Origin of the sequence: Gilliamella sp. CG25 (genome assembly GCF_046635705.1) — a bacterium.
Taxonomy (GTDB): domain Bacteria; phylum Pseudomonadota; class Gammaproteobacteria; order Enterobacterales; family Orbaceae; genus Gilliamella; species Gilliamella apicola_I.
The window spans coordinates 115,343-159,777 of sequence record NZ_JBIDFJ010000006.1; the positions used below are offsets into that span (position 1 = coordinate 115,343).

Sequence of the window (44,435 nt, forward strand, 5' to 3'; positions counted from 1 at the left end):
TAATTCATCTAATACCGTATCAAGTTGATTGCCCAATATTTTATCAAGCTGCTTAGCGCCACCACTATCAGTAAAGCGATGATTAATAAATTCTTTATCAATAACAACCTCAAAAATAATTTGTTTGGCTAAACGATCTAACCAATTGCGTTGAGCCGGTGTCCAATTATGATTTTGGTAGATTCGTTGCATGGCTTGATTAACGCGTTGTTCAAAAGGAATTAATGGTTCGCCCAAAGTAGCACGTCGGATATAACCAATAATACTCGCTGCAATATCTTGATTAGTTTGATTGCGTACGGCAGTGCGTAAATTAGCTTCCGAATAACCTGCACCATCCAATAACAGTTTAACTTCTTTCAATTGCGCACGGGTTAAATCACGTGGGCGGTTAACAACCACAGACAACGCAACACTTTCATTTAATTGATTATGAATGAAATGATTAAAACTATATAAATAATCCTCGGGTTGTTGATGTGAGCCATAACTTTGCGAGCGTTCTAGAATATGATCATCATGTTGAGAAATGAGTGGTAAACGTTCGCTACCTAGCAATCTATTGACTTCAATTAATTGATTAATTAACCCATGATGTTGTTTGATAAAATTCGAAGCAGATTCAGGACCAATTTCATGTAAATAGTTATGTAATTTTTGGGGCTCAACATTCCATAAAGTTTGTAATTCATCTAACTTTTGTCTTAATTCAGGCTTATTTTCCGCTTTTTGCTCAGCCTTACGCAAGATTCGCATTAATTTTTGATTTAATTGATTTAAAATTACATCAGCATAAGTTTCACCCGCCATATCACCTGATGTTTGTAATGCTTTAGTTAATAATTTATGATCACTTAGTTCATCAATTAATTGCTCAAGGGTGATATTAGGATCTTTAACTAACGGTTGCATAGTGTTGACGTCTTTTAATGCGACATAAATATCAACCGGATCATATATCCTAAATACCGTTTTACCTATGCTATCACATCGTCTTGTTGCGCGACCAATCATTTGCTCATATAAAATACGGGATTTGACTCGGCGCATGAAGACTAAATTACAAATTTTAGGCACATCAATACCGGTTGTTAATAAATCAACAGTGATAGCTATATTTGGATAGCGTTCATTTTTATATTGTTTGATTAATTGATCAACTTTATCACTTTGCCCGGTAATTTTTGCGACAGTAGCCTGATTATATTCGCTATTATAGAGATTCTTAAATGCTTCATCTAATAAGCGTTTAATCATATCTGCATGCAGATCGGTAGCACAGAAGATTAATGTTTTTTCTTCACCAAACGGATCGAGTTCATTCACCAGTTGTTCGCAAATTACTCGGTTAAAGTTTTCATTTATAACCCGACGATTAAACGCGTCGACTTCAAAATTAAGCTCATCTTCTAATTCAGTAGTTTCAACTTCACCGGTTTGCGTATTGATGGCACTGACTTTTTCACCTTTGGTAAACGTAATACCATTTTGTGTTAATAAAGTTTGGTAACGTATTGGTGGTTCATGATCAATTAACCAGTCATCGGCAACAGCTTCTCGATATGAATAAATATAAACAGGCTTACCAAAAATATCGCTAGTATGTTTTGCGGGTGTTGCCGTTAGCGCAATTTTTACCGCATCAAAATAATCTAATACTCGACGATAACTTGATAAATATTGCGTGGCGTCACGTATTGCCATCTCACCTTCTGTCATTTCTTGATCTAATGTATAACCACGATGCGCCTCGTCAATTATAATACAATCAAACTGATCGATTAAAGGTGGATTATCGCTCGTAAAAATGCGTTTGACCATTGCTTGCACGGTTGCCACTTGTATTCGTGTTTCAGCTTCAGTCACCATAGAACCAAGCTCGGCTAAGTTATAGATTTTAGATAAAGTGAGATTTTGTTCTAACGTGGCTTCATTAAAAGAATCTATTGCCTGTTTTCCTAAAGCGGTACGATCAACTAAAAATAGAATTCGTTTAAATCGTTCAGTTTTTAAAAAGCGGTACATCAAACCTATAATTGTTCGAGTTTTACCTGTTCCTGTTGCCATCGCAATTAAAGCTGTTCGTATCCCTTTGGAAAGGGTATTTTCTGTCGCAACAATTGCTTTCTCTTGATAATCCCTTAATTGCAAATAGGCAAATGGTTCTTGTTTTAGTTGTTGTTCAGCGTTTTCTCGACTACGATTAAGTAGATCTAAGAGTCCTTGTGGTGAATGAAAGGAGAATAAAGGACGCTTTAAATTGGCGCCATCACGAACATCACGAAACCATGTTCCTGACTGTTCAGCTAATTGCTTAATGTATGGACGACCATTACAAGAATAAACAAAAGGAATTTTGTAGTGGCAATCTGATTCATCAGGCCAAGCAATCGTTCTTTTTTCAAGTTCCCATGCACCAATCAAAGGTGGTAATACTTGGAAGCCTTTACTATAACGTTCAGCTTGACCGATTTTTCCGGAAACATTTTTATTCTTTTTCTTAGCTTCAACAACTGCAATTGGTGTTAATCCCGCAAATAAAACATAATCAGCCCATCCTTTTTCGCCTTTATGTTCTGTCGGCCATTCGGCAATGGCTAAATATTTATTTTTTTCTGGGCGAGTACCCTTTTTATAATTTAACTGTTCGGTGTCAGCTTGCCAACCCGCTTCAATAAGCTGCATATCAATTAAAATTCGTGTGAGTTCTTCGCTTAATTCTATTTGTTGACTTGCTTTCTTAGCTTTATTACTTATTGTATTACGAGATACTTTTTGAGCTTTTAAATCTTGTAGAGCAAGTGCTTGTTGTAAATCCTTAATCTTTATTTCATATTCTTTCTGTTGTTTGAGTAACATTGCCTCATTTTCTTGGGCCTGTTGAGATAGGGATCGCGCCTCTTCATCCATTTTTAAAGCTAAGGTTTCAAATTCAGTCTTTTCTTTAGCGAGTAATTCATTAAATTGTTGACTTGAATTGAGTTCAATATTGGCTTGTTCTAGTTCTATTTTAAGTTTACTGATTTCTGACTGTAAACTGCGCAAATGCTCGCTGGGGTCAACAAGTGGTTTAAAAGGTTCTGGTTTAAATTGCACACCAGCTTGACTAAAAGATTGGTGAAACCATATCGCTAATTTGTAAGCAACTAAAAGTCCATCTTTTGCTTCTTTGTGCTTGGTTTTAAATTGATGAGTAGCTTTATTCCCTTCAATACGTAATGTATGAAAAAGATTTCGGATAATGGGTTCTAATTTGAGTTCATTACTAATCTTATACAACAAATCAGACTGCGAAGTGCGTTCATTAAATTCAATACCAGCCTTGGCAGCAATATGTTGTGCCATTGCTTCAGCTAATTGCCGTAATTTTATTAATGTGGTATTAGGATCACTGCTAAATGCTCGCTCAGCTGTACACGCTAATTCGACAAACAGTGGATCGTGTTCAACTAGAAAACCAAAATTTGATTGCTCTTTAATTATTATCATTAAGCACTATCTCCATTGAAGTTATATCCTTTATCCTTTTTTATTATCTCAAATTTTGTATAATTTTATAGCTATTTTTTTATTTTCTAAGCATTTCTTCGGTAGACTATTTAAGATGGTGATTCGTTAATTAATTTTTTTTTGTTGATAAATTTATTTTTATCATTCGACACTCAGCATTTAACCTAGCACCTAAAAACTTATTTTTTATATAAAAAAACATAATATTAGTAAATAGCAGTTAAATTTATCACATGCGAAATATTAACGACTAAGTTTTAGTTATCGCATCGTTCGTTAAGTTCAACATCAATATTCAGTTATTTATTACGAACGTTGTTTTGCTAGTGATAGTCAATTTTATCTTTTTAAAAGGCTAATAATTTTAAAACATCTGCATGTAAATCTTCACCAATTGGTTATAATAAAATTATAAAAATAAAAAGTGCCATTTTGTTGGTGAAAAATATTACAGGTATAAGAATTTAAGCAATAAAGTGAAAAAAATAGTCAGCAAAATGTAGAAGCTAATTTACTGTAAGAAATGACATTTTAGGATATGGAACTCATCTTGCACTATACATACTTATTAAAGGCAAAATACCTAACTTTTTGATCCCAATGGCGATTACATGCGACAATATCGAGGACAAGCAGAAGCTTTTTATGATGATGGAGACATCCCTTTTTCAATAGAACAATTTATCAAATACCATGCGGAAGATGGTGATTATGTTTCTCAACGTGAAATCACTTTAACACGAGAGGAAGCGCTGAATATTGAAAAAAAAATTATTAATGGTAATTATGCAATTGCCCCTTTTTATTTACCGTATTGTGCATATGCCATTTCATCTGTTTTAGATGAATATGGTCTACAAGAACTTTATTTGTTACCTGGTTCTTTGGAAGAAGCGGTAAAAGAGATTGAAGATAAAAAAGGACTATCTAATGAAAATAATTAATTCAGTCATTATCGTTTTATTTAATTTTATCGGTGCCTATCTAAGTTACCGATGGTGTTATCGAATGATTATCGCAAAACATCGTACGCCAGAATTATATTATTTGATATGTTATGGTTTGTGTCATTTCTGTTTTATTCTGATTTCAATCTTTCTTTTAAATAAAATAAAACGACCGATGACTTTAGTGATTTTCGGCGTGCCAATTGGTATTATAATTCCCGCAATGCCGCCTATTGTCCCAATGTTAGTAATGGAAGATACTAATAAATTTGCTTTTAATCTAGATTTTATTATGGGGATGTTAGGTATCACATCAATGATAACCCTTAATTTTATAATCTATCCGGCAATATTATTATGCTGTCATTATTCTATTGATGGGATACAAAAAATATCAAGTAAGCTTGCTTTGAAGCAATAATCATTTGTCCGAACTAGTCAAAAAATCGCCCAACTATTTTAAACTGTTGAACTTATTAGATTGGATTGTTGATATTGAATTATCTGCTGTTATTTTAGGTGTTTCCTAATAAAAATTAGAATCCAAACTAAAATGCTAAATGATTTTTTTGTAGTTTACGATGAACCTATCAGGCAAACATAAAATAATCAACACAGGTATGACCAAGATTAATTAACTACTGCTAAGTCTAAGAAAAATATGCTATATTATTTCTTAAGTGATTTTACAAGGTGATAAAATGGATATTAAATTAACCAAGCATGACAAACGCTATATTGAAGGCACAGACGATGTCTACAGCATTATGCAACGTGTGTTATTGCGTGATAACCAAATCGACCAAGAGAAAGAACATCTTTGGATGATTGGCATGAATCAAGCTGGTTATATCCTGTATATCGAACTGATTGCGCTTGGCAGTTATAAATCGGTCGATGTTGAACCGATGAATGTATTTCGTGTTGCGGTAATGAAAAACGCCTCACGCGTGATATTAGTTCACAATCATCCGTCAGGATCGCTGACACCTTCCGAAGCGGATAAAGATATCACCGATCGCCTAATCCAAGTCGGACGAATTTTAAATATCGACCTAATCGACCACCTAATCATCACCCCTAAATCCTATATCAGCTTCCGCAGTACTAAACTTATGGACGAGTTAGAACAAAGCCTAAAATACGTCCCAACTTATCAAGTGGTTGAACGCATCCGTAAGGAAGAAAAGTTGATTGCTAAAGAGAAGTTGGCGGTTGAAAAGGATAAGACGAAAACAGCTCAACAAAAAGCAAAAGCGGAAAAGGAACAAAAAGAAGCAGCGCTTGCACAAGCCAAGGCATTAGCAAATGCGTTATTTAATAAAGGTGTTGATATTGAAACTATTGCAAAATTAATGGAAGTTACTCCGAAAAAAGTTAAGAGGATTTTGGGAAAACCAAAATAACTTTTTATTCTCTATCCCATTTATCTTTTTTATATGAACAATAACTGCATAATCCGTCCAGTTCTTGTTCATCTAAGGATAATTCTTCCTCACAATATATACATGTTATATATTCCAATTCATAATGACAGGCCAAGCATAATCCCTCATCAAAAGAAAATGAACCATTACCACACTCAGGACAAATGCCTGTTTCTGGTTCTCCACCTTGAGCAATATTATAATGGCTGTTACCATATAAAGCATCAGTAATTGATGAACCTATAACCTCCAGATATGAAGATTCTTCACCGCAACCCCTACATAAAAAATCAGGATCTTCTACTGTGTTATCATCAACAACTTTAATTAATTCTGAATCACATTTTGGACATCTCAACTTATCAATAGCACTTTTTACTTGGCTATATCGCCAAAAAGCAGCTTTTAGATTATCTAAACATTCCTTTCTTTCTTGAGCATAAATATTTGAAATATTTAGCATAACTTTCCAGCATTCTTGACCTAATAACTCAACCGGTTCTGTTTCAATATAAGGGCAAAATTTAATGATCAGATGAAAGGCCTTAGTAATCGCTTCTTTTATTTGAGATTCACTTTTTTGTATATAATAATGCTCAATATCATTGCGAATTTTCTGCAATGAATTTAAATAATCTTGATTAATTGAAATATTTAGTGCTTTAAATCGATCTTTTATTTCTTGCACATCAACCGTTTTTTTACCTACACCTTTCCATGAAACAACATCTGTTTCAATATTTATCTGAGGGATAATTTTTGTTTTAATAAGTATTTCATCTGAACCATCAGGGCTCATTTGCTGTAATTTATATTTAAATAAAAGAAGAACTCCTGCATAAATATTTCTAATTGATGATTGAATCCTGCGGGAATCATCTACAATACACTCATAATCTTCAATTCCAATTTGAATAGATGCTACAGCATTATCTAAAATAGACATATTGTATTCCTTTTTATAAGAAATTAGATCTAATAAATTGATTTAATTAATAGAATTATTTATTAAAATATTTAAAAAAGTTTTATTCCTTGCAACAGCATCAGCAAAAATGCTATTTGATGAGACAAAGGTCACATGAGTCATTGAACCTGGTAAATAACCATAATACATACATCCGTTATTACTAAAAACTTTAGTAAATGCTCTATTTTTCATAACTCTTTCAATATCTACATCATCAGCTTTAAAATCACAGATAATATAACAATAAAAGTTATTTATATTACTAACAATTTTTTTGAGTGTTTCTTTATATTCATCAATCTGATCGATTGCAGAGGTTTTTTCTTTATAATCAATATTACCTTTCTTAAATTCAATCAACACAACATCTTTAAGCAACTCACTATCTTCAGGGCTATTGTACAAAATAAATAGGTCAGGCCTTTTTTCTGATGTACAATTAGAATCATTACCTATTTCTGCATTGATTTTTTTGATTGTGATATCGGATGCTGTGTATGCATAAGACATAAATTTATCATCCAAAAGCCATACGCAATTTTGATACAAGTGATCTTTATTATTTTCAGTTTTATCATCAACTACAACGCTAGTTTTCTGTGGGAAAAATAAGTTATGCAAAACATCCTCATTTTCTTGTGAATTAGTCAAAGACAGCCCTTTTTTAGCAACTAAATCCCTATGAAAGATATATTTTGCAAGCTCATGTTTATTTTGCTCAGCCACTTCAATCACTAATTCATCAGCCGAAATATTAGGCTGATCAAGTAACATTGCTAATCTATCTTCTTTTTGATTTATTTTATTTCTATATGCATCAATTATGTCTTTTTCATTAAAACTTAGATTATTAACATCAATACCATCCAAATTAATATAGCCATATCTTTCTTTTAATTTTTTTAGTCTAGCTTTATTCTCCTCCTCCAGATTAGGCTCATTTTCATGAACGATATTTAAGCATGTTTGCTTTAATTCTTGTTCAAAATTATTATTCGGGATATTAGATAACATATCTGCTTGAGTAAAATAATCATTAGATTGAAAGTTAAACTGTGTTCTCTCTGGGTTGGCATGTTCATCAAAGAAATCTGATGTAATCGCAAAGATATATTGAGTACGAAAATTATCAGATATTACTATTGGTTTAACTTGAATATTATTAGCACAATAATATATTCTAATCCCCTGTTTCTCTTTATTTTGAAATGCATATACAGTAAATTTGCAACCATTATTTACATGGTCTGTTTCCTTTAAACAATGAATATCATTGCTTTTTATTTCATCATATAACTTATTATTGACCATGAAATTAATAGAAATATGTTTTTTGGTTTCTTGCTGTTTTAAAAATAACATTAAATTAAATTTTTCTTTCACAAAATTAACACAAGAAGCAACTTGTGTTTTACGATGTTTCAAATTTAAGTTATTTAAATATATTTTTGTGTATGCATTTTGAGCATCACAATCACTTATTTTAATATTCTTCTCATCAAACTTATCTGTAAAATCAAATTCAACATATTTTTTTTCATTTGAGATGCTTTCAACGTTAATAGTTGAAGCTATTTTTAAAAATGAAATTCTCCCAATTCCTTTTCCTCCAATATTTTTTTTATGATCTGTTGCTATCTCAAGAAAGGCATCAATATTTTTCTGGGTTAAACCTTCACCATTATCTTCTATAATTATTTCACGCAAATTACCACGACTTGATGTATCACCATCTAACGCTTTTTCATACTCAAATTGGAGATTAATATTGATATTAGTTGCATTTGCCTGTATGGAATTCATTATGGCTTCTTTTAAAACATCATTAACTGTAACATTTTTATAAAAATGAGATGCAAACCCTGTGACGTTTATTTTCATTAGAATTATCTTCATTACTTAAATTTGCGTTCATAATAACCTTAATGTAATTAAACAACAATTAACAACCGTTCAAAATATAATCATAAAAATTTTCATGCGGTCATCACTGCATCAATATCTTTGTATGCCATTGTGATTTCATCAATCACGTTGGCAATCTTTTTGGCACCCAACATGGGTAGTTTGATTTGGGAAGAATAAATCAATCTTAATAAAAATAACTTATCTTTTTAAATTTCCGAAAATGCCCTTTTGGGCTTTAAAAATTATACTGAGTCACTTTACAACCCCATAAACTTGGTATAGAATTCGCCCGCTTTCCTGAATAGTGCTGCTGCAGGAAAACAGTAATTATCTTCTCAATTTGAGGAGACGCTTTTTTATTGTTTTCTAGGTGGCTATTATGTCTACATTTTCTCGTTTACAAAAACGTTTGTCCCGTCTTGGGATTGAAAGTCATTTTAATAATGATATTTATACTTTAAATAAAGAAAATACATCTGCTCAGATTTTGTTACCAAGTCCATTGCCATTAGAGCAAAAAGCGGTAGAACAGCTTCTGAACTTTGCATCAGTGAACGTCCCTAATAGTGTAGGGAAAGTTTGCATGGCTCGTGCTACACCCGATTTTCATCCAGGTGCGGTTGCGCCTGTTGGTAGTATTGTTGCAACTACGCAGGATTTAATTATTCCTGCAGCAATTGGTACTGATATTAATTGCGGTATGCGGCTTTTTACCACCGGTTTAAGCTTTGATCAGGTGTGTGAACAAAAATCGACAATTATTGCACAATTAAAACGTGTGTTATTGCAAGATGAACGCGATGTACCTGTTACACCGCAATCTTTTCAAGCATTATTTGATCAAGGTCTTGCAGCATGGTTATCGGAGTTACCACAGCAAGGTTTGTGGAATTCAGTTAATTATGAACGGTTACAAGCAGAGCTTGATAAAATATCGGGTAATCATTTAATTAAGGCAGATAGTCAGTATGCACCTGAAGCCTTTTTTGAAAAGCGCGATATTATCCGCCCAGCGAGTTTAGGTACTGTCGGATCTGGTAATCATTTTGTCGAGTTACAAATTGTTGATGATATTATCGATCGACATTTAGCTTATCAATTAGGTCTTGAAAAAAATAGTGTCGTCGTCATGATTCATACCGGATCGCGTGATGTTGGTTTTTACATTGGTCAGCGTTGGCAAGATAAAGCAAAAGCTTTATGGCCGACTAATGAAAAGCAACCAAAATCAGGATTGTTTGGTTTAACAGATAGTCACGCACAGGCCTATTTACAAGCTATGGGCGTTGCTGCCCGTTATGCTTGGATTAATCGAATTGTGATTACCGAATTGATACGTAAATCGCTTTCAACTATTTTTCATCAAGATGATAGTCAACTCGTGGTCGACATTTCGCACAATATCATTTTGCCTGAACAAAAGATGAATATTCATCGTAAAGGGGCAACGCCGGCTTATGCTGGTCAGATAGCTTTAATCCCTGGCTCAATGGGTGATCACTCTTATGTGGCCGTGGGTAAAGGTCATGCTGATTGGTTATGGTCTTGTTCACACGGTGCTGGTCGAGCAGAAAGACGACAGGCTATGCGTAGCAAAAAAGTTGAATATGATAAGGTTAATTTGCCATGGCAATGTATTACCTTAAAAGAAGAGCGGCTACGTGAAGAGGCTCCTACAGCCTATAAACCTATCACACCAGTGATAGAAGCACAACAAAACGCTGGTTTGATTCAAACAGTGGTTAAACTTAAACCGTGGGTTACGTTTAAAGTATAATTTTGATAAAACCATGCTAGTTTTGGCTAGTGTGGTTTAGCATTGTGGTATTAATATTTTAAATAAAAAAGGCGCACAATGTACGCCTTTCTTACTTGTTTGCATCGGTGATGCGATAAAGGTTTTAAATTATTTAATAACCTTAGCAACAACACCTGCACCAACTGTACGACCACCTTCACGAATCGCAAAACGTAAACCTTCTGCCATCGCGATTGGGTGAATTAATGATACTGACATTTTGATGTTATCGCCTGGCATTACCATTTCTACGCCTTCCGGTAATTCGATTGTACCAGTCACGTCAGTTGTACGGAAGTAGAACTGTGGACGGTAACCTTTGAAGAATGGAGTGTGACGACCACCTTCATCTTTACTTAAGATATACACTTCTGATTCGAAATCAGTATGTGGTGTAATTGAACCTGGTTTTGCTAATACTTGACCGCGTTCGATTTCTTCACGCTTAGTACCACGAAGTAATACACCTACGTTTTCACCAGCACGACCTTCGTCTAGTAATTTACGGAACATTTCAACACCAGTACAAGTTGTTTTTGCTGTTGGTTTGATACCAACGATTTCAACATCTTCACCAACTTTGATAATACCGCTTTCTACACGACCTGTTACCACTGTACCACGACCTGAAATTGAGAACACGTCTTCAATTGGTAATAGGAATGGTTTGTCGATGTCACGTTGTGGCTCTGGAATATAAGTGTCTAACGCTTCCGCTAATTCAACAATTTTGTCTTCCCATGCTGCATCGCCTTCTAACGCTTTTAACGCTGAACCACGAATAACTGGTGTATCATCACCCGGGAAGTCGTATTGAGATAGAAGTTCACGTACTTCCATTTCAACTAATTCTAATAACTCTTCATCATCAACCATATCACATTTGTTTAAGAATACGATGATGTAAGGAACACCTACTTGACGACCTAAAAGGATGTGCTCACGAGTTTGTGGCATAGGACCATCAGTTGCTGCTACTACTAAGATAGCACCGTCCATTTGCGCTGCACCAGTGATCATGTTTTTAACATAGTCAGCATGGCCTGGGCAGTCTACGTGTGCGTAGTGACGAGTTGGTGTATCGTATTCAACGTGTGAAGTATTGATGGTAATACCACGTGCTTTTTCTTCTGGTGCGTTATCGATTTGATCGAATGCACGAGCTTGTCCGCCGTATTTTTTAGCAAGAACAGACGTAATTGCAGCAGTTAAAGTTGTTTTACCATGGTCAACGTGGCCGATTGTACCAACGTTAACGTGGGGTTTTGTACGTTCAAATTTTTCTTTAGACATCTTAATGTTCCTTTATTAAATCACTTCCCTCATTTTGTAGGGAAGTGTTACTTTATTTATATAAATAATTATTTCGCTTTACGAGCTTCAATAATTGCTGTTACGATGTTTGAAGGTGCTTCGTTATACTTCAAGAACTCCATAGAGTAAGAAGCACGACCTTGTGTTTGTGAACGAAGGTCTGTCGCATAGCCAAACATTTCTGAAAGAGGTACTTGCGCACGAACAGTTTTACCTGTTGCAGTATCATCCATGCCTTCGATCATACCACGACGACGGTTTAAGTCACCGATAACGTCACCCATATAATCTTCAGGGGTTTCAACTTCTACTTTCATAATTGGTTCTAAAAGCACAGGTTTAGCTTTCATGAAGCCTTCTTTAAATGCCATTGATGCGGCAAGTTTAAAGGCAATTTCAGATGAGTCGACATCATGGTAAGAACCAAAATGTAAACGCACACCGAGATCCACAACTGGATAGCCAGCTAAAGGCCCTGATTTTAATTGCTCTTGGATACCTTTATCTACTGCAGGAATAAATTCACCCGGAATTACCCCACCTTTGATTTCGTTAACAAATTCGTAACCAGCACCACCCGCTTCTAATGGATACATGTCGATAACAACATGACCGTATTGACCACGACCACCAGATTGTTTTGCATGTTTTCCTTCGATGTCTTTAACTGTTGTACGAATTGTTTCACGGTAAGCAACTTGAGGTTTACCGACATTCGCTTCAACGTTAAATTCACGTTTCATACGGTCTACGATGATTTCAAGATGTAATTCACCCATACCAGCAATGATAGTTTGGTTTGATTCTTCATCAGTCCAGACACGGAATGATGGATCTTCTTTTGCCAAACGACCTAAAGCAATACCCATTTTTTCTTGGTCAGCTTTAGTTTTTGGTTCAACTGCAACCGAGATAACCGGCTCAGGGAATTCCATTCTTTCAAGAATAATTGGTGAATTTTCAGCACAAAGCGTATCACCAGTTGTGACATCTTTAAGACCGATTGCTGCTGCAATGTCACCCGCACGAACTTCTTTGATTTCTTCACGTTTGTTCGCATGCATCTGTACGATACGACCAAAGCGTTCTTTACGATCTTTAACTGAGTTAAGTACTGAGTCACCAGAGTTAACTACACCAGAGTAAACGCGGAAGAAGGTTAAGTTACCAACAAATGGGTCAGTTGCAATTTTAAATGCAAGTGCAGCAAATGGTTCATCATCACTTGAATGACGTTCTGCTGGTTCACCATTTTGTAATTCACCTTTAATCGCAGGAACATCGGTTGGTGCAGGTAAATACTCAATAACTGCGTCAAGCATGAACTGAACGCCTTTATTTTTAAATGCACTACCACATGTTACCAAGATGATTTCATTAGCAAGTACGCGTTCACGTAGTGCTTTTTTAACTTCTTCTTCAGTTAACTCATCACCACCTAGGTATTTTTCCATTAACTCTTCGTTAGCTTCTGCTGCAGCTTCGATTAAGTTTGCACGCCATTCTTCAACTTGCTCAACCATGTCAGCTGGTACATCTTCATAAGTAAAGGTTGTACCTTGGTCTGCATCATTCCAGTTAATTGCTTTACGTTTAAGTAAATCAACAACACCAGTAAAGCCTTCTTCAGCACCGATTGGTAATACTAATGGAACAGGCACTGCCGCTAAACGTGTTTTGATTTGCTCAACCACACGTAAGAAGTTAGCACCCATACGGTCCATTTTGTTTACAAATGCGATACGCGGAACTTTATATTTGTTTGCTTGGCGCCATACTGTTTCTGATTGAGGTTGAACACCACCAACCGCACAGTAAACCATTACTGCACCATCAAGAACACGCATAGAACGTTCTACTTCGATAGTGAAGTCAACGTGTCCCGGGGTGTCGATGATATTGATACGGTGTGGTTCAAATTGTTGTCCCATACCAGACCAGAATGCAGTTGTAGCCGCAGACGTGATAGTAATACCACGTTCTTGTTCTTGTTCCATCCAGTCCATGGTAGCTGCGCCATCATGAACCTCACCAATTTTGTGACTTACGCCAGTGTAAAACAAAATACGTTCAGTAGTTGTCGTTTTACCTGCGTCAATATGTGCACTGATACCGATATTACGGTAGCGTGCTATAGGGGTTGTACGAGCCATATTAATCCTCTATTTAGAATCGTTTGCTTAATAAAATATCATTTAGGTTGACTGACAGTAGATATGTGCTGTCAGTCTAATTTCAAGCCACTTAATACGAGTGGAAAGATTACCAACGATAGTGTGCAAACGCTCTATTAGCCTCAGCCATACGATGAACATCTTCGCGTTTTTTCACAGCAGTGCCTTTGTTTTCAAAAGCATCCATAAGTTCATTCGCAAGGCGTAGAGCCATTGATTTATCGCCACGTTTACGTGCAGCTTCTACAATCCAACGCATTGCAAGTGCATTACGACGAACAGGGCGCACTTCAACAGGAACTTGGTATGTAGAACCACCAACGCGACGAGACTTAACTTCTACAGTTGGTCTTACGTTATCTAGTGCAACTTCGAAAGCTGCTAAGTGGTCTTTTCCACTACGCTCAGCTAATTTATCAAGAGCTGAATATACGATTGATTCTGCGATAGATTTTTTACCATCTATCATTAAAATATTTACAAATTTCGCCAGCAAATCTGAACCGAATTTCGGATCAGGTAGAATTTTTCTTTGACCGACAACATGACGACGTGGCATTGGAATACTCCGTTTATATGTTATAAATTTTCAGGTTTACCCAAAACTCAAATGAGTTAAATGGAATTATATAGTTTGGCCTTACTTAACGGAGTTCCATTAAGCTTTAGGTCGTTTTACACCGTATTTAGAACGGCTTTGTTTGCGATCTTTAACACCTGCGCAGTCTAATGCACCACGAACAGTGTGATAACGAACACCAGGTAAATCTTTAACACGACCACCGCGGATTAAAATCACGCTATGTTCTTGCAAGTTATGACCTTCACCACCGATATAAGAAGTAACTTCAAAACCGTTGGTTAAACGTACACGGCATACTTTACGTAATGCTGAGTTAGGTTTTTTCGGTGTAGTCGTGTAAACACGAGTACAAACACCGCGTTTTTGCGGGCATGCTTCAAGTGCAGGAACGTTACTTTTAACTTCCTTAAGTGCTCTTGGTTTGCGTACCAGCTGATTAATTGTTGCCATTAATAAGCTCCTGATTAATTAAAATAAATTTAAAATTGCATTTTAGATACGTAATTAATAACTGTAGACCAAAACCTAAATATATAAGTTTTGGGTCGCAAGATTCTAGACCTCAACAAGGATAATGTCAAGTTTTTGCTCGCATTTAACTATCGAACATAGACTTTATTCATTGGTAAGAAAATGCCCAATAAATGAGTAATAAAAAGTTTCACTTTTTCAAGTTTACGCCAACTGAAAGGGGATATATTAGTTAAAGATTGAGGGGTTCCTCATCAATAGCATTGATGAGGAATGACGATTAATGATGATCGATAAAGATAAATTTAAGTGCAAATAGTACAGCAAAAATGATGACACAAAGATTGAGTTCTTTATATTTACCGGTAAAAGTTTTTAATACCACATAAGAGATAAAACCAAGTGCAACCCCTTCAGTAATGGCGAAAGCAAAAGGCATCATTAAGGCAGTAATAAAGGCAGGTGTTGCGTCAGTTAAATCAGACCAGTTAACTTTCACTAAACTTGATACCATTAATATTCCCACAAATATTAGTGCGCCAGATGTTGCATAAGTCGGAACTAAATGCGCTAAAGGTGATAAGAATGTCATCATTAAAAATAAAATCCCAACGACAACAGCAGTTAAACCGGTGCGACCACCTACGGAAATACCCGCTGAACTTTCGATGTAAGTGAGAACTGATGAAGTCCCAAAAAGCCCACCAAGTGAAGAGCTGAAACTATCAATTAATAATGCTTGACGCATTTTAGGAAAGCGTCCTTTTTCGTCTGAAATGCCAGCTTTGTCGGTCAAGGCTAAAATCGTACCTGATGAATCAAATAAGCTGACGATCATGACGGAAAATATCACGCCCATTATACCGATATTAAGCGAACCGGCTAAATCAACATGACCGACTACGCTTGAAACACTTGGTGGAATAGAGGCGACGCCTTCATAATGAATATTAGGATCCAGCCACAGAGCAAGCAATGTGACCACGAGAATAGAGATTAGAACCGCAGCATGGAAGTTGCGCGCAGCTAAAATAATAATAATGAAAAAACCCAGAGAACCTAATAAGACTTTAAGAGATAGAATATTGCCTAAGGTTAATAATGTTGATGGAGAACTAACCACAATCCCCATATTTTGAAAGCCCATAAATGCAATAAACAGTCCAATACCCGCACTGATACCAACACGTAAACATTGTGGAATATGTTCTATTAGCCAATGGCGAACTTTAAAAAGGGATAGTGCAAAAAAGATTAACGATCCCCAAAATATTGCGCCCATTCCCACTTGCCAAGAATAGCCCATTGCGCCACACATGCCATAGGCAAAAAATACATTGAGTCCCATAGCAGGCGCCAACGCTATCGGTAAATTAGCAAACATGCCCATTAAAATCGATGCAAAGGCTGTTACTAAACAGGTTAATACAAATACTGCTGAGGTGTCCATGCCTGTTGCCGACAAAATGGAAGGATTAACAAAGATGATATAGACCATAGTAAGAAATGTCGTACATCCTGCAATCACTTCAGTACCAATGGTGGTTTTTTTTGCTTTCAATTGAAATATTTTTTCGAATATTGAATTCATAAGTTAAGGCCTAGTTTAGGTTAATAATAATGAATATTTGTATAATGCCATGACCACATTTTTGCTTATCATTAGTCAAGCGTGATAATTGTGGTGATTTGCTTGCTTATACAGTACAAAATTCACTGCATTATTATTACTGGTTCTTTTAACAGGTCAAGCATTATTCTGCTCAGTCTTTATTAATAAATACCTGTATTAAAAACTGACTTTAATAGTAATTTTCATATAGTCATTAAGTTGCGATGATGAAATAATAAATCCTGATTAAATTAATCATAATTTATCTGCGTATTTTATAGCATCTTTAAATAGATAGTAGGATAGGTATTTCCCTGTTTTTGGTTAACTCATCTGTTTATAGCGTAATGGAGACAAATCTAATCACTTGTTATTGTTTTGTTTGAAGACGAAAATAATCCTTAAAACCAATTGTTCAACATCTAATGTTGGATTTTTAATGAGGATAAAGAATATTGAATGGTTTTTTAAGATATCGTAACTCATTAATAATGAGTTACGATTGAGTATGCCCTTGGTTCATTAAATTGAATCAAGTTTGTTCAAAGTAATTTTAACTTTTAAAATACGATGGCTTTCAATTTCAGCTATTTCAAATAGGTAATCACCAATTTGCATGGTCTCACCGACTTCAAGTAAATGCTGTGCCTTTTCCATCAATAATCCTGCAAGAGTATGGTATTCACGTTTATCATCAATTGGGATTGGGACAAATCGAACCAACTCTTCAACCGGAATATAGCCATTGGCAATCCACGTATTATCATCCAGACATTGAATATCATGTTTGGCATCAATTTCTTCCTCTTCGGTTGGAAAATCGCCAGCGATAGTTTCGATGATGTCGGTAACGGAAACCACGCCCTGCATGGAACCAAATTCATCAACCACAAAAGCAAAATGGGTTTTGGCTTTTTTAAATTGTTCTAACGCAACAAGTAACGATACCGTTTCGGGAAAGATTAGCGGTTGCTTAATTAAAGAATTAATATCGATTGGTTCTTTATTTTGCAAAACATCTTTTAACAGGTCGTTAACTTGAATAATACCTAAAGGTTCGTCAATCGACGCATTATCAGTTACGACTAATCGTGAATGAGGATTTTCAAAAATCTCTTTCAAAATTGTTTCACGGTCGTCATTGATATTAACCATATCAACATCTAACCTTGCTGTCATAATACTGCTGACCGATCGCTGTGCCAGTCCAAGGACGCGTTCAACCATGTTGAGTTCTTGATGGTTAAAGACAGATTCTTTTTTATTGTTATCTGACACGGTATCAATTGTGTGAGTATCCGGATCTTCTTCAACATCGCCTTTCAGTAGATGTAAGATCGCTTCAGCAGTCCGTTCTCGCAATGGTTTTTTATTCAATGCTTTGCGACGATTGAATATGGCCAACTGATTAAAAAACTCAATCATGATTGAAAAACCAATAGCGGCATATAAGTAGCCTTTTGGAATGGCAAAACCAAATCCTTCCGCAACTAAACTAAACCCAATCATTAATAAAAAGCTCAAGCAAAGAATAACAATGGTGGGATGCGAATTGACAAAATAGGCTAACGGTTTACTTGCGACCATCATAATGCAAATTGCCACACAAACGGCAATAATCATGACTGGAATATTTTCAACCATACCGACTGCCGTAATCACAGAATCGAGAGAAAACACGGCATCTAAAATAACGATTTGAACAACGACAGTCCAAAAGTGTGAGGTTTTTTTCGATTTTCCTTCTTCGTGAGCTGCACCTTCAAGACGTTCATTGAGCTCCATGGTGGCTTTAAACAGTAAAAATATGCCTCCCACTAACATAATGAGTTGGCGAGCATTGAAACTAATCCCAAACGCTGTGAATAGTGGTGTCGTGAGTGTAACTAGCCAGCCGGTGAACATTAATAAAATAATGCGAGTAATTAATGCAAAAGCAAGACCAGTGATGCGTGCTTTATCGCGTTGGTGTGGTGGAAGCTTCTCGGCAAGAATGGCAATAAAAACAATGTTATCAATACCAAGGACGATTTCAAGTACAATCAGGGTGGATAAACCAATCCAGATTGTAGGATCCATGATCCATTCCATATGTCAGGTGATTACCTCTAATAAACACAGCACATGCTGCGTTCTAATTTTCTATGTAATTGACTAAATAATCAATAAAATATTTATGAATTTTGCATAATTTGGCAAAAAGTTTTATTTTTATGGGTGTTTGAGTTTAAGGTTAACTTCGCCAAAATGTTGGTGTAAAAAGGACTAATAATGTAAATATCTCTAGTCGTCCAAATAGCATATCGACAACCATCACCCATCTTACCACATCACTGACATGCGCAAAATTATCACTGACACTACCAAGCCCCACACCTAAATTATTCAGTGAAGAGGCAACAATATAAAAAGAGTCGGTTGCATCAACGCCTGTTGCCATGATGATAAATAAACTAATTAGAAAAACTAAAGCATAAGCAGAAAAGAATCCCCAAACTGATTCGATAATTCGTTCAGGTACAACTCGATGATTTAATTTTAAGGTATAGATAGCGTTTGGATGAATTAATCGTTTGAGCTCACGCGAACCTTGCATAAATAAAAGTAGTACTCTGACCACTTTTAAGCCACCTCCTGTCGAACCGGCACAACCACCAATGAACGAGGCACAAAGTAGAAAAATAGGTAATGATGAAGGCCATGTATTAATATCATCTACAGAAAATCCTGCTGTCGATGATATGGACACGACTTGTAATATGATTTTATCAATACTAAGGCGATGAGGTTTATAGAAAAAGATAACCACTGCGCATATGGCGATCAGTATTAATAGAATGAAAATAAATGTTCTAAACTCTTGGTCTCGCCAGTAAACTTTTATTGAAAAACCGCTTAATGCGGCAAAATGGAGCGCAAAGTTACAGCCAGATAAGATTAAAAATAGGGTAACAATATAGTTGATTGCCGGGCTATTAAAGTAAGCCAAATTATCATCATGGGTGGAAAATCCCCCCATTGAAATCGTTGAAAAGCTGTGGGAGATAGCATCAAATACATTCATGCCTGCAAACCACAAGCAGATTGCGCATAGTGTGGTAAGTAGAATATAGATTGACCAAAGGGTTTTTGCTGTTTCGGCAATACGTGGGCGCATTTTACTGTCTTTTTGTGGGCCGGGAATTTCAGCACGATAAAGTTGCATCCCCCCAACACCCAATAACGGTAGGATAGCAACCGCTAACACGATTATCCCCATTCCGCCAAGCCACTGCAGTAATTGTCGATAAAACAGTAACGCTTTAGGTAAATGGTCTAACTTCACAATGGTGGTTGCCCCCGTTGTTGTTAAACCAGAAAATGATTCGAAAAATGCTGTCGTTAAGTTTAAATTAATGTGATTATCAAAAATGAATGGAAAAGCGCCAATAGTACCTAATACGACCCAAAAAAGTACCACAATAAAAAAGCCTTCACGGGTGTTAAGTTCGTGACGTTGGTGTCGATTTGGTAACCACAACAAGCCGCCTAAAATCAAGGCAGCAAAAAAAGAACGAAGAAATATCGCACCAGCGCCATCACGATAAATTAATGCGACTAAAGCAGGTAATAACATGAAAACAGATAATAATGTTATCAATAATCCTACAATTCGAATAATTGAACGCCAATGCATCATCGTTGTTGTCTCTATTTAAATCCGCGCGATACTTTTATGAGATCATAAGCAGCTTGAATCTCTTGAGCGCGTTTTTTGGCAGCTTCAAGCATCTCTTTAGGTAAGCCTTTTGACACTAACTTATCGGGATGATGCTCATTCATTAGTTTTCGATATGCTTTTTTTATTTCTGCAATTTCGGCTGATGATTCGATACCTAAAATTTTATATGCATTTTGCAGATCTGATTGTGCTGAACGACCTTGATAACCCTGATATTGTTGATATTGGTAATGCTGATCTTGGTATTGATTTTGGTGATGACCATTTTGACGAAAATGGTAGCTTCCCATCATCATTTTAATATACATGGTCATTTGTTGACGAGGAATATTAAATTCTTCTGCCACAATATACAATATTTGTGACTCTTTTTCATCTAAATGACCATCAACCAGTGCCGCTTGAATGAGTTGTTCACAAAAAATATTTAACACATTACGTCGAAAGCGGTATTGAATATATATCTCTTTTAAACGAGCTCGAAGAGGATAATCCGCAGCTTTACCTCGATTAAATGAGTCTTGCGCAAGTCGTCGACTGTTGCTATCAAGTTGTAGTCTATCCATAAAATGGCGTGCAAGATTGATGTCATCTTGTGTGACCACACCTTTTGCTTTACTGAGATGACCAAGTACTTCAAAAACAATGGTTAAATATAATGTTGGATTGGTTTGACTTCTTTGTTGGTTTAGCTTGTTACAAAAGGTTTGATAGAGCATTGGACCAACAAAAAATCCAAGTACATAACCCCATCCCGATTTTAATACAATGCTTAATACAAAGCCTGTAATAATCGCCCAAATAAAAGACATACTATTTGTTTACCTCAATTCGATCTATTTTTTGTAGCCCACGTGGTAAAGCGCTACCTTTACGAGCACGTTCTGCCCTAAATTTTTGTAAATCAACAGGATTTAGGGTAAGTTTGCGTTTGCCAACATATAAGGTGATGGATGTTTCCGGTGTAATTAAAATCATATAAGCAAGGCTGTCATCTGCATTGGATAATGAGATTATTTTGTTTCCTTTGCCTTTTGCCAATTCGGGTAGATCTTTTACAGGGAAAATAAGCATCCGTCCTGCTTGGGTAATGGATAAAAGTAAGCTTTCATCATTTGAAATTTCAATAGGCGTGAGTACTTTCGCATTATTCGGTAGATTAATTATGGCTTTACCGTTTCGGTTACGTGCGACTAAATCGCTAAATTGACATATAAATCCATACCCCGCACTTGAGGCAAGTAAAAATTTTTGATTGTCATTCGCTGACATCAAAACATGCTCAACACTTGCACCAGCAGGTAATGCTAATTTACCCGTAAGTGGTTCGCCTTGTCCTCGCGCTGAAGGTAATGTATTGGGTTCAATAGCATAGCTACGGCCTGTTGAGTCAATAAATACCACAGGTTGATTACTTTTTCCTTTTGCGGCCGCTTTAAAACTATCGCCAGCTTTGTAACTCAATCCCGTTGGATCAATATCATGACCTTTAGCCGCTCTTACCCAACCCATTTCAGATAAGACAATGGTCACCGGTTCTGACGGTATTAGTTCTTGTTCGGTAATGGCTTTTGCTTCACTGCGTTCAACAATTGGAGAACGGCGTTCATCCCCGTATTTATCAGCGTCTTGTTGAAGCTCTTTTTTAATTAAACTATTCAATTTTCTAGGCGAACCGAGTAATGCTTGCAGCTGATCACGCTCTTTAGCGAGATCACTTTGCTCACCTTTGATACGCATCTCTTCAAGTTTAGCTAAATGGCGAAGTTTTAACTCTAAAATCGCTTCAGATTGGATTTCAGTTAAATTAAACCGTTGCATTAACTCTGTTTTAGGATCGTCTTCATAGCGAATAATATTAATGACTTCATCGATATTTAAAAAGGCGATAAGTAAACCATCTAAAATATGAAGGCGTTTTAATACTTTGTCTAAACGATAGTTTAAACGTCTGGTTACCGTATTACGACGATATTCTAACCATTCAGTTAAAATCTCAACTAACCCTTTGACGGATGGGCGATTGTCTAGCCCAATCATATTCATATTGACCCGATAGCTTTTTTCCAGATCGGTTGTGGCAAATAGGTGATTCATGACCTGTTCTAAGTCAACACGATTAGAGCGAGGTACAATGACGAGTCGTGTTGGATTCTCATGATCAGATTCATCACGTAAATCTTCAATTAATGGTAATTTTTTGGCACGCATTTGCGAGGCAATTTGCTCTAAAATTTTCGCACCAGAAACTTGATGTGGCAGATCAGTGATAACGATATCACCTTCTTCTTTTTTCCATACAGCGCGCATACGAATGGAGCCACGTCCCGTCTTATAGATTTTTTCTATATCTTGTGGTGGGGTGATGATTTCTGCTTCAGTTGGAAAGTCAGGCCCTTGTATGTGAGCCATCACTTCGCTTAGCGTGGCTTTCGGATTATCTGCCAGCATAATCGCTGCATTGGCCACTTCACGAATATTATGGGGTGGGATATCGGTCGCCATCCCAACAGCAATACCTGTAGTACCATTTAATAGAATATTCGGTAATCTGGCCGGTAACATTTTTGGTTCTTGTAATGTACCGTCAAAATTAGGGGTGTAATCGACCGTACCTTGTCCTAATTCGCCTAATAGTAGTTCGGCATATTTAGATAGGCGTGATTCGGTATAACGCATTGCAGCAAAGGATTTTGGATCATCTGGCGCCCCCCAGTTACCTTGTCCGTCAACTAATGGATAGCGGTAAGAAAATGGTTGTGCCATCAGTACCATTGCTTCATAACAGGCGCTATCACCATGTGGATGATATTTACCTAAAACGTCACCGACAGTACGTGCTGATTTTTTAAATTTAGCCTGAGCGTTAAGCCCTAATTCTGACATGGCATAAACAATACGGCGTTGCACTGGTTTTAGACCGTCACCAATAAAAGGTAGTGCACGATCCATAATGACATACATAGAGTAGTTTAAATAAGCGCTTTCTGTAAAGGTACGTAGCGACTGAACTTCTACTCCGTCATGAGTTATCTCACTCATTATTGTTCCTCTAAATCATTCTTTATGTTAGACATCAAGTTGGACTTGGTCACCTTTTTCTTGCAACCATTCACGGCGATCTTCTGAACGTTTTTTAGCAAGTAACATATCCATTAACGCCATTGTTTCTTCTGAATTATCTAATGATAACTGTACTAAACGGCGAGTATTTGGGTCCATCGTTGTTTCACGCAGTTGCAGTGGATTCATTTCACCGAGACCTTTAAAACGTTGTACATTCGGTTTGCCTTTTTTCCGTTTAAGCTGATCTAAAATTCCTTCTTTCTCTTCTTCATCTAAGGCGTAATGGACTTCTTTACCAAGATCGATACGATATAATGGTGGCATAGCAACAAAAACATGTCCGTGTTCGACCATTGCACGAAAGTGACGAACAAATAGCGCACAAAGTAGGGTGGCAATATGTAAACCGTCAGAATCGGCATCGGCTAAAATACAGATTTTACCATATCGTAATTGGCTTAAATCATCACTATCAGGATCAATACCAATCGCGACCGAAATATCGTGGATTTCTTGAGAACCAAGGACTTCATCCGATGAGACTTCCCAAGTGTTTAGAATTTTACCTTTTAATGGCATTATCGCTTGATATTCCCGATCTCGAGCCTGTTTAGCTGAGCCACCTGCGGAATCGCCTTCCACTAAAAAAAGTTCAGTTCGGCTTAAGTCTTGTGATGAACAGTCCGCAAGCTTGCCCGGTAATGCCGGACCGCTAGTTAATTTTTTACGAATAACTTTTTTTGAAGCTCTTAATCGTCGTTGTGCACTGGAGATCACCATTTCAGCCAGTAATTCAGCGGTTTGTACATGCTGATTTAACCACAAGCTAAAGGCGTCTTTAACAATGGCAGATACAAATGCAGCACTTTGTCTGGATGATAAGCGCTCTTTGGTTTGTCCTGCAAATTGTGGCTCTTGCATTTTTACAGATAACACATAAGCACAGCGTTCCCAAATATCATCAGCCGTCAATTTTATGCCACGTGGTAACAAATTACGAAATTCACAAAATTCGCGCATTGCATCAAGCAGTCCTTGGCGTAAACCATTGACATGGGTACCACCTTGCACGGTAGGAATTAAGTTAACATAGCTTTCTGTTAATAGTTCGCCACCTTCCGGCATCCACAAGAGTGCCCATTCAACGGCTTCTGTATCACCGGTATGGCTGCCGGTAAATGGCTCTTCCGGTAGTAGTGAGTAACCACTGACGGATTCCATTAAGTAATCTTTTAAGCCATCTTGATAACACCAGCGTTGTTCGGTGTTATTAATTTTATCTTTAAAGATGATTTCAAGACCAGGACAAAGTACCGCTTTTGCTTTGAGTAGATGAGATAAACGGGGTACTGAAAATCTTGGTGAATCAAAATATTTTTCGTCTGGCCAAAAGTGAACTTTTGTGCCCGTGTTACGACGTCCACACGTACCAGTTACATGAAGATCTTCGACTTTTTCGCCATTTTCAAACGCAATTTGGTATACTTGACCATCTCGGTTAACGGTCACTTCTACCCGTTTAGATAGCGCATTAACAACTGAGATACCCACACCATGAAGTCCACCAGAGAATTGATAATTTTTATTAGAAAATTTACCGCCAGCGTGTAAACGGCAAAGTAATAATTCAATAGCCGGTACCCCCTCTTCGGGATGAATATCAACAGGCATACCTCGCCCATCATCAATAACTTCTAATGAATTATCTTCATAAAGCGTGACTTTAACTTGACGAGCGTGACCGGCTATTGCTTCATCGACACTATTATCGATAACCTCTTGCCCTAAATGATTTGGGCGAGCCGTGTCGGTATACATGCCTGGACGATGACGAACAGGATCGAGCCCTTTTAAGACTTCAATATCAACAGCGTTATAAGTAGATTGTGACATAGTTTTTCTATTTATTCGAATAAATGACCTTATTATACCAATCTTTCTTTAAGATGCATGAAATTAAATTTATAATGAAAAGCAAATTCAGTATTTTTACCAAGTATTTATTGAGAATAATTGTTATTACCTTAATTTATTGATAGTTAAAAGACGGTTTATGCCGTTTTCTATTTTATCAGCCCATCTAAAGTATTATGATAAATAAATCCCAAATAGACATAAGGGAACAAAATGAGCAAGTCAGATAATAAGATAACCCGACGAGATTTTTTACAAAAATCGTTAGCAATTGGGAGCGTTGCGGCATTAGCCAATACCATTCAATCCCCATTTGTGTACGCAGAACCTAACGTTAATGACAATGATAGTCTTGCCAGTTCGGATAATGAGGAAAAAATCGTCTATAGTGCTTGTTTAGTTAACTGTGGTAGTCGCTGTCCTCTAAAAGTCCATGTGAAGAATGATATTATTACTAAAATTTCTTCGGAAGACGGCATTAATGATCCTGTCTTTGGTCTGCATCAAATTCGTCCTTGCTTGCGAGGAAGAGCGGTACGTTGGCGAACTTACGATCCTGAGCGTTTAAAATATCCTATGGTGCGAGTGGGTAAGCGTGGTGAAGGTAAATTCAAACGTATTTCATGGAATGAAGCAATCGCTTTATTGGCAAATAAACTCAAGTATACCATTAATCAATATGGCAACGAGTCTATTTATTATCAATATGGTACAGGTACTACAGGTGCAAATATTTCTGGGCGTAGTGCTTGTAAGCGATTCTTGAGTACGATTGGTGGTTACCTTAATTATCATGGTGATTATTCAAGTGGTCAAATAACCGCTATTCAACCTTATATTTATGGCAATGCAAAAGAGTCGTTAATAGACCAAATTAAACACTCTGATCTAGTGGTAATGTTTGGACAAAATATTGCTGAAACCAGAATGTCGGGTGGAGGGCAGGTGACTGAGCTATTCAATGCATTATCACAAAGTAAAGCAAAGGTGATTATTATTGATCCAAGGCGTAGTGAAAGTGTTGTGGGTTACAATGCTGAGTGGATTCCAATTATTCCTGGAACGGATGCCGCTTTAGTTGCTGCAATCGGTTATGCTTTACTTGAAGAAGATAGAATTGATGATGCAATGCTCAATCAATATTGTGTGGGCTGGAATGCTGACTCATTACCCGATAGTGCACCGCCTTTTAGTGATTTTAAATCTTATATTCTTGGATTAGGTGATGACAGAACGCCTAAAACCCCTGAATGGGCAGCTAAAAAAACCGGTATTCCAGCTAAACAAATTCGTCAGCTTGCATTAGATATTGTCAATGCTAAAGCGGCATGGATTTCTCAAGGTTGGGGGGCTCAGCGTTGGCAAAATGGTGAGCATACTACCCGAGCGATTATGATACTGCCAATTATCACGGGTCAGTTTGGTAAACAAGGTACTAATATCGGAACTTGGGGCGGCAGCGTAACTTATCCGGTTCCTGGTCTGAATCTGTTAAATCCGATTAAAACCAGTATTCCATTTTTTTTATGGACAAAAGCGATTGAAGAACCGCAGAACATGACAGCTAAAAATGCTTATATACTGGGTAAAGATAAATTGGATGTTGGTATCAAGTTTATCTGGAGCTATGCCAGTAATGTAATTGGTAATCAGCATGCCGATCTCAATCGAACCCATCAGATTTTACAAGATGAATCAAAATGCGAATTTATCTTGGTTTGGGATACGCATATGACCGCTTCAGCAAGGTATGCCGATTTGTTATTACCTGATGTGTCGTCAGTGGAAAGTCATGATTTAATCAATAATTCCTATGCATCGGGCGCTTATCACTATGTGATTCGTATGCAACAAGCCATTAAGCCACTTTGGGAAAATCGTCCGGCTTATGATGTGCTAACCGAATTGTCTGAAAAAATGGGCGTTAAAGATAAATTTACGGAAGGACGAACACAAGAGGAGTGGATAGCGTATAGTTATGAAAGAATGCGCAAACAAAATCCTGATTTACCGTCTTTTGCCGAAACAGACGGTATGGGAGTTATTGATCGTAAATTAGCCGATAGTGATAATCACATTGCTTTAAAGGCATTTCGCGATGATCCCGTTAATCATCCGTTAAATACCCCATCGGGCAAGATTGAAATTTATTCTGAAGCCTTAGCGAAAATTGCGCGTGAATGGGAATTTGAGCAGGACGATAAACTTTATCCTATTCCAGCTTATTTACCTGCAATTGAAGGAAGTGAAGATAAGCTGAAACAAGAAAAATACCCATTACAGTTAATTGGATTTCATATTAAAGGACATTGCCACTCGTCTTATAGCAATCTCCCTCAATTGCGTGAGGCTGTTGCCAGTAGTCTGTGGATCAATCCCATTGATGCTCAGCAGAGACACATAAAGCATGGTCAATTAGTCGAAGTTTTTAACGATCGCGGTCGATTATATATACCTGCAAAAGTAACGCCACGTATATTACCCGGGGTGATTGCCATTCCACAAGGGTTATGGGCAAAAACCAATGCAGTGGGTATCGATATTGGGGGGTGTGTCAATCGATTAACTTCATTGCGTCCTTCGGTATTGGCAAAATCAAATTCACAACATACCAATTTGGTTGATATCAAACCAATATCCAGTATGTCTTCGGCATCATAAGTCACAGGGAGATGATGAAAATGCAATATGGATTCTTTATTGATTCTTCCAAATGTACCGGATGTAAAACCTGCCAAGTCAGCTGTAAAGACGAGAAAGATAATGCGCTTGGGGTGCATTTTCGACGAGTCTATGAATATGGTGGCGGCACATGGCAGCAAGTAGCTGGAATTTGGCAGAATGATACATTTACTTATTATTTGTCGATCGCCTGTAACCATTGTGATGAGCCGACTTGCGTACAAGGCTGCCCTACGGGGGCAATGCACAAACGCAAGCAAGATGGCTTAGTGGTTGTTAATCAAGATGTGTGTATCGGGTGTCGGTATTGTGAAATGCGTTGTCCTTATGGTGCACCACAGTATGATCATCAAAAGCGTGTCATGTCAAAATGCGATGGCTGTTATGAACGTGTCGCCGAAGGATTAAAGCCCGTGTGTGTCGAATCTTGTCCGCAACATGCTTTAGATTTTGACGAGATAGGCAAATTACGTGAACGTTATGGTAATGAACGTAATATTGCTCCTTTGCCTAATGCTGAGCTAACTAAACCCAATATTGTGATTAAACCCCATGCACAAGCTAAGAGTTCGGGTGATACATTGGGTAAAGTGCTCAATCCAGAGGAGGTTTAATATGCATGAATTACCACTCGTTTTTTTTACGGTATTGGGGCAATTATCTGCGGGAATGGTATTGCTGAGTAGCTCGTCTTGTTTCATCAATCATTCACAAGCTAAACAAGTTATTAGACAAAAAATTAATGGGTTAGCACTGCTTTTTATGGCTCTTGGTATGCTAATTGCCTCATTCCATTTGGGGCATCCCATGCGTGCCTTCAATGTGATTTTTGGTATCGGTCGTTCGCCAATGAGTAATGAAATTTTTACCTTTAGTGTATTGTTTGGAGTCACGTTTGTATCCTTGTTACTCAATTATTTTGCCCTTTATCCCAATAGTGAAAAACTTGATATGATTAAGCCGCTTTGTTTAAAGATAAATCGCATCCCTTATATAAATCAACTATTAGCGATCGTGTTAATGATACTAAGTTTAGTGTTTGTTTGGACGATTGTTTTAACGTATAGATTACCCACAGTGAAAACGTGGGATACTGTTTATACACCGATTCAAATGTATCTAACGGTGCTGGTATTAGGTGGTATTGCTAGTGCTAGGGTTGGGCTATATCGATTAGGAACTGGTGCTTTTATTATTGGCGTTTTATTAATTGTGCTGTCAAAGGTACCTTATTTTAATTTAATGACTTCAATCAGTCCGGCGCTTGCTAATGCGCAATTGAGTTGGATGATAATCGAGTGCATTTTATTAATTGTTGCGCTAATGTTGATTATTCTTAATTATTGGCGAACAAAACATATGACGATACTTTGTACTACAGCCTTTGCTTGTACTTTTTTGGGTGAGGTTTGTGGACGTATTGCCTTTTATAATTTATGGACAATACCGCTATAATCATTGAAGCTAATTACTCATAGCAAATTAAGTCATTTTATAATGAATAAGAGAGATAAGATTGGATAATCTAACTACCGCCACCTTAGCAAAAATCATTGGGGCATTTTTTTACTATTCTCCTCGAAGTGAAACCGTCAAACCGTTGGTTGAGGTTTTACTCCATATCGATCAGCTGGCTAATTGGCAAAATCCCAAATTAATTTGTCAGCAATGTCAAAGATTGGCGGCAGAATTATCCCATCAAGATCTTGATTATCAATTTTCACTGTTATTTGAAGGACAAGGTGAAATGCTTGCCCCACCTTGGGGATCGGTCTATTTGGATCAAGAAAAGTTATTAATGGGGGAATCACAAGAACGTTATCGTGAATTTTTACAGCAACAGGGGTTAATGCTGTCTACTGGTATGAATGAGCCTGAAGATCAGTTTGGATTAATGTTAATGGCATTTGCATTACTGCTGGAAAAAAATCAGCCACAAACAGCAAAACAATTATTAAATGAACATTTATTTACGTGGTCTACTTACTATTTAAACCAATTAAAACATAATCAAATTAGTCCGTTTTATGCTGCTCTTGCCGTTATTGCAGAACAATATTTAGAGATGCTTCAATGAGCCTGCTTGTTAATTGTAGCAATTAATTTGACTCAATTATTGAGAGCGTTACAGTTTTTGAAGGAAAAGGTATAATTTACCCATTGTTATATAAGATAGAAATCAGATATGTTAGCTTATTTACAACTTATGCGGTTAGATAAACCAATTGGAATCTTGCTATTGCTTTGGCCAACTATAACGGCAATTTGGCTTGCAAATCCTCATCCACCAGTTGAACTTGTTGTTATCTTTGTACTGGGTGTTGTTGTGATGCGAGCGGCAGGGTGTGTGGTAAATGATTATGCTGATCGCCATTTTGATGCGCATGTGGAGCGAACCCAACACCGTCCGTTAGCGCAAGGCGTATTAACCGCAAAGAATGCTTTATGGACATTATTGATATTGTTGTTAATGGCTGCTTGTTTATTATTCTTTTTAAATACTTTGTCGTGGATGATTGCTGGCTGTGCATTGTTAACTGCAATGATTTACCCGTTTATGAAGCGTTATACCTACTTTCCGCAAATAGTATTAGGGATTGCATTTAGTTGGAGCATTCCAATGGTCTATGCGGCCACAATTGAACAGTTCCCGTTAACCTGTTGGTTATTGTGTTTGGCAAATATTTGTTGGACAGTTGCTTATGATACGGAATATGCCATGGTTGATCGCAATGATGATATCAAAATTGGCATTAAATCAACGGCTGTTTTGTTTGGGCACTATGATAAATTGATAATTGGCATTTTACAGATAATAACGGTGATTTGCTTGATAATTATTGGTCTTAGTAATCATTTGTCTTTTATTTATTATAGTGGAATATCGATCATGTCGTTACTGTTTCTTTATCAACAATGGTTGATAAACGATCGTGATAGAACTCGATGCTTCAAAGCTTTTCAAAATAATAATTATGTCGGTTTAGTGATGTTTTTAAGTGTTGTTATTGTTTAATGATTATTAGAAACAGTAATACCAAAAGTTGAAAATTCTTAAGAATAAAACAAAAAGGGATTTTTATCTTATTTGTCTAAAAATTCCCTTTTTAACAAAATAACAGCTCATTTTGTTGAAGTTAAATCCCGTTTATTCCTGTTCAGCTAAAGTGGCTTGCACAATTCGCAGTGCATCAAAGGTTTCTTTTACATCATGAACTCGAATAATCTGTGCACCTTTCATCGCTGCAATTACTGCACAAGAAACACTACCTAACATACGTTCTTTAGGCGGAACATTTAATACTTGTCCAATCATGGATTTTCGAGACATACCAACTAATAGCGGTAAATGAAAGTGATGAAATTTTTCAAGTGTTGCTAGTAATCGATAATTGTGTGCTAATGTTTTACCAAAGCCAAAACCCGGATCAAGAATAATTTTTTCTCGCTCAATCCCTGCATTGATGCAACGATTGATATGTTGGGCAAAAAATTGATCGACTTCTTGATAGATGTCTTGCTGATAATGTGGCGCATTTTGCATAGTTTGAGGATCGCCTTGCATATGCATAATGCAAACTGGTAATCCTGTTTGGGCTGCGGCTTCGACTGCACCAGACTCTGTTAATGCTCGTATATCATTAATTAAGTGGGCTCCTGCTTTTGCTGACTCTGTCATAACTTGAGGTTTAGAGGTATCAACAGAAATCCAAACATCAAAATAGCGAGCCACTTTTTCAACTAAAGGCACCACTCTATCTAGCTCTTCTTCAACTGATACAATGGCTGCACCAGGGCGTGTTGATTCACCGCCTATATCAATAAATGTTGCGCCTGCTTGTATCATATTATCAACTCGACGCATGGCATCATCAAGATTGTTATAATTACCGCCATCAGAAAACGAATCCGGCGTCATGTTTACGATACCCATTACTTGAGGAAAAGAGAGATCCATAATTTGATTGTTGAAACGAATTTCCATGATTATGCCTTATTTAAGTCATCTGCTACTCAATTTTGCTATCGTTAAACTTAGTTATAAGCTAAATAATAGCAAAATCATTTAAGCTTGTTACCTGTTTTTATTTTAGATTTTTCTGAGTTATCCGATAAAAAACGCGCCGTAGCGCGTTATAAAAATTAAAACAGATTAATTATCAGATTCAGGTGGTGTATCACGACCTTCATTCGGAACTTCTTGTGCTGCTTTTTCATCACTGGCTGTCCAACCCTCTGGTGGCGTGACTGGCTGGCGATTCATCAGTTCATCAATCTGTTTTTTATCAATTGTTTCATACTTGAGTAAAGCATCTTTCATTGCATGAAGAATATCAATATTTTCAGTTAGTGTTGTTTTAGCTCGTTGATAGTTTCGTTGAAGGATTGCATCAACTTCTTCATCAATAATTTTAGCTGTACCATCAGATATTTTCTTCATGACTCCATAAGAAGACTCTTCATATTCAAACAATGCAGGTGGTAAACGATCTGAGAAGCCCCATTGTGTCACCATTGCTCTGGCTACATTTGAAGCGTATCGTATATCACTTGAAGCACCAGAGGTAATTTTATCTTCGCCATAAATTAAGCCTTCGGCAATTCGTCCTGCATAAGCTGTTGAAATTTTTGATTCTAACTGAGTACGAGTTTGACTAATTTGATCACCTTCCGGTAAGAAGAAGGCGACACCTAACGCCCCTCCTCGAGGAATAATCGTGACTTTATGGAGCGGATCATGATCTGGCATTAAATAACCCACAATTGCGTGTCCCGCTTCATGATAAGCCGTATTGGTTAATTGCTCTTTTGTCATGGATAATGAACGACGTTGAGTACCCATATCGATTTTATCTTTGGCTTCTTCAAACTCATCCATCGTGACTAAACGTTTATTACGGCGAGCGGCAAATAGTGCTGCTTCGTTAACTAAATTAGCTAATTGAGCACCCGAATAATTTGGTGTTCCGCGGGCTAATACTGCTAGATTAACATCAGACCCTAAAGGCACTTTACGTACATGTACTGCCAGAATTTGCTCACGACTTTTTAAGTCAGGTAAATCAATTTGAACTTGACGGTCAAAACGACCAGGACGAAGTAATGCAGGATCGAGAATATCAGCACGGTTTGTTGCTGCAATCATAATAATGCCACTGTTAGCTTCAAAACCATCCATTTCAACTAACATTTGGTTTAGGGTTTGTTCGCGTTCGTCATGACCGCCCATTGAACCCGCTCCACGTTTGCGACCAACAGCATCAATTTCATCAATAAAGATAATACAAGGTGAATGTTTACGGGCTTGTTCAAAGAGATCACGTACACGTGATGCGCCAACACCAACAAACATTTCAACAAAGTCGGAACCTGAAATACTAAAGAAAGGCACATTGGCTTCACCGGCAATGGCTCTAGCTAATAATGTTTTACCGGTACCCGGTGGTCCAACCATCAAAATACCTTTTGGTATACGTCCACCTAATTTTTGGTATTTCCCCGGATCACGTAAAAAATCGACTACTTCTGTTACTTCTTGCTTGGCTTCTTCACTGCCTGCGACATCGGTAAATTTGGTTTTTACTTGATCTGGCGCTAACATCCGAGCTTTACTTTTACCCACCGACATTGGTCCGCCTTTACCACCGCCTTGCATTTGACGCATGACAAAGATCCAAAATCCGATTAATAAAATAATGGGGAACCAAGAGATTAAAATACTTGCTAACAAACTTGGTTTTTCATCTGGACTACCATAAACGGCAACTTTATTTAAAACTAAGTCATCCATTAATTTTTCATCAAAATAAGGGATGTAAGTTACATAGTTACGATTATCTTTTGTCGTGGCAATAATTTCGCGTCCATTAATATGCACTTCTTGGATTTTACCACTGGTGATATCGGAATTAAATTGAGTATAATTGATTTGAGGACCGCTATTTGATATTGAGCTGAATTGATTAAATACAGCTATCAATACTACGGCAATAATTCCCCAGATCAGTAAATTCTTTACCATGTCGTTCAAAAGAAAAACCTCTCATAAAAATTAACAGTTACGACTAAAATTAGGAAGTAATGGTACTACAAAATTGTGCTACTGGCTACTTCATACCCATTGCAACGATATAAACTTCTCTCGATCGCGATCTGGATGCTTCAGGTTTGCGAATTTTGACAGTTTTAAACATCGATCTAACTTGTTTTAAATAATCTTCAAATCCCTCACCTTGAAATACTTTGACAATAAAATTGCCATTTGGGGCAAGGACATCTCGACACATATCTAAAGCAAGTTCAACTAAATACATTGCTCTTGGAATATCAACAGCAGGTTGACCACTCATGTTAGGAGCCATATCTGACATGACGACTTGTACTTTTTCTTTACCAACACGGTCAAGTAATGCTTTAAGCACGGTTTCGTCTCGGAAATCACCTTGTAGAAAATCAACACCGACAATCGGATCCATCGGTAATAAATCGCAAGCGATAATTCGTCCTTTGCTACCAATAACAGACGCCACATATTGTGACCATCCACCAGGCGCTGCGCCTAGATCAACAACGGTTATGCCGGGTTTAAATAATTTGTCACTTTTTTGAATTTCTTCTAATTTGAACCATGCTCGCGATCGTAAACCTTTTTTTTGTGCTTGTTGCACAAAGCGATCATTAAAATGTTCATTAAGCCAACGAGTCGAGCTTGCTGAGCGTTTTTTGTTACTCACAGGGAATAAATCCTTATAGTAAAGAGTTCACTTCAATTGATTACAAATATATATAAGGGTAGAATAACAAAATTGCAACTTAATGTGATAAAAAAATAATGAATTTATCAAATAAACAAAAACAGTATTTAAAAGGTGAAGCTCATCATTTAAAACCGATTGTCATGATCGGCGCTAATGGGTTTACTGAAGGTGTGCTTGCAGAGATTGAAAATGCGTTAAACTTTCATGAGTTAATTAAGATCAAGGTATCTGCTGAAGATAGAGAGACAAAAAAACTTATTTGTGAGGCTATCATACGTGAAACGCATGCCCTTGCAGTACAACAAGTTGGTTCTATTTTTACCATTTTTAGACCAAGTGAAGAGAAAAAAATCACTTTACCTAAATAATACGATTAATAAACAGGGTATTCGCCCTGTTTATCATTATCAAATGACCAAGTAGAATTCACCTTTTAAATATATTCTACTTTAACAATATCAAACTCTACATCGCCACCAGGTGTTTTGATTTGTACTGTGTCGCCATCTTCTTTACCAATTAATCCTCTGGCAATAGGGGAATTAACCGAAATGAGATTTTGTCGATAGTCAGCTTCATCATCACCTACAATTCGATAAGTGGTTTCTTCATCAGTATCCACATTGATAACAGTGACGGTGGCACCAAAAATAATTCTGCCAGTGTTTTTGACTTTTGTAATATCTATAATTTGTGCTTGTGATAACTTTCCTTCAATTTCTTGAATACGTCCTTCACAAAAACCTTGTTGTTCTCTTGCTGCATGATACTCTGCATTTTCTTTTAAATCACCGTGTGCTCTCGCTTCGGCTATCGCTGCTGTAATTTGAGGTCTTTTAACATTTTTCAGCTCTTCAAGTTCAGCACGTAATAATTCAGCTCCCTTTACTGTCATTGGGATTTGTTTCATTTGTGTGTCTCCCGCTTTATTTAAATTAAATAAAAACAATCCCTCATCTTACTTTAAATAAAGGAAGAGTGATCGATTCCATTTGGTATTTCAAAGATATGATTGTGTATTTCTATATATTAACTGTAAAACTGACTTAACGACAAATCATTTATACTAAAATAAGATGCTATTTCATTTAAAATCGTTTATCGTAATGTCATTGTGAACGGCTTATTATAACAATTTTATTCATTTATGCGACGGATACGATTCTACTTACTTACTCTTTTAGCAATTGCTTGGTTGTTAGTGTTACTCTCTTATTTTGTAGTACAGACGGCGTTTGGGGCAAAATTTGTAAGTGAGCAATTATCAAAATTAAGTCCCTATACTATCTCAATTGGGCATGTTCACCATTCTTTTTCAAATGTTTATGAAGTTGTCTTGGATGATGTTGTCATCAGCGATGGTCAGCAACAGATAGCTAATATTCCTAAAATGGTTATAGGGTTAGATAAACATGAACTGTGGCAATTCAATCATTTTAGCTATGTTACTGTGATTGATGGAATATTGGTTGATAGCAAAATTAAACATTATGATTTTTCGACTGATACGTTAAAATTCATTAATTCTACCATTACTGTTTCAATAAATAATAATGAAGATAAAATTCTATTTAAACAGGTAAATGGCGGAATTAAATCTTATTCTTCATCAAGTTTAAATAATGCCCAGTTTGATTTCACTTCTAACGAAGTATTGATCAATGAGGTTGCTATAAAATCAGTAATCGTTCAAGGATTTCACCGTGATAATATTACCTACTTAACCAATTTAGGTGGGAATATTGAAAATGGATTTTTTGTAAGTAAGTTAAAGATATTAGCTGATAAAAGTTGGGATATTGAACAACTTAAATTAAGCAATATTCATCTACAATCTCAAACAGACGATTTTTGGGAAAAGTATATTTCCTATTTACCGAAATTCTCTTTACGACAATTGTCGATATTTGAAAGTAGTATACAGCTACCCTCTTTTCTCGTTGAAAAAGGGAATCTTGAAGTCAAAAATATTCGTTTTGATAATGGATGGTATTTTGATGAAAGCTCTCTTGTTTTCAATGCCGATAACGTTGTATGGTTCGAAAATCTATTTTCCTCAGTATTACTTCAACTCAATCTTAATGATAATAATATTGAAATTGAAAAAGCGATAGCCACTTGGAATAAAGGTAATGTAAATCTTACAGGTAGCTGGCATGATAATACTTTACAGTTAGAACAAGTCACGATAGCTAGTGTCATTTATCAATTACCTCAACATTTAGAGCAATTAGTATTACCAACACAATTTAGTCGAATTGAAATTACTCAATTATCGATTTTACCAAGTCTATTAATTAATGTTGATGCTAACTATCCATTTGCTTTTACTAATTTTGAAGCACTGGGCTCAGATATTGTTATAGTCAAAGATAAATATTTAGGATTTGATGCCGGAAACCTATTTTTCAAAGCTGAAAGAGGATCTATTAATGGAATTGAGATTAATTATCCAGATTTGACCTTAAAATATGATTCACAACAGCATGCATTATTAAACTTTAGTAGTTTAATTAACAAGGGTGTTGTTGAAATAAAAGCAAAGCTTAATGCTAATCAAACAGAATTTACCTCTTTTCAATTAGGTGCTGCTAATATCCCAAGTTCTTTATTAAAAGATTGGAAATTAGTTAATTACGATCCTGAGTCAACTAATTATACCGCTAATTTAGTTGGTAAAATTGCACCATTTAGTTTAGCTGGCACAATACAAGTCAATGCGATCAATCATTTTCTTCAATCAGACAATTGATATTGGTTTAGTTAGCCTTATATATTATTAAAATGCTAAAACTCCTGTTCGTGTTTAAATGACGTTTTTGATTAATTAATATGAGAGTGAAATGGATCAAATCAGACTAGATAAATGGTTGTGGGCTGCCCGATTTTATAAAACGCGTTCCCTTGCTCGTGAAATGGTTGAGGGGGGAAAAGTTCACTATAATGGTCAACGAACTAAACCGAGTAAATTGGTGGAAGTCGGTGCAATTTTGACTCTTCGTCAAGGTTCAGATCAAAAAACAATTAAAATTTTGGCGATTAATGGACAACGGAGATCAGCGCAAGAAGCTCAATTACTTTATCAAGAAACACAAGAGAGCATTGATAAACGCGAAAAAATTGCTGAAGCACGCAAGCTTAATGCATTAACCATGCCACATCCTGATAGAAAGCCGGATAAAAAAGAGCGGCGTAACTTAATAAAATTTAAATATGATAGACAACAAGGCGACAATAATTGATATGGATACTTTAAATCGATTTATCTTTGATAATCACCCTGTTCGTGGTGAAATAACTCGTTTAGAACAAACTTACCAAGCAATTTTAGATAACCATAATTATCCTATAGCAGTACAAAATTTATTGGGTGAATTACTGGTTGCGACGAGTTTATTAACCGCAACCTTAAAATTTGAAGGCGATATTGCGGTTCAATTACAAGGTGATGGTCCTCTGCGTTTAGCGGTTGTTAATGGCAATCATCTTCTACAATTACGTGGGGTTGCTCGAGTTAATGGAGATATTGCTGATAATGCGTCATTGAAAGATATGGTGGGTAATGGCTATATTGTAATTACCATTACGCCCAAAAATGGAGAACGCTATCAAGGTATTGTCGGACTTGAAAAAGAGACGCTAATAGGATGTATTGAAAATTACTTCATGCAGTCTGAACAGTTGCCAACTAGATTATTCGTTAAAACAGGTGTTTACAATAATAAACCAATGGCTGCCGGCATATTATTGCAAGTGTTACCAGCTAATGAAAATACTGAAGAGTCTTTTGATCATCTATGCGCTTTAACCGAAACAATCACGAACGATGAATTATTTAAACTCACCAGTGATGAAATTTTATATCGCCTTTATAATCAAGAACAAGTTCGATTGTTTGAAACTGAGAATGTTACATTTAAATGTGGTTGTTCTCGGCAACGTTTTGAGGATAGTTTAGCAACAATACCGCAAAATGAAATTGATGAAATCCTCAAAGAGGATGGTGGAAAGATTGATATTCTTTGTGATTATTGTGGTAAACATTATATATTTGATGAGATAGATATCACTGAAATGCGAAGCAAACACAAAACAAATATCCATTGATTTTTAGGCATAAAAATACCACTAAGATTATTAACTAATTTTAGTGGCAAAGTGAAATATAGGGAATTAAACCCGTACATAATGTATCAGAATCGTATAAATACACCAACCTTTTTTATTAATTTTTTGCCATAATTTTGTTAAGAAAATTTACAAAGCTATTTTATCCTATTGGAAAAAGAAAATTATTTACTTTTCAGTTAAGTAAATTTTTTTAGATAACCTCGATATCGCCGACTATTGCGCATTCATTTTTGATTTTCCATTTTATGTTAAAATGGTATAGCGTTAATCCATATGTTTGTTCAGCGATGTTATTTTGTTTATAAGCAGGTCTAGGATCTTGTGAAATGACTTGAGCAATTAAATCTGCTAACTCTGGATAATTCTGTTTTTGCGATGTTAAAAAAAGTTGAGCTTCATCTGAAAACACGACGTGTAATTTTTTTTCTGGAGACGTTTGTGCATAGCCAGCAGTGGCATCTGGATAACTATCACAATAAGGTAGATAGGGTTTTATATCGATTATAGGTGTGCCATCAACTAAATCTAAACTTCCTAATTTTAAAATAACTTGTTTATTTTTAATGACTATGTCTTTTAATTCTACTGCTGAAAGCCCGATATGATTGGGTCTAAATGGGGAACGAGTTGCAAATACGCCTAACGTTTTATTTCCACCTAAACGAGGAGGACGAACGGTTAAGCGCCACTTGTTCTGATCTATATGGTGGAATTGAAATAGCAACCATAAATGTGAAAACTGTTCTAATCCTTTAACACTATTAGGATCGTTATAAGGTGCCAATAAATGAAGTTCTCCATGTCCAGCAGGAACTAAATTCGGTTGTCTGGGTACAGCAAATTTTTCGCTATAAGGGGAATGTATAATACCAATGGGGTCTATATGCCAGGTCATGATCTTAATTATGCTTTGCTGAATTAATGTATGGTCTGCAGTATATCACTCAATAACTCTATTTATTTTGTCTTTTATTGTTTCCGCCGATCTTAAATCGGCGGAATTTTGATTTATTAATGTTTTTGGTAAGTTATTACCAACCACGAATAGCACCACCATTAAAAATTTGATCTGCCTTTTGCGCTACAGCATCAGTTTGGTAAGCTTTCACAAAATTTTTGATATTCTCGTTATCTTTATCAGCTTCACGGGCAACGATAATATTAACGTAAGGGGATTCTTTATCTTCAACAAAAATGCCATCTTTACTTGGCGTTAAATTTGCTTGTCCGGCAAATGCATTATTGATAATAGCAAGGTCAACTTGTGCATCGTCTAAAGAGCGTGGCAACATAGGTGCTTCAAGCTCAACAATTTTATAATTATTAGGATTACTGGTGATATCTAAAACTGTCGGTAATAAACCTTTTGATTTATCAACGGTAATTAATCCTTCATGTTGTAATAACAGTAGTGCACGACCTAAATTAGTTGGATCATTTGGAATCGCAATGGTTGAGTTAGCTGGAATAAAGAAAGTTTCGCCACGCGGAGATGTCACTTTCACGCCTTCACCCGTTGGCGTAGCATTGTCGATTGGTTTAAGCTTATGAGAATAACTTGCAATTGGGTAAACAAATGAATTACCGACAACAGCTAATTTGTAACCACGCTCTTTCATTTGCTCATCTAAATAAGGTTTATGTTGGAAGGCATTAACGTCAATTAATCCATCATTTAATGCTTGATTAGGGGTGACATAATCATTGAAAATAACCAACTCAACATCTAAATGATAAAGATCCTTAGCTTGTTGTTTTACCACTTCGGCTACTTCTTGTTCGGGCCCTGAAATAACACCGACTTTAAGTGTAGTCATATTATCTGATTGATTTAAATTGTTATTTTCCGATACTGTTTGTTTACTATTATCACAACCCGTTAAAAAAAAGGCACTTACTAAGGTGGTAATTAATGCTAGCTGTTTAATTGACATAAGTTTCTCCAAATTTAATGATGAGTTACGCGTTTTACAATGGCATTTCCTATAAACTGAATAATAAATACAATAATGATTAAGATAACTAAAACTGTATTCATTATAGCAGGCTTGTATCCATTGTAACCATATTGAATTGCCAATTGACCAAGACCACCTGCACCAACAGCGCCTGCCATGGCAATATAACCCGTTAGCGTAATTAAAGTAATTGTCATACTATTAACAATGACCGGTAAGGATTCAGGTAATAAGACTTTATAAATGATTTGAAAGGGCGTTGCGCCCATTGAGCGAGCTGCTTCAATCAAACCTTTTGGAACATCTAATAATGCATTTTCAATCATGCGAGCGATTAATGGCGAAACACCTATACTTAGTGGCACAACAGCAGCTTGTTTACCAATAAACGTTCCCATTAAGAAAGTTGTAAAAGGAATAATCCAAACAATCAATATAATAAAAGGTATTGAACGAAATATATTCGTTATAAATGAAATAACACTATTAGCGATATAACAATCTAAAATTTGTCTTTTACGAGTGGTATAAAGTAGTATACCAATCGGTAATCCAATAACGGTTCCCCAAAATCCAGATAAGATAACCATATAAAGTGTTTCATCAGTTGCTTGTGCCATTTTAAATAACATGGCTTCATTAAAACCATTAAAAGAAGAGCAAAAAGCGACAAAATCACCCCAAAAATTGTAGTGTGCTAAATATCGAAATAAGGTTTCGAAAGGTTTAAAAGAAGGAATAAAACTAAACATAACCAAGCACCTCTATGTTGGTGTTATTTTTTTCTAAAAATTCAATTGCGGATTCAATACTTTTCGTCTCTCCCTTCATTTCCGCTAGCATTAAACCAAATTTAACGCCACCGGCGTAATCCATCTGAGCGCTAATAATATTGCTTTCGATATTGAATTGTTGAGCAATTTGCGATAACAGCGGTAAATCAACCGAAACACCTGAAAACTCTAGGCGTACTAGGGGATTAAGTCCTTCTCTATACTTTTTTGATAGCTTAGTTAAATAGTCATCAGGAATGTTTAAATGTAAAGTGGATTGAATAAATTGACGGGCAATATCGGTTTTAGCATGGGAAAACATTTCACCTACTGATGATTGTTCAATTAGCTCTCCATTGCTAATAACGGCAACTTGATCGCAAATCTGTTTAACGACATCCATTTCATGGGTAATTAATAAGATTGTTAATTCAAGTTTCTGGTTGATTTCTTTTAATAAAGTTAAAATCGAACGCGTTGTTTCTGGATCAAGGGCACTGGTAGCTTCATCACACAATAATACTTTTGGGTCACTTGCCAAGGCTCGTGCAATAGCAACACGTTGCTTTTGTCCACCAGATAAATTGGCTGGATAGACATTTGCTTTTTCAGTCAAACCAACTAACGCGATTAGTTCATCGACTTTTTGCTTAATCTTAGCTTTGGGTGTCCGATTAAGTTCAAGAGGAAAAGCAATATTATCAAATACGGTACGTGATGAGAGAAGATTAAAATGTTGAAAAATCATGCTGATTTTTCGACGAACAGGAATTAATTGTCGATTAGATAAATTGGTTATCTCTTGATTATCTAAAAAAATTTTACCACTTGTTGGCTTTTCTAACAGATTGACACAGCGAATCAATGTACTTTTTCCAGCGCCTGATTTACCGATAACCCCATAAATTTTACCTTTGGGTACATTAATAGTAATATCCTTTAATGCGTGGATTAACGTATTATTATGTTCAAAAGTTTTCGAAATATGTTGTAATTGTATCATAATATATAAAAGCAAAATGCGAATAGTTGAATATTAAGACGTCTAGACATCTAAGTCAATCAATAATATATTATGCAAATTAGGATAAATACCTAAATAAAAGGAAAATGAGTAAATATGAAGCCTGCTATTTTTTTAGATCGTGATGGTACAATAAACATCGATTATAACTATGTGCACACAATTGATAAATTCCACTTTATTGACGGAGTTATTGAGGCAATGCAAGAGCTCAAAAAAATGGGTTTCTTATTAGTTATTACCACCAATCAGTCTGGAATTGCCAGAAACAAATTTTCTGAAGAGCAATTTCATACTTTAACTGAATGGATGGATTGGTCGTTACAAGACAGAGGTGTTGACTTAGATGGTATCTATTATTGTCCGCATGATCCACTAGTCGATCATTGTGAATGCCGAAAACCAAGTCCCGGTATGATTCAAACCGCAGCGAAAGAGTTAGGCATTGATATTGCTAATTCCTATATGGTGGGCGATAAACTTTCAGATCTATTATCAGGTAAAAGGGCTGGGGTTAAAAAAACCGTTTTAGTGAAAACGGGCGACCCAATCACTGAAGAAGTCGTTGCTCAAGCCGATTGGGTAATCGATAGTTTGGCGGATTTACCTAATAAAATAAAAGCAGAATCATAACGTTCTAAAACAATACTATTCTATTACGGTGTTTAAAATAAACGCCGTATAATTCTCATGACAAGTGGTGCTAATATTAATCCTAAAAATAGTGCATCAATAAAGTTCACCACATTTTGACCAAAAGTATGGATAGTATTGGCGAAAAAAAGAGAGAAACCACTTATAACGATCATCATCAGCAAACCCCAATATAGAAAACTAACCGTATTCCTTTTATCAGTCATGATCGGTAATCTAAGAATAAAGAGGCATATTAAACTCATTCCGACCAAAGTACTGCCATGCTGTAGTAATTGGTAGATAGGAATATCAATATTTTTTAGGGAAATTGTCTGTTGTAAAAAAGGAATGTGTTTTACTACAAAACCCGTTAAGTGAGTAAAACTGTCCCAACAAATATGAGACGTAATGCCTATTACGGCTGATGTCAAAACAATAAACCAATGATGTAAGCAATACTGATTCCAATTAAAAGTAAGATAATGAGCAAATCGTTTATAAAAGAAATGAGGCAAATTTTTGATTAGTTCATTACGAATAATGGAATGAAAGATAAAAGCAACCATTAATGTTATTGGCAGATCAAAATAAACAATACCAAATAAAGTATGGCTCATATCACTTTTTATTTTCATTCTAAGAAAATATTCAAAGTCAGGGGACATGCTACCTATAATTAAGGCTGTCATGGAAAAAAATTGAGGCTTTTTATTAAAAGGTAAAACAATTGCTGGGTGTGCGAAAGTAAAAGGCATATGAAAAATCCATCTTAAAAAATTAGCCTAAAGCAAACATATCATAACTGACATAATAAATAATAATAAAGAAAGTTTGTAAAATTTGTATAGGATCAGTTTGTTTTCAATACGGCATGGGTAAAAAAAACACAAACAGAAATAAAATTGCAATAAACGCTTGCATGATTTTTTTAAGGCTCTATAATGCGCATCCACTGACACGGCGTCAGCGAAAGCAGGCGGAACAAGAGGTTAGTGAGCAGGATCAAAAATTTTGAAAAAAGATCTTGACGAATAAAAAGGTGTAGCGTAGTATACGCA

Annotated in this window: 36 protein-coding genes (1 of these 36 cut by a window edge); 14 read left to right on the forward strand and 22 right to left on the reverse strand. The window is 36.2% G+C overall.

The window, feature by feature from the left end; translation table 11 throughout:
- Nucleotides 1-3,489: the 5' portion of a type I restriction-modification system endonuclease gene (gene hsdR, locus ACGH6P_RS06555; RefSeq protein ID WP_411597037.1), read on the reverse strand. The gene continues 33 nt to the left of window position 1, outside the view; the window shows 3,489 of its 3,522 coding nt (coding positions 1-3,489); its start codon is at nucleotides 3,487-3,489; its stop codon lies off the left edge, out of view.
- 632 nt (nucleotides 3,490-4,121) lie between these two features.
- On the opposite strand from hsdR, the gene ACGH6P_RS06560 reads away from it, so the two are divergent.
- From ACGH6P_RS06560 to ACGH6P_RS06570, 3 genes are all read left to right on the forward strand, one after another.
- Entirely contained in the window at nucleotides 4,122-4,454 is a 333-nt protein-coding gene (locus tag ACGH6P_RS06560; protein WP_411597038.1) for a hypothetical protein, read from the forward strand.
- Nucleotides 4,441-4,878 carry a hypothetical protein gene (locus ACGH6P_RS06565; protein WP_411597039.1) on the forward strand — a complete coding sequence of 146 codons (438 nt, stop codon included), beginning with the start codon at nucleotides 4,441-4,443 and terminating at the stop codon, nucleotides 4,876-4,878. The genes ACGH6P_RS06560 and ACGH6P_RS06565 overlap by 14 nt, the downstream gene beginning before the upstream one ends.
- 280 nt (nucleotides 4,879-5,158) lie before the next feature.
- Complete coding sequence (locus ACGH6P_RS06570) at nucleotides 5,159-5,863, forward strand: JAB domain-containing protein (protein ID WP_411597040.1); 705 nt, start codon at nucleotides 5,159-5,161, stop codon at nucleotides 5,861-5,863.
- A 4-nt stretch (nucleotides 5,864-5,867) separates the two neighbouring features.
- Here ACGH6P_RS06570 and ACGH6P_RS06575 read toward each other — a convergent pair whose 3' ends face one another.
- Nucleotides 5,868-6,830: a hypothetical protein gene (locus ACGH6P_RS06575; RefSeq protein WP_220216081.1), complete on the reverse strand. Its 963-nt coding sequence runs from the start codon at nucleotides 6,828-6,830 to the stop codon at nucleotides 5,868-5,870.
- A 42-nt stretch (nucleotides 6,831-6,872) separates the two neighbouring features.
- Nucleotides 6,873-8,735 (reverse strand): ATP-binding protein, encoded by a 1,863-nt coding sequence (locus tag ACGH6P_RS06580; RefSeq protein ID WP_220216080.1) that lies wholly within the window; start codon nucleotides 8,733-8,735, stop codon nucleotides 6,873-6,875.
- Nucleotides 8,736-9,141: 406 nt separating this feature from the next.
- On the opposite strand from ACGH6P_RS06580, the gene ACGH6P_RS06585 reads away from it, so the two are divergent.
- Complete coding sequence (locus tag ACGH6P_RS06585) at nucleotides 9,142-10,539, forward strand: RtcB family protein (protein ID WP_411597041.1); 1,398 nt, start codon at nucleotides 9,142-9,144, stop codon at nucleotides 10,537-10,539.
- A gap of 129 nt (nucleotides 10,540-10,668) precedes the next feature.
- Here ACGH6P_RS06585 and tuf read toward each other — a convergent pair whose 3' ends face one another.
- The 10 genes from tuf to parE form a co-directional block, all read right to left on the reverse strand.
- Nucleotides 10,669-11,853 (reverse strand): elongation factor Tu, encoded by a 1,185-nt coding sequence (gene tuf / locus ACGH6P_RS06590; protein ID WP_065558713.1) that lies wholly within the window; start codon nucleotides 11,851-11,853, stop codon nucleotides 10,669-10,671.
- Between the two features lie 68 nt (nucleotides 11,854-11,921).
- Complete coding sequence (fusA, locus tag ACGH6P_RS06595; protein WP_065559622.1) at nucleotides 11,922-14,027, reverse strand: elongation factor G; 2,106 nt, start codon at nucleotides 14,025-14,027, stop codon at nucleotides 11,922-11,924.
- A 109-nt stretch (nucleotides 14,028-14,136) separates the two neighbouring features.
- Nucleotides 14,137-14,607: a 30S ribosomal protein S7 gene (gene rpsG / locus ACGH6P_RS06600; protein WP_065559623.1), complete on the reverse strand. Its 471-nt coding sequence runs from the start codon at nucleotides 14,605-14,607 to the stop codon at nucleotides 14,137-14,139.
- Nucleotides 14,608-14,706: 99 nt separating this feature from the next.
- On the reverse strand, nucleotides 14,707-15,081 hold the full coding sequence (rpsL, locus tag ACGH6P_RS06605) for a 30S ribosomal protein S12 (RefSeq protein ID WP_025316630.1): 375 nt from the start codon (nucleotides 15,079-15,081) through the stop codon (nucleotides 14,707-14,709).
- A gap of 301 nt (nucleotides 15,082-15,382) precedes the next feature.
- Nucleotides 15,383-16,693 carry an NCS2 family permease gene (locus ACGH6P_RS06610; RefSeq protein ID WP_411597042.1) on the reverse strand — a complete coding sequence of 437 codons (1,311 nt, stop codon included), beginning with the start codon at nucleotides 16,691-16,693 and terminating at the stop codon, nucleotides 15,383-15,385.
- A gap of 543 nt (nucleotides 16,694-17,236) precedes the next feature.
- Nucleotides 17,237-18,805, reverse strand: coding sequence for a TerC family protein (locus tag ACGH6P_RS06615; RefSeq protein ID WP_065559625.1), 1,569 nt, complete (start codon nucleotides 18,803-18,805; stop codon nucleotides 17,237-17,239).
- A gap of 142 nt (nucleotides 18,806-18,947) precedes the next feature.
- Nucleotides 18,948-20,390: a TrkH family potassium uptake protein gene (locus ACGH6P_RS06620; RefSeq protein WP_065559645.1), complete on the reverse strand. Its 1,443-nt coding sequence runs from the start codon at nucleotides 20,388-20,390 to the stop codon at nucleotides 18,948-18,950.
- A gap of 14 nt (nucleotides 20,391-20,404) precedes the next feature.
- Nucleotides 20,405-21,247 (reverse strand): co-chaperone DjlA, encoded by an 843-nt coding sequence (gene djlA / locus ACGH6P_RS06625; protein WP_411597043.1) that lies wholly within the window; start codon nucleotides 21,245-21,247, stop codon nucleotides 20,405-20,407.
- A 1-nt stretch (nucleotide 21,248) separates the two neighbouring features.
- Nucleotides 21,249-23,477 (reverse strand): DNA topoisomerase IV subunit A, encoded by a 2,229-nt coding sequence (gene parC / locus ACGH6P_RS06630; RefSeq protein ID WP_267351132.1) that lies wholly within the window; start codon nucleotides 23,475-23,477, stop codon nucleotides 21,249-21,251.
- A gap of 27 nt (nucleotides 23,478-23,504) precedes the next feature.
- On the reverse strand, nucleotides 23,505-25,394 hold the full coding sequence (gene parE / locus ACGH6P_RS06635) for a DNA topoisomerase IV subunit B (RefSeq protein ID WP_065559628.1): 1,890 nt from the start codon (nucleotides 25,392-25,394) through the stop codon (nucleotides 23,505-23,507).
- A gap of 234 nt (nucleotides 25,395-25,628) precedes the next feature.
- Here parE and ACGH6P_RS06640 point away from each other — a divergent pair, with 234 nt between their 5' ends.
- The 5 genes from ACGH6P_RS06640 (at nucleotide 25,629) to ubiA (ending at nucleotide 31,113) form a co-directional block, all read left to right on the forward strand.
- On the forward strand, nucleotides 25,629-28,076 hold the full coding sequence (locus ACGH6P_RS06640; RefSeq protein WP_411597044.1) for a DMSO/selenate family reductase complex A subunit: 2,448 nt from the start codon (nucleotides 25,629-25,631) through the stop codon (nucleotides 28,074-28,076).
- Between the two features lie 14 nt (nucleotides 28,077-28,090).
- Nucleotides 28,091-28,711, forward strand: coding sequence for a DMSO/selenate family reductase complex B subunit (locus tag ACGH6P_RS06645; protein ID WP_267360597.1), 621 nt, complete (start codon nucleotides 28,091-28,093; stop codon nucleotides 28,709-28,711).
- A 1-nt stretch (nucleotide 28,712) separates the two neighbouring features.
- Entirely contained in the window at nucleotides 28,713-29,552 is an 840-nt protein-coding gene (locus ACGH6P_RS06650) for a dimethyl sulfoxide reductase anchor subunit family protein (protein WP_411597045.1), read from the forward strand.
- 61 nt (nucleotides 29,553-29,613) lie between these two features.
- Nucleotides 29,614-30,174 (forward strand): molecular chaperone TorD family protein, encoded by a 561-nt coding sequence (locus ACGH6P_RS06655; RefSeq protein ID WP_411597046.1) that lies wholly within the window; start codon nucleotides 29,614-29,616, stop codon nucleotides 30,172-30,174.
- A gap of 108 nt (nucleotides 30,175-30,282) precedes the next feature.
- Nucleotides 30,283-31,113: a 4-hydroxybenzoate octaprenyltransferase gene (gene ubiA, locus ACGH6P_RS06660; RefSeq protein WP_267351140.1), complete on the forward strand. Its 831-nt coding sequence runs from the start codon at nucleotides 30,283-30,285 to the stop codon at nucleotides 31,111-31,113.
- 132 nt (nucleotides 31,114-31,245) lie between these two features.
- Here the strand turns inward: ubiA and folP are convergent, their stop codons facing one another.
- The 3 genes from folP to rlmE all read right to left on the reverse strand — a co-directional run bounded on the left by folP (nucleotide 31,246) and on the right by rlmE (nucleotide 34,831).
- Nucleotides 31,246-32,082 (reverse strand): dihydropteroate synthase, encoded by an 837-nt coding sequence (gene folP / locus ACGH6P_RS06665; protein WP_220216056.1) that lies wholly within the window; start codon nucleotides 32,080-32,082, stop codon nucleotides 31,246-31,248.
- 168 nt (nucleotides 32,083-32,250) lie between these two features.
- On the reverse strand, nucleotides 32,251-34,119 hold the full coding sequence (gene ftsH, locus ACGH6P_RS06670) for an ATP-dependent zinc metalloprotease FtsH (protein ID WP_267351154.1): 1,869 nt from the start codon (nucleotides 34,117-34,119) through the stop codon (nucleotides 32,251-32,253).
- 85 nt (nucleotides 34,120-34,204) lie between these two features.
- Entirely contained in the window at nucleotides 34,205-34,831 is a 627-nt protein-coding gene (rlmE, locus tag ACGH6P_RS06675; protein ID WP_411597047.1) for a 23S rRNA (uridine(2552)-2'-O)-methyltransferase RlmE, read from the reverse strand.
- A gap of 98 nt (nucleotides 34,832-34,929) precedes the next feature.
- Between rlmE and yhbY the strand changes: the two genes are divergently transcribed.
- Nucleotides 34,930-35,223 carry a ribosome assembly RNA-binding protein YhbY gene (gene yhbY, locus ACGH6P_RS06680; RefSeq protein WP_065559637.1) on the forward strand — a complete coding sequence of 98 codons (294 nt, stop codon included), beginning with the start codon at nucleotides 34,930-34,932 and terminating at the stop codon, nucleotides 35,221-35,223.
- A gap of 65 nt (nucleotides 35,224-35,288) precedes the next feature.
- Here yhbY and greA read toward each other — a convergent pair whose 3' ends face one another.
- The gene (gene greA / locus ACGH6P_RS06685) at nucleotides 35,289-35,765 is read right to left on the reverse strand and encodes a transcription elongation factor GreA (protein ID WP_065559646.1); all 477 of its coding nucleotides are present in this window, start codon (nucleotides 35,763-35,765) and stop codon (nucleotides 35,289-35,291) included.
- 237 nt (nucleotides 35,766-36,002) lie between these two features.
- Here greA and ACGH6P_RS06690 point away from each other — a divergent pair, with 237 nt between their 5' ends.
- The 3 genes from ACGH6P_RS06690 to hslO all read left to right on the forward strand — a co-directional run bounded on the left by ACGH6P_RS06690 (nucleotide 36,003) and on the right by hslO (nucleotide 38,962).
- The gene (locus ACGH6P_RS06690; protein WP_411597048.1) at nucleotides 36,003-37,607 is read left to right on the forward strand and encodes a hypothetical protein; all 1,605 of its coding nucleotides are present in this window, start codon (nucleotides 36,003-36,005) and stop codon (nucleotides 37,605-37,607) included.
- A gap of 91 nt (nucleotides 37,608-37,698) precedes the next feature.
- A complete protein-coding gene (gene hslR, locus ACGH6P_RS06695) occupies nucleotides 37,699-38,097 on the forward strand; it encodes a ribosome-associated heat shock protein Hsp15 (protein WP_065559639.1) in 399 nt (132 codons plus the stop codon).
- 1 nt (nucleotide 38,098) lies between these two features.
- Nucleotides 38,099-38,962 carry an Hsp33 family molecular chaperone HslO gene (gene hslO / locus ACGH6P_RS06700; protein WP_267351148.1) on the forward strand — a complete coding sequence of 288 codons (864 nt, stop codon included), beginning with the start codon at nucleotides 38,099-38,101 and terminating at the stop codon, nucleotides 38,960-38,962.
- A gap of 214 nt (nucleotides 38,963-39,176) precedes the next feature.
- Here the strand turns inward: hslO and tsaA are convergent, their stop codons facing one another.
- The 4 genes from tsaA to metN all read right to left on the reverse strand — a co-directional run bounded on the left by tsaA (nucleotide 39,177) and on the right by metN (nucleotide 42,720).
- On the reverse strand, nucleotides 39,177-39,881 hold the full coding sequence (gene tsaA / locus ACGH6P_RS06705) for a tRNA (N6-threonylcarbamoyladenosine(37)-N6)-methyltransferase TrmO (RefSeq protein ID WP_411597049.1): 705 nt from the start codon (nucleotides 39,879-39,881) through the stop codon (nucleotides 39,177-39,179).
- A 136-nt stretch (nucleotides 39,882-40,017) separates the two neighbouring features.
- A complete protein-coding gene (gene metQ / locus ACGH6P_RS06710; protein WP_267378913.1) occupies nucleotides 40,018-40,920 on the reverse strand; it encodes a methionine ABC transporter substrate-binding lipoprotein MetQ in 903 nt (300 codons plus the stop codon).
- Nucleotides 40,921-40,934: 14 nt separating this feature from the next.
- On the reverse strand, nucleotides 40,935-41,576 hold the full coding sequence (locus tag ACGH6P_RS06715) for a methionine ABC transporter permease (protein WP_411597058.1): 642 nt from the start codon (nucleotides 41,574-41,576) through the stop codon (nucleotides 40,935-40,937).
- A gap of 112 nt (nucleotides 41,577-41,688) precedes the next feature.
- On the reverse strand, nucleotides 41,689-42,720 hold the full coding sequence (gene metN, locus ACGH6P_RS06720; RefSeq protein WP_411597050.1) for a methionine ABC transporter ATP-binding protein MetN: 1,032 nt from the start codon (nucleotides 42,718-42,720) through the stop codon (nucleotides 41,689-41,691).
- Nucleotides 42,721-42,837: 117 nt separating this feature from the next.
- Here metN and gmhB point away from each other — a divergent pair, with 117 nt between their 5' ends.
- The gene (gmhB, locus tag ACGH6P_RS06725; RefSeq protein WP_220216046.1) at nucleotides 42,838-43,374 is read left to right on the forward strand and encodes a D-glycero-beta-D-manno-heptose 1,7-bisphosphate 7-phosphatase; all 537 of its coding nucleotides are present in this window, start codon (nucleotides 42,838-42,840) and stop codon (nucleotides 43,372-43,374) included.
- Nucleotides 43,375-43,406: 32 nt separating this feature from the next.
- On the opposite strand, the gene ACGH6P_RS06730 is transcribed toward gmhB, so the two are convergent.
- Entirely contained in the window at nucleotides 43,407-44,132 is a 726-nt protein-coding gene (locus ACGH6P_RS06730; protein WP_411597051.1) for a DUF4184 family protein, read from the reverse strand.
- Nucleotides 44,133-44,435: the final 303 nt, after the last annotated feature.

Bases quoted from the DNA above. Each gene is read 5' to 3' on its own strand.
- ACGH6P_RS06560 (WP_411597038.1), top strand. From the start codon at position 4,122: ATGCGACAATATCGAGGACAAGCAGAAGCTTTTTATGATGATGGAGAC.
- ACGH6P_RS06565 (WP_411597039.1), top strand. From the start codon at position 4,441: ATGAAAATAATTAATTCAGTCATTATCGTTTTATTTAATTTTATCGGT.
- ACGH6P_RS06570 (WP_411597040.1), top strand. From the start codon at position 5,159: ATGGATATTAAATTAACCAAGCATGACAAACGCTATATTGAAGGCACA.
- ACGH6P_RS06575 (WP_220216081.1), bottom strand. From the start codon at position 6,830: ATGTCTATTTTAGATAATGCTGTAGCATCTATTCAAATTGGAATTGAA.
- ACGH6P_RS06580 (WP_220216080.1), bottom strand. From the start codon at position 8,735: ATGAAAATAAACGTCACAGGGTTTGCATCTCATTTTTATAAAAATGTT.
- ACGH6P_RS06585 (WP_411597041.1), top strand. From the start codon at position 9,142: ATGTCTACATTTTCTCGTTTACAAAAACGTTTGTCCCGTCTTGGGATT.
- tuf (WP_065558713.1), bottom strand. From the start codon at position 11,853: ATGTCTAAAGAAAAATTTGAACGTACAAAACCCCACGTTAACGTTGGT.
- fusA (WP_065559622.1), bottom strand. From the start codon at position 14,027: ATGGCTCGTACAACCCCTATAGCACGCTACCGTAATATCGGTATCAGT.
- rpsG (WP_065559623.1), bottom strand. From the start codon at position 14,607: ATGCCACGTCGTCATGTTGTCGGTCAAAGAAAAATTCTACCTGATCCG.
- rpsL (WP_025316630.1), bottom strand. From the start codon at position 15,081: ATGGCAACAATTAATCAGCTGGTACGCAAACCAAGAGCACTTAAGGAA.
- ACGH6P_RS06610 (WP_411597042.1), bottom strand. From the start codon at position 16,693: ATGAATTCAATATTCGAAAAAATATTTCAATTGAAAGCAAAAAAAACC.
- ACGH6P_RS06615 (WP_065559625.1), bottom strand. From the start codon at position 18,805: ATGGAATGGATCATGGATCCTACAATCTGGATTGGTTTATCCACCCTG.
- ACGH6P_RS06620 (WP_065559645.1), bottom strand. From the start codon at position 20,390: ATGCATTGGCGTTCAATTATTCGAATTGTAGGATTATTGATAACATTA.
- djlA (WP_411597043.1), bottom strand. From the start codon at position 21,247: ATGTCTTTTATTTGGGCGATTATTACAGGCTTTGTATTAAGCATTGTA.
- parC (WP_267351132.1), bottom strand. From the start codon at position 23,477: ATGAGTGAGATAACTCATGACGGAGTAGAAGTTCAGTCGCTACGTACC.
- parE (WP_065559628.1), bottom strand. From the start codon at position 25,394: ATGTCACAATCTACTTATAACGCTGTTGATATTGAAGTCTTAAAAGGG.
- ACGH6P_RS06640 (WP_411597044.1), top strand. From the start codon at position 25,629: ATGAGCAAGTCAGATAATAAGATAACCCGACGAGATTTTTTACAAAAA.
- ACGH6P_RS06645 (WP_267360597.1), top strand. From the start codon at position 28,091: ATGAAAATGCAATATGGATTCTTTATTGATTCTTCCAAATGTACCGGA.
- ACGH6P_RS06650 (WP_411597045.1), top strand. From the start codon at position 28,713: ATGCATGAATTACCACTCGTTTTTTTTACGGTATTGGGGCAATTATCT.
- ubiA (WP_267351140.1), top strand. From the start codon at position 30,283: ATGTTAGCTTATTTACAACTTATGCGGTTAGATAAACCAATTGGAATC.
- folP (WP_220216056.1), bottom strand. From the start codon at position 32,082: ATGGAAATTCGTTTCAACAATCAAATTATGGATCTCTCTTTTCCTCAA.
- ftsH (WP_267351154.1), bottom strand. From the start codon at position 34,119: ATGGTAAAGAATTTACTGATCTGGGGAATTATTGCCGTAGTATTGATA.
- yhbY (WP_065559637.1), top strand. From the start codon at position 34,930: ATGAATTTATCAAATAAACAAAAACAGTATTTAAAAGGTGAAGCTCAT.
- greA (WP_065559646.1), bottom strand. From the start codon at position 35,765: ATGAAACAAATCCCAATGACAGTAAAGGGAGCTGAATTATTACGTGCT.
- ACGH6P_RS06690 (WP_411597048.1), top strand. From the start codon at position 36,003: ATGCGACGGATACGATTCTACTTACTTACTCTTTTAGCAATTGCTTGG.
- hslR (WP_065559639.1), top strand. From the start codon at position 37,699: ATGGATCAAATCAGACTAGATAAATGGTTGTGGGCTGCCCGATTTTAT.
- hslO (WP_267351148.1), top strand. From the start codon at position 38,099: ATGGATACTTTAAATCGATTTATCTTTGATAATCACCCTGTTCGTGGT.
- tsaA (WP_411597049.1), bottom strand. From the start codon at position 39,881: ATGACCTGGCATATAGACCCCATTGGTATTATACATTCCCCTTATAGC.
- metQ (WP_267378913.1), bottom strand. From the start codon at position 40,920: ATGTCAATTAAACAGCTAGCATTAATTACCACCTTAGTAAGTGCCTTT.
- ACGH6P_RS06715 (WP_411597058.1), bottom strand. From the start codon at position 41,576: ATGTTATTTAAAATGGCACAAGCAACTGATGAAACACTTTATATGGTT.
- metN (WP_411597050.1), bottom strand. From the start codon at position 42,720: ATGATACAATTACAACATATTTCGAAAACTTTTGAACATAATAATACG.
- gmhB (WP_220216046.1), top strand. From the start codon at position 42,838: ATGAAGCCTGCTATTTTTTTAGATCGTGATGGTACAATAAACATCGAT.
- ACGH6P_RS06730 (WP_411597051.1), bottom strand. From the start codon at position 44,132: ATGCCTTTTACTTTCGCACACCCAGCAATTGTTTTACCTTTTAATAAA.